Here is a 56,894-nt window from a genome sequence, read left to right as displayed (position 1 = left end):
GAGTATCGCGCTGCGGGCATGGGTGTTGATCTGGCTGATGCTGGTGTGGATCCTGTTGTGGGGCACGTTCTCTGCGGCGAACATCGTGTCGGGTTTGGCCGTCGCATTAGGCATCACGTTGCTGCTGCCGCTGCCCGTGGTGCCCGTCGAGGGCAGGCTGCATCCGGTGTCGTTGCTGCGGTTGATCGCCCTGGTGGCGTGGCATCTGGTGGTGTCGTCGATGCAGTTGGCGTGGCTCGCGCTCAAGCCTGGGCCGCCGCCGCTGAGCGCGGTGTTGCGCGCACACGTGGCGGTCAAATCGGATCTTGTGCTGGCATTGGCGGTCAACATGATCAACCTGACCCCGGGCACCATCGTGCTGGAGATCGACCAGGTTCGGCGAATGATCTATGTGCACGTGATCGACGTCGGATCCGAGCGCGCGGTAGCCAGGTTCTACCGCCAGATCGCGCAGATCGAGCGGATGCTGGTTGCGGCCTTCGAGCGCGACGAGGATTGGCGGCCTGTGGCGGAGGGGGAGCGCGCATGAACACCGTTTGGGTCATTGCCGCGGTGATGCTGACCGCTGCCGCCGCCCTCACCATGTACCGGTTGCTCGCAGGCCCCAGCACACTGGACCGCCTCGTCGCACTTGACGCCCTCGTCGCGGTGGCGATGTGCGCGATCGGCACCTGGGCCGCCTACAGCCTGGACACCACGGTGACCTACGGCCTGGCCGCTCTGGCGTTGATCAGCTTCGTCGGCTCGGTCAGCGTGGCACGATTCCGCGTGCCCGACATCAAAAAGCCCAGAGCGCCAAGGGGTTTGCGATGAACACAGTGGACGTACTGACCGCCGTGCTGGTGCTCGGCGGGTCGACCCTGGCCTTGACGGCGGCCATCGGGGTGGTCCGCTTCCCCGACACGCTGACGCGTATGCACGCCGCGACCAAGCCTCAGGTGCTCGGTCTGCTGCTGGTGTTGACAGGCGCCGCGATCCGACTGCGCGGCCACGCCGACGTCGGCATGGTGATCCTCACCGGCATGTTCACATTGATCACCGCTCCGGTGATCGCCAACCGGGTGGGCCAACTGGCCTACCGCGAGCAGAACATTCGCGACGACCTGTTGACCAAGGACGAGATGCTTGAGTTCGTCCGGGAAAGGGAATCCCGTGGCAATGGCGAGAACTGACGACGACAGTTGGGACATCACCGAAGGTGTGGGCGCGACCGCGCTCGGTGTTGCATGGTCGCGGGCACAGGAGGCGACATCGAGCTGCCCGCTGTTCACCGACCCGTATGCCCAGATGTTCGTCGATGCAGCGGTCGCAAAAGGCTGGCAACTGCCGCCCAGTTCGATGCTCGAGCGCATCCGGTCGATCGGCGACTACGCCGCGTCGCGGACCAAGTGGTTCGACGAGTTCTTCATCGCCGCAGGCGCCTACGGTATCGACCAGGCAGTCATCCTCGCCGCGGGCCTCGACGCGCGGGGATGGCGATTGCCGTGGGTCGCCGACACCGTGCTCTACGAGATCGACCAACCCAAGGTGCTCGCGTTCAAGGCCGACACGTTGGCCCTCAACGACGCCAAGCCCAGCGTGTCGCGCTACGTCGCGCTGCCGGTGGACCTGCGGCAGGACTGGCCGAAAGCGTTGCGGGACGCCGGATTCGACGTCACGGTGCCCACCGCATGGGCGGCCGAGGGGCTGCTGCCCTACTTGCCCGCCGCAGGCCAGGACCTGCTGTTCGAACGGATCCACGAACTCAGCGCCAGGGGTAGCCGCGTCGCCGTCGAGTCGTTTGGCCGCGGCTTCTTCGACCGCGACTACCTGGCCGCCCGTCGGGAACAGATGCGCCGGTTACGCGAAGAGGCCGGTGAGGCCGAAGGCTCCGAGCCCGACGTCCAGGATCTGTGGTACATCGAGGACCGCACGGATGTAGCCGATTGGCTCATTGAGTGCGGCTGGGAGGTTTCCACGGTCGAGGCGGGCGATCTGATGACCCGGTACGGCCGCTGCGGACCGGATCAGGACGAAGCCACCATTCCGCGCAGCGTGTTCATCGAGGGCCATCGGCTCGGCTGACTACTCCGACAGCTGGAACTCGACCATCGCCGTGACGGTGTCAACGGCGTCGCGAAGCGCCACCACGCGCTCGGCGACGGTGGGTGCGGCCAGCACGGCATAGCGGTCGGCCTGCCCCATCGGCACGCGGGAAGCCAACGCGTACAACCACATTGCGGTGTCTCCCGAGTCGTCGGCGCCGGCCACGATGTCCCTCGGATCGACTTCGGCGCCGCGGGCCCGCGCTATCCGCTCAAACAGCGAGACCATCCGGTCCTCGATGTCGCGGATCGCGTCGACGTCGACGGGCGGGCCGGGCTGATCGGGCCAGAACTCCACGGCCGCCCGGGGATACGGATTGTCGGGATGCCACTCGAGGACGCGGATCCGCTCGGCCATCAGGCAGCCCAGCCGGTAGCGGCCGTCGCCGAAATCGGCGCATTCGGTGATGTGGGCCATCGCGCCGACATCGCTGCGAGTGTCGCCGCCGCCGACTTCGCGGCCCGCCGAGATCAAAACAACGCCGAACGATGGGTCGTCGGTGCCGAGGCAATCCGAAACCATTGCGGTATAGCGTGGTTCGAAGATCCGCAGCGGCAGCTCCTCGCCGGGCAGCATGGCCACCTCCAGCGGGAACATCGGCGTGACGAGCACGGCTAGATGTCCAGCTCCGCGACCAGAGAGTCGACCACCGCGCGCAGATCGCCGTCGTGCTCTTCGGCGACGCGGCGCTGACGCTGATACGAACCACCGGAGTGGTAGATGTCGGACACCCTGGCGAGTTCGTCGGCGCACTTCAACGATTTGGCCACCGGCTCGAGGCGGTTGAGCAGTTCGTCGAGATCCTCGGTCACCAGGCGCTCATTGCTATCGGCGTCCTGGATGATGACGGCGTCCAGGCCGTAACGCGCCGCGCGCCACTTGTTCTCCTGCACATGCCACGGCGGCATGGTGGGAAGGCGCTCGCCGGCGTCTAGACGGTGATCGAGGTCGACGATCAGGCAGTGCGTCAACGCGACCAGCGCCGAGAGTTCGCGAATGTTGGACACCCCGTCGAATATCCGCACCTCGACCGTGCCCTTGTGCGGCGATGGCCGGATGTCCCAGCGGATTTCGTTCATATGGTCGATGATGCCGGTCTTCTTCTGGTCGTAGACGAACCCTTCCCACTCCGCCCAGGTCTGGAAATGGAACGGCAGACCGGCGGTGGGCAACTGCTGGAACATCATCGCGCGATTGGAGGCGTAGCCGGTGTCCTCACCGTCCCAGAACGGTGACGAGGCCGACAGCGCCAGCAGATGCGGGTAGTGGTTGAGCAACGACGTGTTGATGGCCATCACCTTGTGCGCCGACGAGATGCCCACATGTACATGCACACCCCAGATCAGCATCTGGCGGCCCCACCACTGCGTGCGCTTGATCAGTTCGGCGTAGCGCGGTGCGTCGGTGAGGCTGCCGGGCGACCACTTCGCGAACGGATGGGTGCCCGCGCAGAACAATTCCATGCCGCGGCCGCGGACGATCTTGCGTGCGGTCTGCAACGTCGACCGCAGATCGTCCATCGCCTCGGGCACGGAATCGCAGATGCCCGTGACCACCTCGACGGTGTTGCGCAGCAGTTCCTTGTGGACATGCGGATTGTTCTCGCCGAGTTCGACGATCACCTCCGCGGCCTCATTACTGACATCGCGGGTCTCGGCGTCGACCAATGCGAACTCCCACTCGACGCCGAGAGTCGGCCGGGGCGAGCCGGCGAAATCTATGTGGCCGGGGTGGCTAGCCGGTGCCGATGACACCGCAAGCCACGCGCTTTCCGGCGTCGCCGGTGGCCATGGTGGTCTCGTCTGGCGGCGGCGCGCCGTTCACCTGCTGGTAGCGCTCCGCCGGGATGTTGGCGAAGTTGTCCGCCTTCTCGTGGATGATGATCGCGGTCTTCGCGCCGCCGAGCAGATCCTCCGCGGTGAACGCGTCGGTCGTCGTCACCAACTTCGCGGTGCCGTCCCCGCGAACCTGAAGCGACGTCAGGTCACCGCTCGCGGGATGGCCGGTGTGCCCCGCCTTCTGGAAATGTCCACCGGCGGAGTTGAAGTCACCGGGCGCACCGCCGGTCGGCGCAACGGAGTTGGCTTCGCACTTGCCGACCGAGTGGATGTGCAGACCGTGGAAGCCCGGGGCCAGCTTGCCCGGCGTGGTGGTCTCGACCGTAATGGTCGCGAAGCCGCCCGCGAACTCGATGCCGGCGGTGGCGACCGTCGTGCCGTCGGCCGTCTTCAGCTGCGCGGTGAGCTTCTCACCGCTGGCGGCGGCCTGCCCCTGGGCGCCCTGTCCGCCCTCGGCCTCAGTGGGCGATACGGAGGGCGATGGCGAACCGGTCCACACCGACGGTGTAGTGCCGGGTTGAGTGGCGATGGGTTCGTTCGGGCTGCACGCGGTCAGTGCGACGAGGGGAACGGCGAAGAAGGCAGCGGCAGCGACGGTCTTCAGCATGCGCAAGAGCCTAGCCGGTGACCGCCACGACCACGCCCGGCGGTTGCTCGGTCAGTTCTGGAACCCGCGGTTGCACCGGCGCGTCGAGCAGCTTGCCCACCTCGTCGGCGGCTTCGCGCTCGCCGGGCGCGTCACTGAAGAACACGGTCGTGGCCGAGATCTCCGGCAGGCTCAGGTTCCCGGTGTCGGTGACGTTCCAGCCGGCCTCGCGCAGCCGGTTCGCGGTGTTCTCGGCGGCGCCCTCGGTCGAGGAGATGTTGTAGACGCGCACGTCGGCCTTCGCAGGCGCGGCCTTCGGGGAGGTCGACGTGGTCGACGGGGTGCTGCTGACGGTGGTGGCGATCGAAGACGACTGGTCGTTGTCCGAGTCGTCGGAGCCCATCGCCTGGAACCCGACCAGCAGGAACACCACGCCGAGGAAGAGCAACACCATCACCATGGCGCGCAGCGGCAGCCCGGACGAGTTTCGCTGATTCATTGCCGCCCACTCTATCGAGCGCGCCGTGCCGGCCCGAAAACCTCAGGTGACGTCGAAACCCAGCCGACGAGCCGCGCGGGCCTTCTGCCGGCTCGCGCGCAGCCGACGCAACCGTTTGACCAGCATCGGATCCGCCGCCAACGCCTCGGGGCGGTCCACCAACGCGTTGAGCACCTGGTAGTAGCGGGTGGCCGACATCGAGAAGAGTTCTTTGATGGCGTCTTCCTTGGAACCCGCGTACTTCCACCACTGACGCTCGAACGCCAGGATGTCGTGCTCGCGTCTGGTCAGCCCATCGGTGAGTTCAGAGTCATCCCCGGATTGCTCAGTCCGCGCGATCGCGCCGTCCATATTGCCCCTGGACCCTTCCCCACAATCGAAATGACATAGCTGACGTGTCGGCGAACATTCAATCACGGGATCGCAGGCGCAAGCGTTACCCAGACCCGCGAGTCGGGCTAGAAGCATTGCCGACTTAAGCTTCCCCCGTGGCTGTCAGACCCATCGTCATAGTCGGAGATCCCGTCTTGCACACTGCGACCGAACCGGTGCCCGTCGCCGACGACGGTTCGCTGCCGGCGGATCTCGCCGACTTGATCAAGGATCTGTACGACACCATGGACGCCGCCAACGGCGTTGGACTAGCCGCGAATCAGATCGGTGTCGCCAAGCGGGTGTTCGTCTACGACTGCGCCGACGAGCGTGGCCGCACGGCGCGGCGACGCGGTGTCGTCGTCAACCCGGTCCTCGAGACATCCGAGGTTCCCGAGACCATGCCGGACCCCGACAACGACGACGAAGGTTGCCTGTCGGTGCCCGGCGAGTCGTTCCCGACGGGGCGCGCCGACTGGGCGCGCGTGACCGGCCTGGACGCCGACGGCACGCCGATCACGCTCGAAGGCACCGACCTGTTCGCGCGGATGCTGCAACACGAAACCGGCCATCTGGACGGCTTCCTGTACCTGGACAGGCTGGTCGGCAGGCACGCACGCAGTGCCAAGCGGGCGGTGAAGTCACACGGTTGGGGTGCGCCGGGGCTGACGTGGATGCCGGGCGAGGACCCGGATCCGTTCGGTCACTGAGCCGTGGCCGAGGTCGGTGATCGCGTCGTCGTGCGCTACCGACTGCCTGCCGGGTCGACACCGCCGCTGACCGACGTGATCGGGCATCTGGTGTCGGTTGGCGAGATCTTGTCGGTGCGCACCAAACGCGGCGACGTGATTTCCGTCGCGGCCGCGGATGTCGTGACAATGAAAACCCTTGCGGCAGCACCGGTGCGGACCGGAGATATCCGGAACCTCGAGCATGCCGCGGCGCTGGCGTGGCCTGGCGCAGAGCACGAGTGGGTCGACGGCTGGCTGCTGCGATTTGGCCATGGCAGCACGCGTCGTGCGAATTCCGCTGTCCCGCTGGATGTTTCAGTAGGCGCGGTTGGCGCGGTTGTTGACTGGTATGCGGCGCGGGGGTTGCCGCCGTTGGTGGCCGCGCCGGATCGACTGCTGCGCGTACCGCCGTCGGTGCCGACGGATGGCGAAAACCTGGTCATGACAGGCGAATTGGCTATTGGGGCCGCTGCTGTGGACATCACGGATGCGCCGGATGACGAGTGGCTGCGGCTGTACCGGCGCGAGGTGCCGGTCGACGTGCTGACCGCCGTCGTCGACGGCGACGTGGCGTTCGGTGCGATCGCGGGCGCGGCCGTTGGCAGGGCCGCGGTGACGACCGCGCCCGACGGCACCCGCTGGGTGGGGCTATCGGCCGTGCACGTGGTCCCCGAGGAGCGCCGGCGCGGCCTGGCCCGCAAAGTGTGTGCGGGGTTGCTGGCGTGGGGTGGCGAACGCGGCGCGAAGCGGGCTTACGTGCAGGTGCTGACAGACAACACTGCGGCGATCCGGTTGTACGAATCGATGGGCTTCACCGTTCACCACCGGTCGCGCTATCTGGACGCCCGTAGCCTGTAGACCATGCGGCTGGCCACGTGGAACGTCAATTCGATCCGCGCCCGCGTTGACCGGGTCACCGATTGGCTGGAGCGCGGTGACGTCGACGTACTTGCGATGCAGGAGACCAAATGCTCCGACGAGCAGTTCCCCGTCATGCCGTTCCTTGCCGCCGGCTACGAGGTCGTGCACTGCGGCTTCAACCAGTGGAACGGCGTGGCCATCGCGTCGCGGGTCGGAATCGACGACGTGCAGGTGGGCTTCGAGGGCCAGCCGACGTGGAGTGACAAACCCGACGTCGAGGCCGCCGCGGAAGCTCGCGCGCTCGGGGCCACATGCCACGGCGTGCGAGTGTGGAGCCTGTACGTGCCCAATGGCCGGTTCGTCGGCTCGCCGCACTACGACTACAAGTTGGAATGGCTTGCGGCACTGCGTAATACGGCGCAGGGGTGGCTGGCCGCGGATCCGTCCTCTCAGATCGCGCTCGTCGGCGACTGGAACATCGCGCCCACGGACGAGGATGTCTGGAGCCCGGAGTTCTATGCCAACAGCACCCACGTCACGCCTTCCGAACGTGCGGCATTTCAGTCGATCGTCGACGCCCGGTACGCCGATGTGGTGCGACCGTTCACGCCCGGCCCCGCGGTGTACACCTATTGGGACTACACCCAGTTGCGATTCCCCAAGAACCGCGGCATGCGCATCGACTTCATCCTCGGATCGCCTGCGTTGGCGCAGCGCGTGACGCATGCCGAGATCGTCCGCGAGGAGCGCAAAGGCAAGGCGCCGAGTGATCATGCCCCGGTGCTGGTGGAGTTGGCCTAGATCCGTTGCCTATGGCACGCGCGCGGGCCCATGCATTGGGCGTACGCGCGCATTTCTGATGAGGCAACCGGCTTGTGGATAACTTTCTGCCCGCGTCGGGGTGGCCTGGCATAGTCGAACATATGTTCGAGGGTTCGGCAGACGGTTTGGTCGGTGAGATCGCCGACAGTGTCTGGCGTGAGTCGGTCTTGATGGCGCAGCGGTGCGCGGCGATCGCGGCGTTGTTGGCACTGCGCACCGCCGAGGCCGAGGCCGCTGATCCGGATCCGGGGTGGTCAATGATCACCGGGTTCGCCCGCACCACCGCCGAGGTGTCCGCCGCGATGAACATGACCCCACGCGGGGCCCAGCAGCTGGTGGCCCAGGCCGACGCGCTGGACACCCGGTTGCCGACGGTGGCGCAGGTGTTGGCCGGCGGGCGCACCGATTGGCGCACCGTGGAGCAGATCGTCAAACGCACCGAACTGGTCGACGACGCCGCGGCGATGGCCACCCTGGACACCGAGTTGGCCGAGCGGATCGGGTCCTGGGTGTGCTGGTCACGCCAACGCATCATCAACGCCGTGGACGCCGCGGTGCGCGCGGTGGATCCGGCGGCGGCCAAACAGCGCCGGGTGCGTGCCCATGATGAGCGCTTCGTCCATGTCAGTGCCGGCCCGGATGGCATCGCGGTGCTGCGCGCCAAACTGCCCGCACCGGTGGCCGCGATCGTGGACAAGCAGTTGGCGCAGATGGCCAAATCGGTGTGCGGCAAGGATTCGCGCACCATGGATCAACGCCGCGCCGATGCGTTGTGGGCGCTGGCCGAACGCCGCGAACTGACCTGTGCCTGCGGGCGATCCGACTGCCCGGCCCAATCCCACGCCGACGCTGAGCGCCCGCCGAGCCCGGTGAGTGTGGTGATCAATGTGATCGCCACCGAGGACACCGTGGCCGGCGACAGCCAGCAGCCCGGCTATCTGGAGGGCTACGGGGTCATCGACGCCGATCAGGTGCGCGAGTTGACCGCCACCGCGGTGATCCGCCCGGTCGACTGCCCGCAAGTGTCCGACGAGCAGGCCCACCGGTATCAGCCCTCGGCGGGGCTGGAGAACTGGATCCGGTGTCGAGATCTGACGTGCCGGTTTCCCGGCTGTGACCGCAAAGCCTGGATCTGCGATATCGACCACACCGTGGCGTTCAACCACCACGATCCGGCCGCTGGCGGGTTGACCGTCCCCGAGGATCTCAGTTGTGAATGCCGGGAACATCACCGGCTCAAAACCTTCCACGGCGGGCCCGGCGGGTGGCGCGATAAACAACTGCCCGACGGGCGTATCGAGTGGACCTCACCGACCGGGCGCACCTATGTCACCAGCCCACTGGGCTATGACCTGTTTCCCCAACTGCGCCAAGCCTGTCGAGCACCCACCCCGCGTAAACGCAGCAGAGCCAAAGAACTCGCCGCGCGGATCAGCCGTGCCCGCGCTCACCTGCATGCCCAGCGGCCGGTCGACGCCGAGAACCGCCGGGTCAACTACGCCCGTCGCCGCGAGATCGAACTCCGCAAATGGCGCAACCAATCACGGCGCTACCTGATCCTGTTCAAAGGCGAACAACACAGCACCAGCCCCTGGTGCACCTGGATCAACGACCCCTTCGAACCCGAAGAACTCCCACCCGACTGGCAACCACCGCCACCCCCACCAACCAACGACAACGACGACCCACCCTTCTAGGAGGACCATGAAAATGCTTGTGGCGACTGCATTTTCGCAGGGCGCTAGCCCGGACGACTATCACCGCTGCATCGAAGGTGAGCTGGTCTGGGTGCAGGAGCCTTGCGGCCGAGGCAAGGAAGATCCCGATGGGCCGTGCGCCTGCGGTCGCGGGTTCGTGGGCGCCGCATCGCACCGGGCCACGACGACAGCCATGGTCATCGAGTCGCCGATGACGCGCGACGATGTGCTACTCGCCTTCCGCACCAGCCTGGCGGACGCCGGGTGGCCGGCCGAGGCGGCGGACGAGGTTGCCGAGGACAACCTGATAATCGCAGCCCAATTGCCCGCAGGGGCCATCATCGGGCGGAAACTGGATAGCTTCTTCCTGCGTGGCGCGCTGTTGCCCGCACCGTCACCCGAACAGCGGTAGCGCCCGCTTGCGCGCCAGCGCGTCCATTCCGTGCTGAATACTGTTCTGCACCTCCCAGTACTTCTCCTCGAGGTACTCGTCGTCGTCGGCGCGGTCGGGGTCGTGGTCCACTTCGACGGCAGGCATCAGCCGCGTCCGGATCTTGGCAGGCAGCGGGAACTGCGGCAGCGCGGCGGGCGCGATCCCCCACGGCAGCGACGCCGCAATCGGAAAGACCTTGAGCCGCAACAGCTTGTCCAGCCGAAGCGTACGCGAAAGCTGATCACCGCGGATCAGCACCGGCATCGCATCCGCGCCGCCAACGGTCGCGATCGGCACGATCGGTACCCCGGCGCGGATCGCCATCTTCACAAACCCTTTGCGACCGGCAAGATTTGCGCGGTCGCGTTCCGTCCACGGCCGCAACGAGTCGACCTCGCCACCTGGCCACACCGCGACGTCGCGGCCTTCCGCCAGGGCGGTCGCCATCGAATCGGGAGCGGCCGGCAGCACGCCCATCGCGCGGAAGTAGCGTCCGATCAGCGGCATCGCCATCAGCACATCGTGCGCCGTGCCATGCAGCGGCCTCTCCTGGCCGAACCGCCGCCACCACTGCACGCCGACCGTCCACGCATCCCACACGAACGGCGCACCCGAATGGATGCCCACCAGCAGCACCGGAGGGTCGGGCAGGTTCTCCCAGCCGTCGAATTCCATTCGGAACCAGTGGTCGACGAGGAAGTTCCACAGATACTTCTGTCGCTGCATGGTGGCCTCGTCGGGGCCACTCAACTCCCACTCGCCAGCCCGCTCGTTCAGCCAGCCGACCAGCCCCTCGCCCTGCTGACGGCGCCGCGCATCCATCCGCCGGCGAGCCTCGTCAGCGTGCTCGCGCGCCTGCTTGCGCACCTCGGAAGACCGTGCATCTGTCGTCGTCATGGGTGCTGGGTACCCACGACCGCCGATCAGCTCACGCCTCGTTATCGGCCCCTGGCTCGTCCGCGTACCGGCCCGGGTTGAAGATCGACGCGATCGCGCCGATCACCATCATCACCGCGGCGGCGCTGAACACCACAACCAGACCCGAGTGGAACGGTTCGGTGATCAGGTGCGGGAAGAACGTCTGCCCCGTCAGCACATCGGCGTTGACGCCAGGGTGATGCAACGCGCCCGACGGCGCCAGCAACTCGGCCATCGGGTTGTAGCCGAGGAACGCCGCGAACAAGCTGCCGACCGGCGGCAGGTTCGCGACCTCATGCGCCACCGTCGCCGATACCCCCTGCTGCTGCAGGCCGGCGCTCATCGCCGACGGCAATGTGTTCGCCAGCCCGACGATCATGAGCGAGAAGAAGATTCCGATCGACAGCGACGAGCCGGCATTGAAGAACGTCGCCCGCACACCCGAGGCCGCACCACGCTGCGCCGCAGGCACACTCGACATGATCGCCGCTGTGTTGGGCGCGGTGAAGATGCCCCCGCCGAGGCCATTCAGGAAGACCAGGATCGCGAACACCCAGTAGTTGAAGTCGACCGGGATCAACACCAGCGCGACGAATGACACTGCCATCAGCACCATGCCGCCCACCGTGAAAATCCGCGCGCCGTAACGGTCCGCCAGCAAACCGGCCATCGGCGCCGCGATCAGAAACCCGAACGTCGCAGGCAGCAGGTAGATGCCCGCCCACAGCGGGGTGGACTCAAAGCTGTAGCCGTGCAACGGAAGCCAGATGCCCTGCAGCCAGATGATCAACATGAACTGCAGACCGCCGCGGCCGACCGACGACATCAACCCCGCAAGGTTGCCCATCCCGAACGACGGCGACCGGAACAGCCGGATGTCCACCATCGGCTGCGGCACCCGCAGTTCGATCAAACAGAACGCGACCAGCAGCAGCACGCCGAGAACAATCGCGCCGAGCACCCACGGGTTCGTCCACCCCGTCGTCGAATCCCCATACGGCTGGATGCCGTACGTGATTCCGGTCAGCAGCACCGTCAGTCCGATGCCGAACGTCAGGGTGCCCGCCCAGTCCAGCCGACCCGGCGTCCGCACACCCAGTTCCTTCAGCGACCGATAGCTCCAGACGGTTCCGAGCACGCCGATCGGCACGCCCACCCAGAAGATGGCCTGCCAGTGGATCTCCGAAAGCACGCCGCCGATCAGCAGGCCCAGGAACGACCCCGCGACCGCGGCCACCATGTTCACGCCCAACGCCATACCGCGCTGGCGCGCCGGGAATGCGTCGGTCAGGATCGCCGCCGACGATGCCATCAGCATCGCGCCCCCTACGCCCTGGACGACCCGCCACCCGATCAGCCACAGCGCGCCCGGACCCATGTGGAACGGATCGAACGACAGCGCGATCGCCGCAATAGTGAACACGGCAAACCCGAGGTTGTAGATGCGGACCCGGCCGTACATGTCACCGAGGCGGCCGAAGAAGACCACCAGAACGGCGGTCACCACCAGATAGCCCATCAGCATCCACAGCAGGTAGCTCACGTTGGCAGGCGCCAGCGGATTCAGTCCGATGCCACGAAAGATCGCCGGCAGCGAGATCAGCACGATTGACGCGTTGATCGAGGCCAGCAGCATGCCCAAGGTGGTGTTGGACAACACGATCCACTTGTAGAACGGGTGGTCGCGGTCCATCCGGCGGCGCCGATCGGCCGTTACGGCTTGCGCCGCGTCGACGTCCCCGACGCCGGGAGTCTTGGTCGTGTCAACTTCGGTCGTCATCTATTTTGCTCACGTATCCAGGCCAGCTAACAAGTCACAAAACACATATATTAGCTATACAAAGGAACCGGGGGCAATTCGTATTCCCGCTGGGCAGAATTCAGGACCCTGCGCTAGCCTGCATACTGTCCACACACGGGAGCGCACGCCGAGTGCGCTGAGAGGACAGCTTGAGCCGAATTATCGGCTCAACCTTGGGCCAGTTACTTGGCTCCGCCAAGGGGTGCTGTCGACCGTACGAACCTGACCGGGTAATGCCGGCGTAGGGAGATGAAATGGTAAGCGCTGTTGTCAATCCGTCTGTCACCACCGGCCCGATCATGGGCAGCACCAAGATCTACGTGGACGGGGTTCCCTTTCGGCGGGTGCACCTGACCAACGGTGAGCACTTCGACCTGTACGACACCTCGGGGCCGTACACCGATCCGAACGCAGAGGTCGACCTGCACAAGGGCCTGCCTCCGCGGCCCGGTGTGGTCAGTGACAGGGGCACGCAGTTACAGCGTGCCCGCAACGGCGAGATCACCGCGGAGATGGCGTTCATCGCCGCACGCGAGGGCATGCCCGCCGAACTGGTGCGCGACGAGGTGGCCGCCGGTCGCGCGGTGATCCCCGCCAACCACAAGCACCCGGAGAGCGAGCCGATGATCATCGGCAAGGCATTCGCGGTGAAAGTCAATGCCAACATCGGCAATTCGGCCGTCACCAGCTCCATCGCGGAGGAAGTCGACAAGATGGTCTGGGCCACCCGCTGGGGCGCCGACACCATCATGGACCTGTCCACCGGCCGCAATATCCACGAGACGCGCGAGTGGATCCTGCGCAATTCGCCAGTGCCGGTCGGCACCGTGCCGATCTATCAGGCACTGGAGAAGGTCAACGGCGATCCCACTCAACTCACGTGGGAGATGTACCGCGACACCGTGATTGAGCAATGTGAGCAGGGTGTCGACTACATGACCGTCCACGCGGGCGTGCTGCTGCGCTATATCCCGCTCACCGTCAAGCGGGTCACCGGCATCGTCAGCAGAGGCGGCTCGATCATGGCCGCCTGGATGCTCGCCCACCACACCGAGTCGTTCCTCTACACCAACTTCGCCGAATTGTGCGAGATCCTCGCCCGCTACGACGTGACCTTCTCCCTCGGTGACGGCCTGCGTCCAGGCTCGATTGCCGACGCCAACGACGAGGCGCAGTTCGCCGAACTCCGCACCCTGGGTGAACTCACCAAGATCGCCAAAGCCCATGGCGTGCAAGTGATGATCGAAGGCCCCGGCCACATCCCGCTGCACAAGATCGTCGAGAACGTCCGGCTCGAAGAGGAGCTGTGCGAAGAGGCGCCCTTCTACACGCTCGGCCCCCTCGCCACCGACATCGCGCCCGCCTACGACCACATCACCAGCGCCATCGGCGCGGCGATCATCGCCCAGGCTGGCACCGCCATGCTGTGCTACGTCACCCCCAAGGAACACCTCGGGCTTCCCGATCGCAAGGACGTCAAGGACGGGGTGATCGCGTACAAGATCGCCGCGCACGCAGCCGATCTCGCCAAACAGCACCCGCGGGCCCAGGAGCGTGACGACGCATTGTCCAAGGCACGCTTCGAGTTCCGCTGGCACGACCAGTTCGCGCTGTCCCTAGATCCCGACACCGCCCGCGAATACCACGACGAAACCCTGCCCGCCGAGCCCGCCAAGACCGCACACTTCTGCTCCATGTGCGGACCGAAGTTCTGCTCGATGCGCATCACCCAGGACATCCGCGACGCGATGGCCGAGAAGTCCAAGGAATTCGCCGACCACGGCAACCAGATCTACCTACCCTTGGCGACATGACGTTCTTGCCACTCACACCGTCGGGCCAGACGCCGCTGCGGGTGATGACCATCGCCGGGTCCGACTCCGGCGGCGGCGCAGGCATTCAGGCAGACCTGCGCACCTTCGCCATGCTCGGCATGCACGGCCTGGTCGCCGTGACGGCGGTGACAGTGCAGAACTCCGTCGGCGTCAAAGGCTTTCACGAGATACCGCTCGAGGTGATCGGCGGGCAGATCACTGCCGTCGCCGAGGACATCGGTGTGCAGGCCGCCAAGACCGGCATGCTGGCCTCGTCGGCGATCATCGACGTCATCGCCGACACCTGGCGCCAACAGGGCCTGGCAGGCAGGGTGCCGTTGGTGGTCGATCCGGTGTGCGCGTCGATGCACGGCGACCCGCTGCTGCACCCCAGTGCGCTGAGTTCCCTTAAAACACAACTGTTTCCGCTCGCAACGCTGGTGACACCGAACCTCGACGAGGTCCGCCTGCTCGTTGATATAGAAGTCATCGACTCCTCCAGCCAACGTGATGCCGCCCGCGCCCTGCACGCGCTCGGCCCGCAGTGGGCGCTGGTCAAGGGCGGGCATCTGCGTGCATCGACGCACAGTCCCGACCTGTTGTTCGACGGCACCGACTTCTACGAGTTCGACACCACCCGCATCGACACCGGCAACGACCACGGCGCAGGCGACACTTTGGCCGCCGCCGTCGCCAGCGCGCTCGCCCACGGCTACACCGTGCCCGACGCTGTCGATTTCGGGAAACGCTGGGTCACCGAATGCCTGCGGGCCGCATACCCGTTGGGCCACGGTCACGGCCCCGTCTCGGCGTTGTTCAGACTGGAGCAATGACGCTCGACCAGATCGCAGGCATCGCACACGAACCCGAAAGCGCCCCAAAAGGGGTAGTCGTGCTCACCCATGGCGCGGGCGGCAGTCGCGAGTCGCCGCTGCTGATCAGAATCTGCGACGAGTGGGCGCGGCGCGGTTGGCTTGCCGTCCGCTACAACCTGCCGTACCGGCGGCGCAGGCCGAAGGGGCCACCCTCGGGTTCGGCCACCACCGACCAAGCCGGCGTCGTCGAGGCCGTCACGCTGGCCCGCACGCTGACCAAGGGGCCGGTCATCGCGGGCGGCCATTCCTACGGCGGCCGGATGACGTCGATGGTGGTGGCGGACCAGGCGGCCAAGGTCGACGTGCTGACCCTCTTCTCCTATCCGCTGCATCCGCCCGGTAAGCCGGAGCGGGCACGCATCGAGCACCTACCCGCCATCACGGTGCCGACGGTGTTCACCCACGGCACCGCCGACCCCTTCGGCACCATCGACGAACTCCGCCCGGCCGCGGCCCTCATCGGCGCCGCCACCGCAATCGTCGAAGTCACCGGCGCCCGCCATGACCTCGGCTCCAAGACGCTCGACGTGCCGGTGCTGGCGGTTGACGCGGCGCTACGGTTACTTGCGTGACCCTGCCGCCGCCCGACCCGGATCGGCGGGGCGGAACCAACGGCTGGGCCATCGCCGCGTTCGTCGTCGGCATACTGGGCGGCACCATCCTGTCCGTGATCTTCGCGATCGTCGCCCTGGTGCAGATACGCGGACGCCACCAGCGCGGGCGCGGACTTGCCATTGCGGCGCTGGTCATCTCGACATTGTGGATCGCCGCCATCACGTCGGTCATCGCGTATGGCGTTTCCGCACAAGGGAAATCGGTGCGCGCGGCCGACCTGGTCGCCGGCGACTGCGTCAAGGACAGCTACGACGACCAGCTACCGACCTGGGTGAAACGAGTGCGTTGCGACCGGCCGCATTACGGCGAGGTGTACGCGGTGCTCACGCCACCCGATGCGCGCCCCGCCGACTGCGGGACGAAGTTCTTCACCTACGCGCCGGAATCGCCGGACGGTCCGGTGTTCGAAGTCGCATGGGCAAACACCAATCGCGGCGTCGTCTGCGTTGCAATGTCGAAACATGAACGGTCATCATCGCTGCGCGATTGACGTTAATGTCAGCCCGTGACCACACCGCCGGGCAACTACCCGCCGCCACCGGGACCGTACGGCCAGCCCGCCCCCGGCCCGTATCCGCCACCGCAGGGCGGCTATCCGCTTCCGCAGGGCGGCTATCCGCCCCCGCCACCGCCGCTGCCGTATCAGCAGCAGCCACCGCCCGGCTACTACCCTCCACCGCCCGCCCAGCAGACGAACTGGTGGGCGATCGTCTCGCTGATCTTCGGCGTGATCGGCGGCGTCCTGATCAGCGTCGTCTGCGGCATCGTCGGGCTGAAGAAGGCCAAACAGGGCCAGGGCGGCCGCGGTTTGGCGATCGCCGGTCTGGTGCTGTCCAGCCTCTGGGTGATCGGGCTGATCATCGGACTGACCCTGGCGCTGACGGTGTGGCAGGGCACAGTCACCGCGACCGACGTGAAGGTCGGGGACTGCCTCAAGGAAATCCCTGACAGCATGCGGGTGCTAACCGTCGATACCGTCGGCTGCGAGGAAACACACGCCGGCGAGGTGTTCGCGGTGTTGCAGATGCCCGAAGGCGACTTCCCCGGCCAATCGGCCATCGAGGAATTCCAGAACAAATGCGAACCCGCTCTCGCCACCTACTCGCCGCGGGCACTCGTCGACGACTCGGTGCAGATGTACGTGCTGTACCCGACGGCCGAGACCTGGGCTCAGGGCGACCGGGCGGTGACGTGCGTGGCAACGCTCGATCCACCGCGAACGGGATCGCTCAAGGACTGAGCCGGTCAGCAAAGTTTCCGGTACCTGAGGTACCGTCTGCAGCATGACTTCGGAGCTCTACGACGCGGTCATTGTGGGAGCCGGCTTCGGCGGCATCGGCGCGGGCATTCAGCTCAAGCGGATGGGCTACCACAACTTCGTGATCCTGGATCGCGAAGACGACCTCGGCGGCACGTGGCACGTCAACCGGTATCCCGGCTTGGCGGTTGACGTCCCGACCACCACCTACTCGTATTTCTTCGAACCCAACCCGAACTGGTCGCGGTTGTTCTCCACCGGTGCCGAGATCAAGCAGTACGCCGACGACGTCGCGGACAAGTTCGACATCCGTAGGCATATGCGGTTCAACACGATCGTCGAGGGCGCCCGCTGGGACGAGGAGGCCGGCGTCTGGAAGGTCACCCTCGCCGACGGTGACGTGCTCTCCACGCGTTTCCTGATCACCGCGACAGGCTTCCTGTCACAACCGAAGGTCCCCGACATCCCCGGCGTGACCGAGTTCGCGGGCAAGGTCATCCACACCACCGCATGGGATGACACCTATCCGCTCGAGGGCCGCAGGGTGGCCGTCATCGGGACCGGCGCCACCGCCGTCCAGCTGATTCCGGAACTGGCGAAGCGGGTCGCCGACCTCACCGTCTACCAGCGCACACCGATCTGGGTGGTGCCCAAGATCGACATCCGGTTCGGGGAGCGGGCCAAGCGACTGTTCGCGCGGGTCCCGTCGACCCAGCGCGCTATTCGGTGGGTCACCGACTCGATCTACGAGTTCATGATCAACACCGCGATCATCCACCATCGGTACTTCCGGCGGCTCAACATCGCCGCGGCGGACCTGTCGAAGATGCACCGCTTCGCATCGATCCGCGACAAGGAACTGCGCAGGCGGCTCACCCCGGACTACGACTTCGGTTGCAAGCGGCCGACATTCTCCAACGGCTACTACCGCGCGTTCACCAAACCCAACGTGCATCTGCAGACCGACGGGATCACCCGCATCGAGGCCGACGGCATCGTCAACGCCGACGGCACCAAGACGGTCATCGACACGCTGGTGCTGGCCACCGGATTCGATCTGTGGGACGCCAACTTCCCTGCCATCGAGATCATCGGCCGAGAGGGGCGCAACCTCGGAAAGTGGTGGCGCGAGACGAGGTTTCAGGCCTACCAGGGTATGACGATGCCCTACTTCCCGAACTACCTCAGCCTCGCCAGCCCGTTCGCATTCCTCGGCTTGAACTTCTTCAATACGATGGAATACCAGATGCGGCACATGGATCGACTGTTCGGTGAACTCAAGCGGCGCAACGCGACCAAGTTCGAGGTGACCGAAGAGGCCAACGCCAGATACCGCGACCGGATGACCGAACTGCTCGGCGATTCGTTGTGGACGATCGGCAATTGCGCATCGTCGCGGTCGTACTACTTCAACCCGCAGGGTGAGCCAACGCTGCTGCGGCCCATGTCGACGAGCAGGGCGATCAAAGAGGCATCGGATTTCCCGTTGAGCGACTACACGATTGCGTGACTCGAGAGGATCAACAGCTGTGCCGAAAATCAATTCGCGTCTGGCCAAGTTCGCCGGACTGGCGGTCGCAGGCGTCGGGCTATCCCACTTCACCAGCCCGCAGTTGTTCGACGGGATCACGCGTTCGGCGTTTCCGCGCGACACCCGCCAGCGCGTCTACCTACACGGCGGTGTCGAAACGGCGCTCGGGCTTGGCCTGAGTTCGGCGAAGACGCGTCCACTGGCCGCCGTCGGCACCATCGGATACCTGGCCTACTTGGCGGGCAACGCAGTACGCAACCGGTGACGGCCGAGCAGAGTCAGGTCCAGTAGCCTTTCCACGACCGCGCGAACGGGCGCCGAATTCTCGTACTGCATCAACCGGCCCAAGTCGATCACCAGCGACATCGCGGCGTGCACCGCGAACCGCGCCTGGCCAGGCGTCCAATCGGGTCGCACTGCCACCACCAGGTCAACCCAGGACTCCACATTGGCGCGCTGCAGGTTGCGCAAGATCTTCTGGTCGCCCGGGGTCATGTTGAGCCGCTCGGTGTAGTACACGTAGTCGAGTTCCGGACCGTCGAAGGACCTCACCACATAGGCGTCGATGACCGCCGTCAAGGCGTCTGCGGGTTCTGGTGTGCTGCCGACGATTTCGGACAGCTCCGCAGACAGCCGGTCCGCGGCCCGCCGGAACGCCGCAGCGAGAATGTCGCTCTTGCCCGAGAAGTATCGATAGATGCCGGACGCAGGCATCCCGACCGCAGCCGCGATGTCCTCCATGCTGGTGTCGCGATAGCCCTTGAGGTTGAACAACCGCATCGATTCATTGAGCAGCGCCTCATATTTCGACGCATCGGCGGTTGCGGGCACTTGCTGACGCGGTTCGGCGACCGCGTCGTCGACGTCCGGCAGTTCGGCCGCGAGCACGGTGTCGGCGAGATCGGCCAGCAACGCCCGCACCTGGATGGCGGGCAACTTGGCGCGGTGGTCGACGATGCTACCGATCACCGAAAGCGCCGCTGTGGACAACGTCCAACGCTGTCGCGACGTCAGATCCGGTCGAATTACTGTCAGCGGCCGCTGAATCCGATGATGGACGGTGCGCATCTGCGCGAACAGGGTGGCTTGGTCGTCACCGCGTAGATAGCGGGCCTCCCAGCGGTACAGCCCACCGGACTCGCGGTTGGCCATCGCCGTGTCGATCAGCGCCGACACCAGTCGCCCCAACGCCACCTCGGCATCGCTGTCGTCCTCGTCGGCGAACGCTGTGCAGTCGACCAACTGCTGGCCGAGGTTGAGCACCGCGTCGCGGAAGAGTTCATACTTGCTCGCGTAGTGGCGGTACAACGCCGCGGCGGAGATCCCCACCCGGGCGGCGATGGTCTCCATGCTGACGCCGTGATAGCCGAGCGCGCTGAACGCCTCGGCCGACGCGCGCGCGATCTGCGCCTTGCGATCCTTCGGCCTGCGCCGGACACCCTCGACGCGGGTGGGACTGCTGCGCGCCATGGCCACCACCATAACGGACAGCATGCATACATAACACGCCCAGTTCGGTTGGAGTATCACAAGGAATTCGTCGCGTACGTCAAGAATGGCCATTAACATAGTGGCGTGCTCGACACTCTGCGACGACTGTTGGCATTCCAGGTGACGATAGCTCAGCTGATCATCATCGCCGTGGTTGTCGGTGTTCCGTACCTGATCGTCGGGGCGGTCTGGTCGAGCACGCACACGGCGCATCTGGAACAGATGGCCGGCATCGACCTGGTGGTGTCCTACCTCGGGTCGATCGTGTCGTGGCCGGTGCTGCTGTTCGCCGACGTTTGTATGACTTGAACGGGGAACCCCTTGCACCACTACCACCACCGCGCGTTCTACATCGGTGTCGTTTGCGTCGCCCTGATCGGCGTCGGACTGCTGGCGCTGAATTTTCCCGTCTTCTTGGATGCCTTTGACCAGTACGGGTTTCAGATCAAGTGCGGGACGGGCTACATCTCGGACCTGAGTCAGGCCGCCGCCGCGGCCGGACAGCACGACTATGTGGACCAATGCGAGACGGCACTGATGCTGCGACGGCTGTGGACGATACCGTTGGTGGTGGTCGGCGGGATAGTGCTCGTGATCCTCGTCGCGGTCGCGGCCACGGTGTGGGGCCGGGAAAACGTCTTCGGGGAAGACCCAGCCTAGTGAACTAGCATCGTGGCGTGAGCACGCCGGACGCCCCTGCGCTGCGCCGTCGGCTCGGCACCTTCGACGCGGTGACAATCGGACTGGGTTCGATGGTGGGCGCTGGCATCTTCGTCGCCCTTGCGCCCGCCGCGGCGGCCGCAGGCTCGGGCCTGCTCATCGGGCTTGCTGTCGCGGCCGTCGTCGCCTACTGCAATGCGACGGCGTCGGCACGGTTGGCGGCGTTGTATCCGCAGTCCGGCGGCACCTACGTCTACGGGCGTGAGCGTCTCGGCGAATTCTGGGGATACACCGCGGGCTGGAGCTTCGTCGTCGGCAAGACCGCGTCGTGCGCGGCGATGGCACTGACCGTCGGCTATTACGTGTGGCCGGATTATGCGCACGCGGTCGCGGTGGCCGCCGTGGTGGCGTTGACCGCGGTCAACTACGCAGGCATCCAGAAGTCGGCGCTGCTGACCCGCGTCATCGTGGCGCTGGTGCTTGCGGTGCTCGCCGCGGTGGTCATCGTCGTACTCGGCTTCGGCGACGTAGAGTCGTCACGTTTGGCTCTCGGCGACGACGCGACCGTACGTGGCGTGCTGCAGGCGGCGGGATTGTTGTTCTTCGCGTTCGCCGGTTATGCGAGGATCGCGACGCTCGGCGAAGAGGTGCGCGATCCGGCCCGCACCATTCCCAGGGCCATCCCGGTCGCATTGGGCATCACATTGGTGATCTATGCGGTGGTGGCCGTCGCGTTGCTGAGCGAATTAGGCAGCGCCGCACTGGCTTCGGCGGCCGCGCCGTTGGCGGATGCGGTGCGTGCGGCCGGTTTCCCCGCGATGGAACCGGTAGTGCGGGCCGGCGCGGCGGTGGCCGCTCTCGGCTCGCTGCTGGCGTTGATTCTCGGGGTATCCCGAACGACGCTGGCGATGGCCCGCGACCGCCATCTGCCACGCGCGCTTGCCGCCGTACATCCCCGGTTCGACACCCCGCATCGCGCGGAGGTGGTGGTCGGAGTCGTTGTCGCCGTGGTGGCGGCGCTGGCGGATGTGCGTGGGGCGATCGGTTTCTCGTCGTTCGCGGTGCTGCTGTACTACGCGATTGCGAATGCGTCGGCGTGGACCTTACAGCGCAGGGTCATTCCAGGCATCGGAATGGTCGGGTGCTTGGTATTGGCTGTGCTGCTGCCGGTTTCGTCGGTGCTCGTCGGCGCGGCCGTGGTGGCCGTCGGCGCGCTCGCTTACGGCGTCCGGCGGTTGCGGTAGCTTCGACCGCGAAATTGCGTTAGCCCAGGCAAGATACTCATCGTGATCCCGCTGACATGGAAACACGTCGAGACGCAGACAGACGATGACTTCGTCGTCGGGCCCGGCGAGCGGCTGAGCTGGGCGCGCACAATCGGCATCGGCGCGCAGCATGTGGTGGCGATGTTTGGTGCCACGTTTCTGGTCCCGGTGCTAACCGGTTTCCCACCCGCCACCACGCTGCTGTTCTCCGGCGTCGGCACCGTGTTGTTCCTGCTGATCACCGGAAATCGGTTGCCCAGCTACCTTGGCTCGAGTTTTTCGGTGATCGCACCGGTGACGGCGGCGGTCGCATCCAACGGGACAGGCAGCGCCCTGGGCGGCCTCGTCGCGGTCGGCGTGGTCCTCATCATCATCGGCACGATCGTGCATCTGGTCGGCACGCACTGGATCGACGTCACGCTGCCGCCGGTGGTGACGGGCGCGATTGTCGCGCTGATCGGTTTCAACCTGGCGCCCGCCGCGAAGTCGAACTTCGAGAAGGGTCCGTTGGTCGGCCTGGTCACGCTGGTCCTGCTCGTCGGGACGTTGGCGTTCTTCCGCGGCATCATCGGCAGGCTGGCGATCTTCCTCGCTGTCGTCGCGGGGTATGTTCTTGCGCTGATCCTCGGCGAGGTCGACACCTCAGCGATCAAGGCGGCACCGTGGATCGGGCTGCCGGAGTTCCACACCCCGACGTTCACGATCGCGGTGCTGCCGATGTTCCTGCCCGCCGTCATCGCGTTGGTCGCCGAGAACATCGGGCACGTGAAATCGGTGGGCCAGATGACGGCCACCGACGTGGACCCGGTGATGGGACGCGCGCTGGCCGCCGACGGGGTCGCCACGACGTTGGCCGGGTTCGGCGGCGGGTCGGCGACCACCACCTACGCGGAAAACATCGGCGTGATGGCGGCGACGCGAGTGTACTCGACGGCTGCGTACTGGATCGCCGCTGCGGTAGCCATCGCATTGTCGTTGTGCCCCAAGGTGGGTGCGGCGATCTCCGCGATTCCGCCCGGCGTGCTGGGCGGTGCCACGGTGGTGCTGTACGGGTTGGTCGGTGTGCTGGGCGTTCGGATCTGGCTGACCAACGACGTCGACTTCTCCAAGCCAGTGAACCAGATGACGGCGGCCATCCCGCTGATCATCGGCATCGCCGATTTCACCTGGCAGGCAGGCGAACTCACATTCACCGGCATCGCGTTGGGATCGATCGCCGCGCTGGTCGTGTACCACGGCATGCGGTTGCTGGGACTCAGGAAAGGCCGCGCGCCACTCACAGCTGATTTGTGATGTGCGCCTCAGCAGTGAGATGAAACCTCGGTCTGAATCGTCGGTGCTTATGACCGCCGAAAAGTTCCGACTTCAGGGAGGTTTCGATGTCGGCCCCGGCACGTACCCACCAGTCCACAGATGGCCAAACGACAGCCCGACTCGTTCGGTCCGTCGATGCGCTTGAACGACTCTTCTATCGCTACGCGGAACGCAATCCGGCGCACTTCTGCCAAACCGCCGAATTCGAAGTGAGGTTCACCGGGACAGAAGTACGCGCGGCGCTGTCGGCGGTTCAGGAGCGTCATCCCTTACTGTCGGTACACGTCGAGGACCGCCCAGGGTCGCGGCTTGGGTTCTATCGCGCTGAGACCGTTGCCCCGATCGACCTGACGATTCACGAAAGTGACCGGCCGTGGCAGTCTTTCGCCGCCGCCGAATTGGCCCGCCCGTTTGACCGGTCGACAGCACCGCTGATGCGCGCCGTTCTGGTCAACAACCAGACCGGTTCCACGATTCTGCTGACGTTTGACCACACCGCGGCCGACGGCATTTCGTCTGTCACGGTGATGCGCGACCTCGTCAACGCGCTCAACGGACAAGCGTCAACGCGCCGAGACCTGCCGCCATCGATGGAAGAGATGGTCGCCCGCGCGGTCCAACGCACCGAAACCCCGACGGCCGATGCCAGTCCCGATCCTCGGATGTCCAAGCCCGCTTCGATCAGGCCCTTCGACGGAACGCACCCCGATGTGCGCACCGTGACGTTGGATACCACGCAGACCGCCCGTCTGGTCCAGCGATGCCGCGCCGAGCAGACCACCGTGCATGCCGCTTTGATAGCCGCCGCTTCACGCGTGCACGCGACGATGGTCGGTAAGGAGTTCGTACGCACACTGAGTCCGATCAACGTGCGACCGCTGGTCGGCGGCGTGGGGGATTGCGCCGATTACTTCGTATGCACGGTCACCGGGATGACACCATGGGACGGCACCGCATTCTGGGACCAGGCCAGGGCCATGACCGGCGAGCTCACGATCGCCAGATCGGAGTCCGGTATTGCGGCGGTTTCTGCGACCATCGAGCAGGCAATGCCCGTCGACGCCGAAAGTGCCGCAGCAGAACACCTCTTCACCAAGGCGTTTCCGTACGATCTGTTGATCACCAACCTAGGCGTGCAAGATCTCGACGTCCGCGGCTCCATCACGCCGACGACTCTTTGGGGTCCTATCCTGCAATCTCAGATCGATGACCATGTCATCGGTGTTACCACCTACGGTGGACGGATGCGGATGGTCGCGACCGGGTACACGCCGAGCGCAATGTTCATCGAAACGGTCAAACAGACGCTGCTTTACTCGATTCAGCCAGCCACCGCGCCGTCCTAACCTGGAGGCCATGAGCACATACGGCCAACCAGTGCAGCCGGGCAGACCCGGGATTGCCGGAACCATTCCAGCGGTGTTGGCCATCCTCATCGCCGTCGCCGCGTTGATCGTCGCGATCGTCGCCCTGAACAGGGAACCGCCGCCACCTCCGCCTGCACCCGCGGCATCTCCAACGCAGCAAGCGCCGAATCCCGATGCTGATCGCAAGCTGTGCGAGGCCATCGCCCCGCTGATGAAGGAGAACGATGACCGCAGTAACGCGTTTCTTGCGACGGGCCAGCCCGGGTCACCGGAGCAGGATGCGGCGCTGCCGAAATTCGTTACTGATACCCAGGATTGGGCGCGGCGCACGCAGCAGGCGCTGGATGCGAATGCCAATCCGCCGCGGCTGTTGACGCGGTCGCTGCAACGCTACGTCGACGATATGCAGTTGTTCGTGGCCAGCGTCCGGCCCGGCCCTGGCACGAAGTACGACGAGGCCGCGTGGACCGACAGCATCGTCGCCTACGGTGGGCCGTTGGCGATCTGCCAGGCGCTCGGCGTCCAGTGGTGACTACTGACCAGGCAACGGCACCCAGACCCCGAATTCCCAGAAGCCCCACTGCTGGAAATACGGATCCCACACCGGGATCACGGTGATGCCCCAATAGTCGAATGGTGCCGGGGCGGGACCCCACGGCGGCGGGATCCAGCCTGCCCAATTCGGCGGCGGCGGCGGACCCCAGCCCCACGGCGCGGGTCCCAGACCCAACGGTGCGACGCCACCGTGCCACGGCGGCGGGCCGAGTCGCAGTCGCAGGCCACGCCAGTCGGCGCTGAAGTCGAGGAGGGGGCCCACCCGGAAATCGACGCGCAGATCCCTCGGAGAGACCCGCCAGTGGAAGCCGGCGCGGAAATCGCCGGGCACCCGCCCCGGCCACCGCCAGCGGAAGTTCGGACCGAGGTCGACGTGCGGTCGGGCCAGCCACGGCCAGCCGGCCTTCCAATCGCCCCGCAAGTGTCCGGCGGGACCACCTGGCCAGCGCACGTTGGGGGTCAGGCGGCCCAGACCGGGCACGTGCACCCGGAAATCTGGCCGCAGGTTCTTCGGAACACGAAGGGCGTCAGGGACTTCGACGTTCACCGCACCGCGTGGGCCGCCCACTGTGAACGCATGCCGGACGTCGGCGGGGCCGGGCAGCTTCGGCCCCTTCGGACCACCGCCACCACCGAAGTCGGGCAGCTTCGGCCCCTTCGGACCACCGCCACCACCGAGGCCGGGCAGCTTGGGCGCCTTCGGACCACCGCCACCACCGAAGTCGGGCAGTTTGGGCGCCTTCGGACCACCGCCACCACCGAGGCCGGGCAGCTTGGGCGCCTTCGGACCACCGCCACCACCGAGGCCCGGCAGCTTGGGCGGTTTGGGTGGTCCCTGACACGGGAGGAAAGGCGGGCAGGGCGACGCGGCCGCGATACCGACGCCCATCCCGGTAGCCGACTGGCCGATGGGTAAACCTGCCGATACGGCGAGAACCGCGGCGACGGTGGCTACAGCAACTTGTGGCTTCGTCAACATGGTGTGCCCGGTCCGATGCGATCTTTCGCTTGTCACCCCGACCTGCGTCAAGGCTACTCGCGTCAAGCGTCGAGCAGCGCCCCCGGCCCCCGATTCATCAGCTGACGGCCGACGATGATCCGCTGGATCTCGCTCGCACCCTCCCAGATTCGCTCCACCCGCAGTTCGCGGAACATCCGCTCGGCGACGTTCTCACGCATGTAGCCGCGGCCGCCGAAGATCTGCACGGCGCGGTCGGCCACCCGGCCCGCCATCTCCGAGCAGTACAGCTTCGCCATCGACGCCTGACCGTGCACCGTCTTACGATTGTGGCCCGCGTCGATCGACCGCGCCACCTCGTAGAGCATCGTCCTGGCGGCGAACAATTCGGTCGCGCTGTCGGCCAGCATGCCCGCGACCAACTGGTGTTCACCCAGCGGCCGCCCGGCGACGACTCGCGTCTGCGCGAACGCGGTGGCCTCGTCGAGCAGACGTTGCGCGGCACCAACGCATCTCGCGGCAACCATCGTCCGCTCGAACCGGAACCAGTCCTGGGTGAAGGTCATCGGATCACCCTCGGCACCGATGCGGTTGGCTGCGGGGACGCGGACGTCGTTGAACGCCACGATCGGGTGCTCGTCGGCGATGTTGTGTGAATACTGCGGTGTGCGAACCACTTCCACCCCAGGCCAGGGCAGGTCGACCACGAGCAGCACGTGATCGCCACCGTCGAGCACCGCCTCGACGAAGACGTAATCGGCCAGGTTGAACGACGTGACATGCCACTTGACACCGTTGACCACGTACTCGTCGCCAGCCGGCGAGGAGACGCGTCGCGCGGTCGCCTGCAGCGCGGATACATCGGAACCGGCGAATTCCTCGGTGATCGCATATGCCTCGTGCTTCTCACCCCGCACCGACGGCAGCAACCACCGCTCCCGCTGATAATCGGTCGCCACCTCCACCCACCACTGCGGCGGGGTGGCCATCACCCAGCCGAGGCCGTTGGTCACCCGCCCGCACTGCTCCTGCACGAGCACCTGTTGCAGGGCGGTGCAACCAGGACCGCCGACCGAAGTCGGCATATTTGTTGCGTACAAGCCCAATTCGATGGCGCGGGCCTGATGTTCGGCTGTCAACTCCTTGGGCAGGGTGCCGCCTGCGAGTTCGGCCTCCACCTCGTGCGGCATCAGCGTCTCGACGAAGTCGCGCGCCGCGTTCCGGATCCGGAGGTCGTCATCGGTCAGCCCATACATCCGCGCCTCCACCTCTTGACTGAGCGTTCAGTCTATGCCAGCGTTTCGTGGTATGACCAGCTCCCGCAGCGCCGATGTCGTAGTGGTGGGCGGCGGAACGGTCGGCGCGTGGACGGCCGTACTGCTCGCCGAGAGCGGCGTCAAAAGAGTCGTCCTGCTAGAGAAAGCGACGCTGGGTGACGGCGCGAGCAGCCGGGCCGCGGGCATGGTCCGCGCGCAGGGCGGCACCGAGACCGCGATCAAGCTCGGCCTTCGAAGCCAGGAGTTCTACGCCGCCAGCGGTGACCGCTTCCCGCTGGACTGCGGCTTCGTGCCGCAGGGCTACCTGATGCCGTGTTTCACCGACGCGGAGGTCGCACAAGCCCATGACCGCATCGCGCTGCAGCAGCGACTCGGCCTCACCGTGCAGTGGCTGTCCAGCGCCGAAATCGACGACCGAAACACCGGTCTGGCGCCGGGTGTCACGTTGGGCGCGTCTTACGCGCCCGGCGACGGGTACATCGACGCGCCGCGCAACGTGCTGGCCTACACCGCGGCGCTGACCGCACATCGCGTCGACGTCCGGGAACGGTGCAGGTTCACCGGGCTGCGGACCGCAGGCAGTCGGGTGGTCGGCGTCGACACCTCCGACGGGCCCATCGACACCGACCGCGTGGTGCTCACCGGCGGGCCCAAGCTCGCCGATGTCGGCGCGGCGGCGGGAGCGCGGGTGCCCGCCGGTGGCACCCGCCACCAGGTGGTGGTCACCGCGCCCGTGTCCGCATTCGACGTGCACGACGTGCCGATGGTCTTCGACATCACCTCCGGAATCTATTGGCGGCCAGGCGAAGCCGGCGGCCTGCTGTGGGGAATGAGCAATCCCGACGAGCCGCCCGGCGTGGCCGCCGACTTCGACGAGGTGTACTACCGCAAGGCGCGTGACCGCATCGAGGAATTGCTGCCCGGCATCAAGGGTCTGGGCCTTCGGCGCATGTGGGCGGCCACCATCGACTACACCCCCGACCATCTGCCGATCCTAGGCCCGCTGCTGACCGACGACGGTCCCGTCGACGGCACCGTGGTGGCCAGTCCAGCCGGTCACGGCATGATGTGGGGTCCGGCCGTCGCACAGGTGGCTGCCGACCTCACCACCACCGGCGAGTGCACATGGCTCGATCTCACCGACCTCGGACTCGACCGCTTCGACGCAGAAGGCAACAGTCGCGTTGCGCCCGAACCGATTTCACTGCCGTTCCCAGAGAAAGCCGCACACTAGGAGAGGCCGGTCGCCGATCGGCGTCGGCGGGAAATCGCGTCCACACTCGCCGCGAGCAGCAGCACCCCGCCGGTGACGAGGAAGTTGATGTAGGACGCCTGATTCAGCAGTCCCAGCCCGTTGGCGATCGTGGCCACCACCACCCCGCCGACCACTGCATCGATGGCGCGGCCCTTCCCGCCGAACAGGCTGGTGCCGCCGATCACCGCCGCCCCGACGGCGTACAACAGCACGTTGCCGCCACCCGACGATGCTGACACCTTGCCGCCGTAGGACGCCGCGATGATGCCGCTGATCGCCGCCAGCGACGAGCACACCACGAAGACCGACATCCTGATGCGGGCGACTTTGATACCGGCTCGCCGCGCGGCCTCCGCGTTGCCGCCCACCGCGTAGATGTGCCGACCGTACGCGGTGCGGTTGAGGACCAGCGTCAAAACGATCAGCAACACCCCGACAAGCGGCAAAACGTAAGGAATGCCGCGGATCTCGATGTTCGGATTCACACTGCGGTTGAGGTTCAGCACGTAGGCCACACCCAGGGCTACCACCGCCACACCGACGATGCGCGCGATCACCACACCGAACGGCGGGTGCACCAACCCGCGGGCCACCTTGGTGCGATGCCGATACAACTCCAGACCCGTGAAACCCGCGACGATCAGCAGGGCGAACAACCACCCCGCCGTGACCGACATGTTGTCGATCGTGATGCCGCGAATCACGGGGTTGTCCACCCGGATAGATCCGCCCTCCCCGATGAGTTTCAACGTCACGCCCTGCAGCCCAAGGAAAAACGCTAGCGTCACAACGAACGACGGGATCCCCAACTTGGCACGCAGCACGCCGATCGCCAGGCCGATCAGCGCGCCGCACAGAATGCCCGCGAGGATCGCGGCCCACCAGGACCAGCCGTGGTTGACGATGGTCAACCCCATCACGCACGCCGAGACACCGCCGGCCACCCCGGCGGACAGATCGATGTCGCCGAGCAACAGCACGAACACCAATCCCATTGCCAGCACGCAGATCGAACCGGCCTGGGTGACGAGGTTGGCGAGGTTGAGCGCCGAGGTGAATCGCTCGTTGGCGAGCCCGAACACGATGAACAGCACGACGAGGCCGAGGATCGCGGGCAGCGAACCCATGTCGCCCCCTCGCACGCGCCGGAGATAACTGCGCACCGCATCCGCAAACGTCTCGTCGGTACGGGTGTCGCCTGCGAAGTCGGCGTCGGCGAGTTTCGCGTTCAGAGTTGTCATTTGGCGGTCCTCACATCGACTGTGCGGCCTCGACCTGCGCCAGGCCGAGGTCACCGGAGCGGCCTGCGGTGATCAATTCCACCACCTGGCTGTGGCTGACCTCGGCGGCTTTCACTTCAGCGGCCACCCGACCGAGGTACAGCGCGCATATCCGGTCGGCCACTTCGAACACGTCGTTCAGGTTGTGCGAGATGAACACCACGCCGACGCCCTGGTCGGCCAGTCTGCGGACCAGGTCGAGCACTTGCCGGGTCTGCGCAACGCCGAGCGCCGCGGTGGGCTCGTCGAGCAACACCACCTTGGCGTTCCACAGCACCGACTTCGCGATCGCCACCGTCTGCCGCTGTCCGCCGGACAAGCTGGACACCGGCTGGCGCACCGACTTCACCGTCCGCACGGACAGCGACGAAAGTGCTTCGCGGGCCAACGATTCCATTCTGGACTCGTCGAGCACTCCCCTTTGCTTGAGCTCGCGGCCCAGAAACATGTTGGAGACGATGTCGAGGTTGTCGCACAACGCCAGATCCTGATACACGACCTCGACACCCAGCGCCGACACGTCGTTCGGTCCGTGCACCGTGACCGGGTTGCCTTCGAACACGTAGGTCCCGGTGTCGAGGGGATGGATCCCCGCGATCGCCTTGACCAGAGTCGACTTGCCCGCGCCGTTGTCACCGACCAGCGCGGTGACCTCACCCGGATACACCTGGAAGTCCACGTCGTGCAACACGTGCACGACGCCGAAACTCTTGTTGACGCCGCGAAGTTCGAGAATCGGATCGGACACTGCTCTTACAATCCAGCGGCGCTGCACGCAGCGGCGAACTGGCCGGTGCAGACGTCTGCCTTGGTCTGGCCCCCGTCGTTGAACACCACGTCGACGGTGTCCTTGGTGATCGACTTCGGCGTCAACAGCACCGACGGCACGTCCCGGTTGCCCTTGTCGTCACGAGATGTGCTGTTGGTCTTGGGCTGTTCGCCTTTGGACAGGGCGATGGCCGCCGCTGCCAGAGCGGCCGCTTCCTCCTTGGCTGACTTGTAGACGGTCATGCACTGGTTGCCCGCGAGGATGTTCTGCAGGCCCTCGACCGTGGCGTCCTGCCCGGTTACCGGCACCTGTCCGGCCCGGCCATTCTTTTGCAGGATCGAGATCACCGATCCGGCCAACCCGTCATTGGCGGCGTAGACGCCGTCGACCTTGCCGTCCGCGGCGGTGTACATCTGCTCGAAGATCGTGACCGCCTTGTCGTTGTCCCAATCGGGCACCGCCTGCTCGCCAACGACGCGTACCGTCGGCACCTTGTCGACGACGCTGTGCGCACCGCCGGTGAACAGGGTGGCGTTGTTGTCAGTGGGAGAGCCGTTTAGAAACACCACATTTGACTGTTTGCCCGCGAGGCAGTCAACCAGTCCCTGGCCCTGCAGTTCACCGACCTTGGTGTTGTCGAAGGACACGTACACATCGGCGGATCCGCCCAGCGTCAGCCGGTCGTAGTCGATGGTCTTGACGCCTTGGCTGGCCGCCTTCTGCTGAATGGAAGCCCCGCTGTCAGAGTCAAGGTTGACGATTGCCAGCACCGTCACGCCGTCGGCGATCATGCCGTCGGCGATGGTCGCCATGTTGTCGGCGGAACCCTCGGCGTTCTGGATGGTGTAGGCCACGCCTGCCTTCTTGAACGCGGCCTCGAGTTCGGGGCGGTCCTTGGACTCCCAGCGCACGGAAGACTTGGTGTCGGGCAGGATCACGCCGATCTTCTGCGCCTTGGCACCGCCGCCGGCGCCGCCGGCGCCGCCACCGCCGCCGTTGTCACCGCACGCGGTGAGCGTCAGGCCCGCTCCGACGACGACGGCGAGCATCAGACCGCTGACTCGTTTCATGGAACCGCCTTCCATCCATCCACCGTTGTTTGTTGTTCGGGACAACTTATAGGGTGACATGCATCACGTCCACACTGTTGAGGTATCACGTCAGCGCGCGCCCATCAGGTGCTCGACGGCCAGTTGGTGCAGCCGGACGAAGCCGAAACCCTTGGCGCCGAAGTAGGACTCGGCGTCGAACTCCTCGTAGGCCGACCTGTCGGTGAGCAGTTCGCGATACGTTTCGCCCGCGGCCAGTGTTGGGGTGCGCAATTCGTCGACACGCGCCGCCTCCAGTGCTTCACCGACCTCCGGGTCGGCACGGAATGCAGCGGCCCGCTGCTTGAGCAACAGATACATTCGCATGTTCGCGGCGGCCGAATCCCACACCCCGGTGACGTCTTCGGTGCGGCTGGGCTTGTAGTCGAAATGCCTCGGGCCCGTGTAGCTCGGCCCGCCATCGGCGCCGCCGTTCTCCAACAGGTCGACGAGCGAGAAAGCGTTGACCAGATCGCCGTGACCGAACACCAGATCCTGGTCGAACTTGATTCCGCGCTGGCCATTGAGGTCGATGTGAAACAGCTTGCGACAGTACAGCGCCTGGCTGATGCCGTGCATGAAGTTGAGTCCGGACATCTGCTCGTGTCCGGTTTCGGGGTTGACGCCGACCATCTCGGGGTGGGCGAGCGTGTCGATGAAGGCCAGCGCGTGCCCGACGGTGGGAAGCAGGATGTCGCCACGGGGTTCGTTGGGTTTCGGTTCGATCGCGAACCGCAGCGGGTACTTCTGGTCGAGTACGTACTCGCACAACAGGTTCAGCGCTTCGGCGTAGCGTTCCAGTGCCGCCCGGACGTCCTTGGCGCTGTCGTACTCGCTACCCTCGCGGCCACCCCACATGACAAAGGTTTCCGCGCCGAGTTCAGCGGCAAGGTCGATGTTGCGCAGCGCCTTGCGCACCGCGAAGCGGCGAACGCCTCGATCATTGCTTGTGAAGGCGCCGTCTTTGAACACCGGATGGGTGAACAGATTGGTGGTCACCATGGGTACGGCCAAGCCGTTGGCGTGCAGGGCCGACGTCAGCCTGTCGATGGCGCGGCGGCGTTCGCCGTCGCTGCTGCCGAACGGGAACAGGTCGTCGTCATGGAAGGTCAGCCCGTACGCACCGAGTTCGGCGAGTCGCTCCACCGCCTCGACGGGGTCCAAGGCGGGCCGGGTGGCCACCCCGAACGGGTCGTTGGCGGTCCAGCCAATGGTCCACAGGCCGAACGAGAACTTGTCGGACGGCTTCGGGGCAAGATCCCCGCTGGCAGAGACGGTCGAGTCAAGGACGGACATAGCGCTCTCCTGACACTGGATTTGTTCTGAGTCCGAACATAAGATGTGCGCTGGGTCACTGTCAAGGGAGGTTCGGCGATGATCGGCACCAACACCGACGACGTCCGGCGCCGCAACTTGTCTGCTGTGCTGACCCTGGTCCATCGCAGCCGCGCGCTGACGCGGTCAGCGCTGACGCGCAGGACAGGTTTGGCGCGATCGACGGTCAAAGACCTCGTCGAGGAGTTGGTCTCAGGCGGCCTGGTGGAGGAAACTCAGGCCGCCCCCGCCAGTCAGGTCGGCAGGCCCAGCCCGATCGTGCGACCTCAGACCGACACACTGGCAATCGCGGTCAACCCCGAATCTGACGCTGTCACAATAGGTTTGATTGCGTTGGGTGGCACAGTACTCAGCGTTGACCGGTATCCCACCGATGGTATCCCCAGCGCAGACGACACGGTGGCCATCACCGCGAAGGCCGTCGACCGGATCCGGCGCAAGCTGGACGAGAAGCGACGTGTGACGGCGATCGGGGTTGCCGTCCCCGGCCTCGTCCACGCACCCGACTCCGTGGTGAGGCTGGCGCCGAACCTCGACTGGCACGATGTCGCGTTGGGCCGAATGCTGTGCGCAGCAGTCGAACTGCCGGTATTCGCGGCCAACGATGCCAACCTCGGCGCCGTCGCCGAACACATCTTCGGTGGACACCGCGACGCGCACCACATGATCTACGTCAACGGCGGCGCCAGCGGAATCGGTGCCGGATTCGTGGTGGCCGGTGAGCTGCTGGAGGGGGCGGCGGGGTATGCAGGCGAACTCGGCCACACCTACGTCGGCGGCGCGGCACCGTGTCATTGCGGACGAATCGGCTGCCTCGAAACCGAAGTGAGCCAGACGACCGCGAAAACCGTTGCCCATCAAGCGCAGTACCTCGGCATCGCGCTCGGTAACGCCATCAACCTGCTCAATCCCAATCTCGTCGTCCTCGGCGGGTTCCTCCGGGCGTTCCCGGAACAAGCCGCCGCGGCACTCGACACCGCGGTATCCCGCCACTCGATGCGTGTGCCGCACGAGCAGGTGCGCATCGTGGCCGCCAGCCTGGGCACGCTGACCCTGATGATCGGTGCCGCCGAGGCGGCGTTCGCGCCGCTGCTGGCCGACCCCGCCGCGCACTATTTCAGCGCCGCAGGCTGAGGCATCGATCAAGCCACGGCCCAACGAACTCCCGAGAAACCAGAGTCGCCAATGTCTACCGGCGGGACGCACACCACGGTCCAGCGATGACTGTTCGGGCAGTAGAACGAGTCGATGTTGGCCCACATCTTGACCGTGCGATTCACCCACATGTACATCCAGATGAAGCCCCACAATTCGCCGCATTCAGGGCACAGCCGGTCGTCGCCCTGCCCGTCGCCGAACCGCTTGTGGCCGCCGTCGGCAAACAGCGACCAGTTCGGGTCCTTCTTGAACATGTCGGACAGCGCATCGGCAATCGCTGGAACCGCCCACGTCTGCCCCTCGTCTGAGATGAGTTCGGTCATGCTTCCTCCAGATACGAAGAAGGCCCCCGGCCGGGATCGGCCGAGGGCACCAAAAAGGCCGCGAGGTCATCAACCTCACAGCCGAAGTGAGCGTATCAACCCGTGTCAAGGGCCGCGGCGTGTCGCGCAACTTTGCGTCCACTCGCCGGAGAAGAACTCAGCGCCTCTTGGCGAAGTACTTCTTGTACGCCTCGGCCGATGCGCGCAACTGCGGGTCCTCCTCGAACTTCTGCTCGAACTTCGCCCATGCCGCTTCACGTTTGGCGGGGATGTACTCCGACGGCCAGTACGGGTGCACCTGCGGTTGGTATTCCCGCAACACTCGACGCGCGACGGTGGCCTTGTGCACCTCGTCGGCGCCGTCGGCCAGACCCATCGTCGGCGCGCTGGCGTACATGGCCTGCAGCGGTGTCAGGTCGGTGGTGCCCAGCGAACCGAGGATGTGCAGCGCATTGAATGACACGTCTCGCAACACCTTCGCCATCGTGAATTTGACGGTCGCGATGTCGGTGCGGGCGTCCTTGGTGCTGGAATTGTCGATCTTCCAGGCGGTTTCGAGCACCAGCAGGCGCAGCATCCGGATCGCGGCGTAGCAGTCGGCGATCTTCTCCTGCACCATCTGGTGTTCGCCGATGATCTTGCCGTGCGATTCGCGAGACAGCGCCCGTTCGCACATCATGTCGAACGCCAGTTTGCACTGCGCGATGGTGCGCATCGCGTGGTGGATGCGGCCGCCGCCGAGTCGGCGCTGCGCCAACGTCTTCGCGCCGTCCTCCGGACCGAGGAGGTGATCGAGCGGCACCCGGACGTCGCGGTAGATGATGTGGTTGTGGTTGCGGGGCTCCGGTTGGATCTCCACCCCGGCGGTCTGGCGCGGCACCACGAACATGCCGTTGGTGCACATCACGAACAGGATGTCGGCAACGCGGCCGGCTGAGGTGAACCACTTCTCGCCGTTGATCACCCATTCGTCTCCGTCGCGCACGGCGTGGGTCTTGAACAGGTTGGGGTCGGACCCGCCCTGCGGTTCTGTCATCGAGTACGCCGAGAAGATGTCCTGATTGAGCAGCGGCACCAGCCAACGCTTCTTCTGCTCCTCGGTGCCGAACGCGGCCAACATCTCCATGTTGCCGGTGTCGGGGGCGGCCGCGCCGAACATCTGCGGCGCACCCGGGTAGCGCCCGATCACCTCGTTCAACAGCGCCAGCTTGAGCTGCCCGAAGCCGGGCCCGCCGAGATCCTTGTCGAGGAACAACGCCCACAGCCCCTGATCCTTGATCTGCTGTTGCAGGCCGCGGACGTAGGCCTTGACGTGGGGATCCGGCGAACGGACGGCGTACGGGAACACGTACTCGAGCGGTTCGACCTCTTCTCGGCAGAACTCCTCGACCCAGTCGAGCTTCTTCTGAAATTCCGGTTCGGTCGAGAAATCCCACGCCATCTCTAGGATTCTGCCGCACGGATCTGGACCAGGGCATCGACTGCGACAACACCGTGCTCAGAGGCGATCACCGGGTTGGCCTCCACGGCGTCCACGGCGTCGCCGCACTCGACGGCCATCTGCGAGAACGCCACGATCACGTCGGCCAGCGAAGCCACGTCGACGGCGGGGCCGCCGCGCCAACCGGCGAGCAGCGGCCGGATGCGCAGCCGATCCAGCAACGCCAGCGCGCCTGCGTGCGACACCGGTGGCAGCGCCACCACCCGATCGGCCAGCAATTCGACCAGCGTGCCTCCCGCCGCCACCACGAGCAGCGGCCCGAACACGTCGTCGCGCACGAACCCCACCGACACCTCGACTCCGTTGGTGATCATGGGCTGCACCGTCACGACGGGTCCGAGGGATCGCGTCATCGCGGCATACGCAGCGACCAGTTGCTCACCGTCAGCGAGGTCGAGGGCCACGCCTGCCACATCGCTTTTATGCTGCGTCCCAGCGGTTTTCAACACCACAGGGTAGCCGATCGCCTCTGCCGCCGCCGTCACCGCGTCGATCGAGTCGGCGGTGCGCGTCTCGACCACCGGCGCCCCGTACGCCGCCAGCAGTTCAAACGGGTCGTCGGGCAAGGGTCGTGGCCGCGGCGCGCGGTCTGCCTGCCAGTCGAGCGACAGCGGCCAGCGCACCAGATGCCCGAGAGCCGACAGGCCGCTGCGGAAGCCTTCCAGCACCGCAATCCCGTTGCCGCGCAATAGTTGTGCGGTCAGAGCATCGATGGCCGACGGCACCGACGCCAGCACCGCCAGTGGTTCATCGGTCGCCTTCGCGACGTCGAGGACCGCGTCGGCGTAGGACGTGTCGCCATCGTATTCGGTGACGAGGTCGACGGCCAGCGCGGTGGCGCCCACCCCCGGGTCGGCGGCCATCGCGCGCAGACACGAGCCGAACAGGTCGCAGGTGTCCGCGCCAGTACCCCAGACATCGAGCGGATTGGTCGCGGCGAGGCCGTCGTCGAGTAGCGCACCCAGTGTCGCCACGGTGTCGTCGGCCAGATCCGCGAACGGCACCCCCAGCTCGTCGGCCAGGTCGGCCACCAGCGCCCGTTCGGCCCCGGAGTCGTGCACGGTCGCGATCCCGCCGCCGCGCGCCCGCCGGCCCGCCGAGAACAGTTCCAGGGTGTCGGTGAACTCCGCCATATCGCTGACGTGCACGGCGCCGGTGACAGCGCAGAACGCCTGCCACGCCGCGTGTTCGCCTGCCAGCGCGCCCGAATGCGCGGCCACCATCGCCCGGCCCGGCGGCGATCCGCCGACAGTGAGAATCACCACCGGCACCTCTTGCTCGGCGGCGCGCAGCAAGACCCGCCGCAGCCGCGCCACGGACCGTGGCGTCTCCATCAGCAAGGCAACTAGTTTCGTCTCAGGGTCGTCGAGCGCATAGTCGACGTAGTCGGCGGTGTCGGTCACGAGCTCCTGCCCGGACGACACCGCCAGCCGGAAGCCGAATCCGCGTCGCGCGCGCAGCAGCGTCGAGAACGCCGACCCTGAGTGGGTCACCAGCGCAATTCCACCGGCCGGCACCGGATCTGGCTCCAGATAGCCCAGGGCGCGTACTCCGTTGACATTGTTGACAAAACCCATGCAGCCCGCGCCGCACAGCGCCATGTCCGCGGCGATGGCGATCGCCGCGATCTTCTCGCGCAACCCGTGTGCGGATCCGAACAGCACCGCCGACCGCGCACGGGTGGCCGCCGCGACCTCCAACTGCTCGACCAGCGCCGAGTCGGGCACCCCCAGCAGCACCACATCGACCGGTTCGTCGAGGTCGGCCAGCGAAGGGACGCAGGGCAGCTCACCGATGCTGTCGTAGCGGGGATTCACCAAATGCACACGTGCTGAGCCGCGTTGGGCCTCGAAAACCATCCGCGCGCCGAAGCTGTCCTCGCGCGCGCTTGCGCCCACCACCGCAATGGACCGCGCGCCGAGCATCGAGGCGACTGCCGCCCGGCGCTGTCGGGTCATCGGCGCCAGCGCCGCTTCTTGTCGGCGAGCGCCGCGCGCGCCGCCTGCCATCCCGGGATGCCGCACACCCCGCCACCGGCATGGGTACCCGAACTTCCGTTGTACAGCCCGGCAATCGGTGTCCGGTAGTCGGCGTAACCTGGGGCGGGCCGCATGTGGAACAGCTGCTCCAGCGACAACTCGCCGTGGAAGATGTTGCCGCCGATAAGCCCGTACTCCTGTTCCATCTCGTATGGTCCGACGATGTCGCGGTGCAGGATGGACGATTTGAAGCCGGGTGCGACCTGATCGTAGAGATCGATTAGACGATCGGCGTAGGCGTCCAACTCCTCGGTGTGCGGCGCCTGGCTCCACTCGGCGGGCACCCACTGGGTGAACAGCGACATGATGTGTGTGCCATCGGGATTCAGGGTCTTGTCCAGCGTGGTCGGGATGACGCCGTCGCTGAACGGCATCAGCGCGGGCCTGCCAGCGCGCGCGTCCTGGAACGCCGCCTCGATGAACTCCATCGTCGGCGCCATCTCCACCGACCCGGTGTGGTGTTCGGCCAGCCCGTCGCTGGGGTCGGCGGTGAAGTTCGGCAGCTCGCCGAGCGCCAGGTTGATCTTCACGACGCCACTGCGTGTCTTCCAGTGCTCGATGTCGGCGACGAAGTCCTCGGGCAGCTCGGCGCGTGGAATATGGGCCAGGAAAGCAATTTTCGGGTGCAGCGTGGTGATTACCAGCGGTGCGTGGAACTCGTCACCGTTGTCGAGCACCGCACCACGCACCCGGCCGTCGCGGACCAGAAGCCGTGCGACGCGTGCGTCGGTGCGGATCTCGGCGCCGAACCCGCGGGCCGCCTTGGCGATCGCCGCGGAGACCGCACCCATGCCGCCTTCCGGGTAGCCCCAGCTGCCGAGTTGGCCGTCGCCGACGTCGCCGATCGAGTGGTGCGCCATCACATAAGCGGTGCCGGGCTCAAAGGGCCCTGCCCATGTTCCGATCACACCGTTGACCGCCAGCGCACCCTTGATCTGCGGTGACTCAAACCAGTCGTCAAGGAGGTCGGCGATGCTCATGGTGAACAACCGCGTGACGTCGGCGGTGGTGCGTACGGTGATACCGCGCTGGCTCCATGCGAACTTGGCCAGGTCCAGCAGGTCTGCAGGCCGATGTGAGCCGATGTTGGGTGGCACCAGGGTCAGCAGGGGGCCCATCACGTCGGCGATGCCCTCGAGCCAGGCGTTCCACTTCGGCCACGCCTCGGCGTCCTTCTTGGACCACCTGGCCAGTTGCTCGTGGGTGCGCGACGGGTCGTCCTCGTAGATCGTCAGCGAACCGCCCTCGGGGAACGCCTGGTAGTAGGGACCCATCGGGTGCACCTTGTAGCCGTGCCAGGGCAGGTCGAGATCGCGCACGATGGTCGGCGGCATCAGGCTCATCACGTAGGACAGTCGCGTCACTCGCAGCTGCGGCGCGTCCTCCCATGGTGATTCCGTGGTGGCGGCCCCGCCCAGGGTGCTGCGTCCCTCGAGCACCAATGTCCCAGCGCCCGAACGGGCGAGGTACGCCGCAGATACCAGGCCGTTGTGGCCGCCGCCGATGACGAGGGCGTCGTAATTGTTCGATATCACAGGTTCCGCTTCCGTCCTGACTGACTGTTCAATCTAACGAAGTGTTACGCTACAGACAAGACCAGCGCTGTACAGGAGGGAACCGACGACGCCATGGCCGATCCAGCTCCTGCCACCGAGCAGAACGAGGCTCGCCGCATCGAAATGCTCCGTGCCGCAGCAGAGCTGATCTGTGAGCGTGGTTTCGGAGACACCCGCATCGCCGATGTCGCCAAGCGCGCAGGTGTCAGCTCTGCGCTTGTCATCTACTACTTCGGCACTCGTGACCGTCTGCTCGTCGACGCGCTGCGGTATTCGGAGGAATCGTTCTACGAGGCGGCCGAGCAGATGCTGGCGGAGGTGCCGTCGTTGCGGGAGCGACTGTCGCTGCTGATCCAGTGGACCTGTGTGCCGGAAGGCTCAGACGAGATCCCCGGCGCGTGGGGTTTGTGGTTCGATCTGTGGGCGCAGGCGTTTCGGCACGACGAGATCAAGGCGGGCCGGGCGGAACTCGACGCTCGCTGGCGCACCATGATCGTCGACGCGCTGGGCTCCTCGGGGCTGAGCGCCAAGGACAAGCGGATGTTCGCGATGGAGTTCTCGGCGCTACTCGACGGGCTGTCCATCCAGGTGGCCCTCGAGGACCCGGAGGTCGACTCCGATCTGGCCTATGACATCGCGATGCGATTCGCCGAACGGGAACTGGATCTGCCGCCGGCCAAGAAGAGGGTGAACGGCAAGGCGAAAGCCGCTAAGAGGGGCTGAGCGCGCCGACCTGGTCGGCAACGGGATCGGTCACCGCAACCGCGGCGCTGCGGTGCAGTATCCGCACCGCGTCGTGCGTGCACACACAGTTGACGGTGGCGCCGGGTTCGTGTGTCACCGAGGCGGGACCCGCGTGGTTGGCCACCTCGACCATCAGCGGGGCGGCCGCTCCGACGTCGACGTGCACCTGCGTGCAATTGCCCTGATACACGACTTCGGCCACAACACCGCCAATCACGTTGCGCCCCCGCCCTATTGGCTCACCGGGTTCCTGCAGCGCGATGCGTTCCGGTCGGATGACGATCGCGGCCGCGCCCAGTGCGGTCGACGCGTCGACCGCCGCCGCCAGTCGGGCGTTCAACGCCGCGCACACCGCGGTGCCGTCGCCGGTTTCGAGCACGTCGGCGTCGAATATGTTTGCCGCACCCATGAATCCGGCGACGAACGTGGTGGCGGGAGCGGAGTAGATGACCTGCGGAGGACCGACCTGTTCAACGCGGCCCTCGGCGAGCACGGCGATCTGGTCGCTCATCGTCATCGCTTCTTCCTGATCGTGGGTCACGTAGACGAACGTGATCCCGACCTCGCGCTGCACAGCGCGCAGTTCCAGCTGAAGTTGTTTGCGTAACTTCGCGTCCAGCGCGCCGAGCGGCTCGTCGAGCAGCAGCACCTTGGGCCGCAGGACCAGTGCGCGTGCCAGCGCGACCCGCTGCTGCTGGCCGCCGGACAGTTGTGCGGGACGGCGTTTGGCGAAGTCGGTCATCCGGACCAGATCCAGCGCCTCACCGACGCGGCGCTTGGTCTGGTCACGCGACGCCTTTTGATACTTCAGCCCGAACGCGACGTTGTCCCACACCGTCATGAACGGGAACAGCGCGTAGGTCTGGAAGACCGTGTTGACAGGGCGCTTGTGCGGCGGATCGTTCGCGACGTCGCGGCCGTCGAGTTCGATGCGGCCGGAGTCCGGCTTCTCGAAGCCCGCGATCATCCGCAGCGTCGTGGTCTTGCCGCACCCGGACGGCCCGAGCAGCGAGTAGAACTGTCCGCCTGGAATATCGAGGTCGATACCGGTCACGGCGGGGACCCCGTCGAACGACTTGGCCAGCTGCTGCAGCCGGATCGCGCCGCCCGATCTATTCCCCGGGTCGCTTCGCTCCTGCCCGCCGGTCACCGGCGCATGGTCCTGTTCAGTTCGCCACCGCCTGCCCGAACCGATCGAAGTTCGCGGCGAATCTGTCGACATCGTCCTCGTCGTGCTGAACCGACAACAGCCATTGCTCCACCTTCCCCCACGGCGGGAGAAACACACCGCCATTGTGCTGCATCAGCCAGTGCAAGTGGCCGAGTCTGGCGTCGATCTCGAGGAAGTCGCGAAACTCCCGCACCCGTTCGCGGCGGAACGTCACGCATCCCTTGGCGCCGACGGTCACCACATGCCAGTCGAAGCCGTGCTGCGTGATCACCGATTCCAGGGACACCCGCAGCCGGTCGGCGAGGCGATCCAGGTGTGCGTATGCGTCAGGTGTGAGCACGTCGGTGAGGGTGGCGCGGGTGGCCGCCATCGCCAGCGGGTTGCCGTTGAACGTGCCGACCTGTTCGTAGCGGCCGTCGGCGATCGCCGACATCACGGCGGCCGTCCCGCCGATCGCCGCCACTGCGATGCCGCCACCCAGCGCCTTTGCCAGGCAGACCATGTCGGGCACGACGCCGGTCAGCCCGGTGACGCCGCCTGGGCCGGTGGTGAACCCGGTCTTCACCTCGTCGAAGATCAGCAGCGCACCGTCGGCGTGCACGAGGTCGCGGATGGCCGCGAGGTATCCGTCGTCGGGCGGGATGATGCCCGCGTTCATCATCACCGGTTCCAGGATCATGGCGGCCACCCGGCCGCGATGCTCGCCCAGCGCCCTGGCCACGGCCTCCGCGTCATTGAACGGCACCACAATCACCAAATCACTTATGGCGGAGGCGATTCCGGAGTTACCGGGCACACCGATCGGATGGTCGCGGGGCCCTATCTCGTCGGCCTCCGGGAGCACGGACACCTGCACCGAGTCGTGGTGACCGTGATAGCAGCCCTCGACCTTGATGATCAGATCGCGCCCGGTCAGCGCGCGGGCCAGATGGACTGCGTCCATGGTGGCTTCGGTCCCGGAGTTGGCGAACCGCCACAGCGGAAGCCCGAACCGGCGGGCCAGTTCGCTCGCGTTCCAGATCGCGTCTTCGGTCGGCTGCGCGAAATGCGTGCCGCGACGAACCCGGTCACTGACCGCATACACGATGGCCGGATGGGCATGGCCGGCAATGGAAGCGCCGTAGCCGCCGTGCATGTCGACATATTGGGTGCCGTCCACGTCGTAGACCTTGGAGCCTGCGCCGTGGCTCATCCACACCGCCTGCGGTTCGGCGATCTGCCAGTTGGACGTCGCGCCACCCGCCAGATGTTCGCGGGCTTGCGCGATGAGCGCGGTGCTGCGTGGCTGTCGGCGCAGAAACACCTGTTCCTCGGCGGCGATCAGCTGTTTGATGATGTCGGTTTCCTGGCCTTGAACCACCGACGAAGACACGGTCAAACCTCGATTCCGGGGCGGTTGACTGAGCATTCAGTCTATGCTTGAGTCCTACCAGCGACGAGGCGTGAAAGCAACGGGGAGGCCGCAATGCCCGAGCCCACCAGTCGGCGACAATTCCTGGCGCGCGCCGCAATCCTCGCCGCGAGCGCACCGACTCTGGCTGCGTTCCTGCAAGCCTGTTCGAAGAACGCGTCGTCCTCCTCACCGCCCACCATGACGCTGGCGGCGCCCGACAAACCGGTCACGTGGCCGATCCCCGACGACAACAAGCCGATCGCCGACGGCCTCGCTCCCGAGAAGGGCGCGACGCTGAAGATCTACAACTATGCCGACTACCTCAGCCCGCAGGCGATCAAGGCGTTCGAGGATCAGTACCAGACCAAGATCGAGGTCTCCACCTTCAACGACGGCGACGAAGCGATCACCAAACTGCGCAGCGGCGTCGACTTCGACATCTACAACGCCAACTACACCGAGATCAGCCGACTGGTCAACGGCGGGCTGCTGCGCCCGCTCAACCACTCTTACCTCCCCAACATCAAGAACGTGTGGCCCAGCTTCACCAACCCGTGGTACGACCAGGAGTGGCGCTACACGGTGCCCTACACCATCTACACCACGGGTATCGGCTGGCGCACCGATCAGGTGCCCGCCGACATCGGCGCGCTGAAGAATCCCTACGACGCGTTCTGGGATCCGCAGTACAAGGGCAAGACCGCGGTGCTCGACGACTGGCACACCACCATGGCGATGGTGCTTCTGCGGCAAGGGATCACGGATATCAACACTTCGTCGGAGGCCGACCTCAAGATGGTCGGCGAGCAGCTCCAGTCGCTGGCGAAGGCGACCTCACCGAAGGTGACCATCACCGGGTACAGCGAGCTGCCCGCCGGGCAGTTGGGGCTCGCGCAGATGTGGTCGGGCGACATCATCAACGCGCAGTCGTATCTGCCCGAGGGCACCGGCCCGGAGATCCTTCGCTACTGGTTCCCCGCCGACGGCAAGGGCATGGTCGACAACGACATGCTCGTCACGCTCAAGGGCGGCAAGAATCCGGTGCTCGCGCACCTGTTCATCAATCACATGCTCGAACCCGAGGTGGCCAAGGAGAACTTTTCCGCGATCGGTTACCAGCCGCCGCAGAATTCGCTGACTCCGGATTCCCTTGTGCACGAAGAGTTCATCCCGGAGAACCTGCGCAGCGCGATCGTCAGGCCGGAGTACTTCGACACCGGTTACCGGCTGCTGGAGCTCGACCCGGCCAACGACGCCGCGTGGCACAACGTCTGGCAGACCTTCAAGGCCGGCGGGTCATAGAGGTCCGGCGGGCAGCAGCGAAGCGACCGGGGGTTGAACACAGTGGCGGTTCCGGTAATCGCGGCGCCACCGCAGCGGACCACTCCGCGCCGCGAACGCGTCAGAGGTCTGTGGCCGGTGCTGGCCGCGCCCGGAATCATCTGGCTGCTGCTGTGTTTCATCTTCCCGCTATACGTGGTGCTGTGCATCGTGTTCGGTCAGGTCGACCCGCTGTTCCGCACACCCGTCCCGGTGTGGAATCCGTTGCAGTGGCATCCAGCACAGTTCACCTTTGTGCTGACCCACATCGTCGGCGTCGACGGCATCTTCGGCGCCGCGCTGTTGCGCACCGCGGTGTTCGTGGTCACCGCCAGCTGCCTGTGTCTGCTCATCGCGTTCCCGGTGGCCTATTACGTGGCCCGGCTGTCGGGCAGGCGCAAAGGGCTGCTGCTGGCGCTGCTGATCGCACCGTTCTGGATCAGCTACATGATGCGAATGTTCGCGTGGGTCAACCTTCTTCAGAACGACGGCATCGTGAACAAGGTGCTGTCCTTCGGTGGACTGTTCGACGTCGGCGTGAACTGGTTGACCGGCCAGCCGGTGGTGGTGATCCTCGGCCTGGTGTACGGATACGTGCCCTACATGATCCTTCCGCTCTACGCCGGACTCGATCGGCTGCCTCAGCCGGTACTCGAGGCGTCGCGTGACCTTGGCGCAGACCGGTTTTCGTCGTTCTGGCGCGTGACGCTGCCGTTGTGCAGGCCGACGATCCTGGCCGCAGTGCTATTGACCTGCCTGCCAATGCTCGGCGACTACTTCACCAGCGACATGCTGTCGGCCTCCCCCAAGACGGCGATGGTGGGCAATCTGATCAACGACAGCGTGCAAGCGCCAGGGCGGACCGGCCAAGCGGGTGCGTTCGTGATGCTGGTGTTCCTGGTGGCGCTGCTGCCGATGCTCTACTACCTGCGGGTGACGTCGCGCCGTGACGAGGTGGCGTCGTGAAATCACCTCATGCGTGGTGGAACGATCCGTGGCGGCCGCCGCGTTTTCTGGTCGCCATCACCGTCGGCTACCTGGTGTGGTCGCTGCTGCCGGTGGCCGTCGCAGTGCTGTATTCGTTCAACAACGGCCGATCCCGCACGACGTGGCAGGGCTTCTCGCTCCGGTGGTACTGGGGCGACCAAACATTGTCCGTCTGGCACAACGACGCGTTGCACACCGCGCTGCTGCAGACGCTCAAACTGGGTGTGGTCACCACGCTGATCACCGTCCCACTTGGGGTGCTGTTCGCGATCGGCATCGACCGCTGGCGCGGCAGGCTGCCCGCCGGGGCTAACTTCCTGATGCTGATCTCGTTCGTGTTGCCTGAGGTGCTGCTGGCCGTCGCGCTGCTGTTCGTGATCACCACGATCGCGCTGCCGATCGAGTTGGGCACCACCGCGCAGGTGATCGGGCTGGTTACCTTCCAGGTGTCCTACCCCGCGGTGCTGGTGCGGGCACGGTTGGCGACCATCGGCCCGCAATACGAGGAAGCGGCAATGGATCTCGGGGCTTCGCCCATCGGTGCGCTGCGACGGATCATCCTGCCGATGCTGATGCCTGCGATCTTCGCCAGCACCGTGCTGGTGTTCGCCGACGTCATCGACGACTTCGTGCTGGTGCGTTACCTGTCCGGCGACGCGGCCACCGAACCGGTGTCGGTGAAGATCTACAACACCGCCCGCGGCGCGCCGACGCCTGCACTCAACGCGCTGGCGTCCCTGCTGCTGCTGGCCGCGCTGACGGCGGTGGTGATCGGGTTCCTGGTGTACCGGTACCTGACCCGTGGCGACACCACCGAGGACCGTGGGATCGGAGCGTTCGCGGGCGAAGCATGAGACCAGCGCACATATGTGTTTGGTATGCGTTTTGGCTGACTCACAGCATGCCTGCATAACGTTGGACGACGTGGTTGAACTCAACCGGAGAACGTTTGTCGGAGCATCGATAGCGGTCGGCGGCGTGGTGGCGACGGCCCCGTTGCTAGCGGGCTGCGGTGAAGACGAACAGGCAAACACCGCCACGACGACGAAGGTGCGGTTACGCATCAACGGCGAAGACCGCGAGATCGAGGTGGACAACCGTTCGTCGCTGCTCGACACGTTGCGGGAGCGCGCGAACCTGCCCGGCACCAAGAAAGGCTGCGATCAGGGCGCCTGCGGTGCATGCACGATTCACGTCAACGGGCAGCGCGTCGTCTCCTGCCTGACACTCGCGGTGATGCACGACGGGGCGGAGATCACCACGATCGAGGGCCTGGAACGCAACGGCAGGCTGCACCCCCTGCAGCAGGCGTTCATCGACGAAGACGCGTTCCAGTGCGGCTACTGCACGTCCGGGCAGATCATGTCCGGCATCGGCTGTATCAAGGAGGGGCACACCGGATCCCCCGCCGAGATCCGCGAATGGATGAGCGGCAACATCTGCCGGTGCGGCGCCTACACCAACATCGTCACCGCGGTCGCCAACGCGGCCCGCGACGCGTAGCCGGCCGTGTTCCCGTTCAGCTTCACCAAGGCCGCCGACGAATCGGCCGCGTTGGCGGCGGCCAGGCGCGGCGCCCGCTACATCGCGGGCGGCACCACACTGATCGACTTGATGCGCGAGACCGTCGAGCGGCCAGACGCCGTCGTCGACATCAACGCGCTGCCCTACCGCGACATCGACCTGCAACCCACCACTCTGCGCATCGGCTCGCTGGTCCGGATGTCCGAGTTGGCCGCCCATCGGAGTGTGCGCCAGCAGTTCCCGGTCATCGCGCAGGCGCTGGAATTGTCCGCGTCCGCGCAGATACGCAACATGGCGTCGATCGGCGGCAACCTCATGCAGCGCCCACGTTGCCTGTACTTCCGCGACGTCACGGCCGCGTGTAACCGGCGAACGCCGGGAGCGGGGTGCGCGGCGATCGACGGCCGCAACCGCACCCACGCCATCCTCGGCACCAGCGACGCATGTGTCGCCACCCATCCGTCTGATCTCGCGGTCGCGCTGACCGCGCTCGACGCCGCGGTGATCACCCGGGACAGCAACGGGGAGAAGCGAATTCCCGTCGCCGAGTTCTTCCGGATGCCAGGCCGTACACCGGAGAGGGAACGCAGCATGGGCGCGGGTGCGCTGATCACCGGCGTCGAGGTGCCCGTGGTTCCCGAGGCCAAGCGGTCGGGCTATCTGAAGGTTCGCGACCGCGAGTCGTTCGAGTTCGCGCTGGCGTCGGCAGCGGTCGGCCTCGACATCGCCTCCGGCACGGTCCGCGCGGCGCGCGTCGCCGTCGGAGGCGTCGGGACGGTTCCGTGGCGGTTACCCGCGGTCGAACAGGCGCTGGTCGGCCGTGCGCCGAGTGTCGACCTGTGGCGTGACGCGGCTTCGCACGCCGCCGATGGCGCTAAACCCTTGTCGGAAAATGGGTTCAAAGTGGAATTGGTGAAACGGACGGTCGAGCGTCAGTTGGCGACAGTGGCGGCGTTGCCGTGACGCAGCCACTGCCCGCCGCCGTCGTCTCGGGGCAACCGGTGACGCGGGTGGACGGCAGGCTCAAAGTCACCGGCAAGGCGTCCTACGCCGCCGATCACCCGGCGCCCAACCTGGTGTACGCGGCGCTGGTGTGCAGCACCGTGGCGCGCGGCAGTGTGGATCACATCGATCCCACCGCCGCGGTGCGCGACGGTGACGTGCTGCGCGTGCTCACCGACTTCGGCGGGGTCAAGCTGCCCTACGACATCCGTCAGGTGTCCTGCTTCGGCCAACCCGTCGCGGTCGTGGTCGCCAAGACGCTCGAGGCGGCCATGCACGGCGCGTCCCTTGTCGACGTGAAGTACCGGCCAGGCCCGCAGCTTACGAACATCGATGCGCCGCAGGCGGAACAGAGGCCAGGCACCAGGACGCGCGACTATGCGCGCGGCGACGCCGACAATGTGTTGCACGGCGCGGCGGTGCTCAGCGATCTGCGTTATTCGATCATGCGCAACAACCACAATCCGATGGAGATCCCGGCGACCGTGGCCAGTTGGGACGGCGACCGGCTCACGGTGTGGGACAAGGTGCAGAGCATCAGCGGGGCGCAGAGCACCTATGCGGGCGCGTTCGGTGTGCCGACGGATCATGTGCGGGTGATCTCCCCGTTCGTCGGCGGCGCATTCGGCAGTGCGGGCACGACCTGGCCGCATCAACTGCTGGCGGCGTTCGCGGCCAGGCAGATGCGGCGGCCGGTGAAGTTGATGCTGACGCGCAAGCAGTACTACAGCGGCGTCGGCTATCGGCCGACCAGCCGTCAGCGGATGGCCATCGGCGCTGACAGAACCGGTCGGATCACCGCCATCGTGCACGAGGCGCACACCGAGACGTCGCGGTACAACGCCTACGAGGACAACGCGATGACGGGTGCCCGGTTCATGTACGGCTCACCCAATATGCGCTCGACATACCGGGTGGTGCCGTTGGACATCAACCCGGGAACGTTCATGCGCGGCCCCGGTGCGACCACCGGCGCCTTCGCGCTGGAGTCGGCGATGGACGACCTGGCCCACCGGTTGGGGATGGACCCGATCGAGCTGCGCCTACGCAACGAGCCCGACCGGGACCTTTCGGAGAATCTGCCGTTCTCCACTCGACGGGTCACCGACTGTTTGCGGCGCGGCGCCGACACGTTCGGCTGGTCGCGCCGCAATCCCACGCCGCGTGCGGTGCGCGACGGCAGCCAGTTGATCGGCATCGGAGTGGCCGCGGCGGTGTACCACACCGCGCGCAGCCAGTGCGCGGCCGTGGCCAGGATCAACGCCGACGGCACAGCTGAAGTCAAATGCGGCACAAGCGATATGGGTCCTGGCACCTACACGTCGATGACGCAGGTGGCCGCGGATGCGCTCGGGCTGCCGTTGAGCCGGGTGCGATTCGCGCTCGGCGACAGCAACTTTCCGCCAGCACCGTCACATTCGGGTTCGCGCACCATGGTGAGCGTCGGGTCGGCGGTGTTCACGGTCGCCAATATGCTGCGCGACCGCTTCGTGCGCACCGCGGTCGTCGACCCCGGCTCACCGCTGAACGGGCTGCGGCCCGAGGACGTCTCAGTGGCCGACGGACGGATGTTCCACACAGGTGAGCAGACCCGCGGCGAGAGCTACCCGGATCTGCTGCGTCGGCGCGGCTGGAAAACCCTTGACACACAGCAGACCTGGTCACCGGACGACGCGGATTCCCGCTATTCGATGTCGGCATACGGCGCGGTGTTCGCCGAGGTCGCCGTTGACGAGGCGCTCGGCACGGTGCGGATACGGCGCATCTACGCGTGTTATGACGCGGGTCGGATCATCAACCCGAAGCTGGCGCACAGCCAGGCGATCGGCGGGATGGTCGGCGGCATCGGAATGGCGCTGCTGGAGGGTACGCAGTTGGACTACCGCGACGGGCGCATCGTCAACGCGAACATGTCGGACTACCTGGTTCCGGTCAACGCCGACGTGCCGGTGCTCGACGCCGACTACCTGCCCGCCGAGGACATGCTCGCCGACCCGCTCGGGGTCAAGGGGCTCGGCGAGCTCGTCATCGTCGGGGTGCCTGCGGCGATCGCCAACGCGGTGTTCAACGCGACGGGCAGGCGTGTCACCGACCTGCCGATCACCCTGGACAAGCTGCTCTAGTCTTTGTGGCGAAAACTGGACCGGCAGACAGGGCCGCAGCTAGGCTGACTGTATGTTCAAACAGGGCGAGTCGGCGCCGGTGCCCGCCGACGCGCTGGCCGCAGCGCTGGCACCGTTCGGCCAGTCGCGGATGCTGCCCCGCGAGGCCTACGTCGATCCGGCGGTGTTCGAGTGGGAGCAGCACAACATGTTCTCCGGCTGGGCCTGTGTCGGGCACGCCTGCGACCTCGCGGCCGTCGGCGCGCAGAAGGCTGTCGGCTCAGGGGTCAACGCGATACTTCTCGTGCGCGCCGAAGACGACGTCGTCCGCGCGTTCGCCAACACCTGCAGGCACCGCGGCCATGAACTGCTCACCTGCAACGCGACCACCAAGGCCCGCGCCATCGTCTGCCCGTACCACTCGTGGTCGTACCGGCTCGACGGCACGCTCCGCAACGCGCCAGGGTTCCGCGACGTCGACGGTTTCGAGCCCGCCGAATTCGGGCTCACCGAACTCCGACTGGCCGACTGGCACGGCTGGTTGTTCGTCGACCGCAGCGGCACCGACGCCGACTTCGCCACGCACGTCGCCGGTTTGGACGACGTCGTCGGCCCGTACCGTCCCGAGGACCTGACCATTGTCGCCAGGCACTCCTACGAGCTGGCGACCAACTGGAAGGTCATCGCCGAGAATTACCAGGAGTGCTACCACTGCTCGACCATCCATCCGGAGCTGTCCCGGATCAGCCCGCCCACCAGTGGGGAGAACCTCGAACTACCGGGGTTCTGGATGGGCGGCTGGATGTCGATCGTCGAAGGCGCCGAGACCATGTCGTTGACGGGTAAGAGCGGCGGCGTCGCGATCCAGGGCTTGTCCGAACACGAACTGCGCACCGTCATGTACCTGGTCGGCTACCCCAACCTGCTGGTGAGTCTGCACCCCGATTACGTGATGACGCACCTGATGACACCGCTCGCCGTCGACCGCACCCATGTCGAATGCGCGTGGGCCTTCCCGAAAGACGTTGCCGCCGAACCCGAATTCGACCCGTCGTACGCCGTGGACTTCTGGGACCTGACCAACCGCCAGGACTGGGCGGCCTGCGAGTCCGTGCAACGCGGTCTCTCGTCGCCGCACGCCCGCCCCGGCCCGCTCGCACCCGACGAGGACGGCGTCTACCAATTCGTCACCCGGGTGGCTAGGGCGTACTCCGGTGCCGCTGGTCCCGCGGCGGAACCCCGTTGACGCCGTCGGTCTGCTGCGCATAGCTGCCGATCGAGTACGCGAGCGCCTTGCCCATCACCGACAACGCGTCGCGGTCGATGTTGTCGATGTTGTCGCGTGCGGTACGCCAGTTGGGATCGAATGCCACACCGGCCTGACCACCCCAAAGTCGGGCCTGCACTTCGCTTTTGCGTTGTGACCACCCCGTGCTCACTCCACCGATCGGAATACCCGCGGCCATGAAGGCGGCGTAATCCGCGGTTCTGCTCAGCGGCATGTCGGCGGGCCGCACCCCGGCGAGGTTGAGATGACCCGCCAACATCCGCTCCACCCCCGCCGAACCCGCGGGAACGGACTGCGGTGGGATGTCGGGATTGAGCGTGCCCGACTGGTCGCCGTCGTACGTGAAGTAGCCCGCATTCGGCGAGCCGATGGCGCCGACCCCGAGATACAACGCGATGTCGTTGAGTCCGTCGCGGCTCAGCCCGCCAACGTATTTCGTCGGCCCTTCCTCGTCCGCGCCCCAGAACGCGAAGCGCACCGCGTTCGCGATCTTCGGCGCCGCACCCATCGCGGACGCCGTCGAGAGCAGCGCGGCGACCCCGGACCCGTCGTCGTTGATGCCGGGGCTGCGCGGGCTGCTGTCCAGCCTGGCACCCGCGAGCACCACATTCTTCGTATCGCCAGCCTTGGTCTGCGCCACCACGTTTCGCGCCTTGGCCATCACCGGCTTGCTGTCCAACACCAGTCGTACCGGCGCGTTGGTCCGCCGCAGCGCCGCGTCGGCGTCCCTCCCGACGACGCCGACGGGAATGGTCAGCTTCTGGTAATAGCCCGGGGTGAACAGGCCCGCCGGGCCCGTCGATGCCGGTGCGCTGACGACCAGCAGCCCGACGGCACCCTTGGCCACGGCCGCGTCCTGTTTGGCGACGACCGAACAGGCGGTGTCGTCGACGACGGCGATCGCACCTTGCACCGACACCGTTCCGTAGTCGGCGGCGCTGCAGCCCGGCGCCCTCTGCGGCCGCAGCGTGATCGCGTTGAGCCCGCCCGCCGGGGTGCCGACGAGTAGGGACGCCTGGTCGGCTTGGAATCTGCGACCGGAAACCGTCAGTGTGGGATTGCCGCCCTCGGTGCGTTCAAGCCGATCGAACTCCGGTGTCGAGACGTCGAATCCGTTGTCTTTCAACACCTTCGCCACATAGTCGACGGTGGCGTCGTAGCCCGGTGTCCCTTGCGCCCGGTTGCCCCGATTGGCGTCGGCAATCTCCTGCAGCTTGCGCAGGTGCGTGTACATGTCGTCGGCGGTGAGCTTTCCCGCGATCTCGCGGGGCAGGTCGTCGGCGGCCACCGGGGCTTCGGTGGACGAGCATGCCGCCAACGCCATCACCGCGACGGCCATCACCGCGGCGACGGCCCTCATGATTCGAGGACGTGCCGCGTACGGTCCTCCCGAATCGGCACGCCGTTGCGGCCGCTCTGATCCTGCGCATACAACCCCACCGCGTATGCCACTCCGCCTCCGTTGATCTCGAGTGCCGTCCGGTCGATGTGCTCCACCGTGTCAGAAGCCTTGTGGTAGTTAGGGTCGAATGGCTCGTCGGCCTGTCCGCCCCACCGCTCGGCCTGCTCGACCGACTTCTTCTCCTCGGCTCCGGAGAAGATACCGCCTGCAGGCACTCCGGAAAGGGTGAAGGCGTCGTAGTCTGAGCGGCCGTCGAATGAGGTGTCCTCCGGCGGTTTTCCGGCGCCCTTCAGAAACGCGACCAGCATGCGTTCGATACCGGCCGAGCCCTCGGGCACCCGTGGCGCACCGTCGGTCGGCTTGGCGGACTGATCGCCGTCGTAGGTGAAGTAGCCGGGGTTCGGGGAACCGAGCATGTCGAAGTTCAGGTAGAGCGCGAGGTCCTTCAGCGCTTCCTCGTTCAGTGACTGCACGTAGTTCTTGGAGCCGAGCAGACCCTCCTCCTCGGCGCCGAAGAAGCCGAACCGCACCGCGTTGGCAACCTTCGGCGAATTGCCCAGTTGCAGCGCGGTTTCCAGCACCGCGGCGACACCGGAGCCGTTGTCGTTGATACCGGGGCCCGCCGGCACGCTGTCGAGATGGGCGCCGACCATCACCACGTTGGCGGTGGAGCCCGTCTTGGTCTGGGCGATGACGTTGCGGGTCCGCTCCACCCGAACGCCCGCGTTGAGCTTGATGGTGGTGGGGCCCGGCGCATTCCGCAACCGCTCACCGGCGGCCTTGGTGACGCTGATGACCGGGATCTTCACGTCGGTCGTCTCGCCGAGCGTGCCGCCCATCTGATCGCCGTCCTCGTTGTTGGCGACGATCAGCGCCACCGCGCCCCGCTCGACGGCAACCGCCTGCTTGACCCCGAACTGGCACTTGCCGCGGTCCACCAGCACCACGGCGCCCGCGACCGGCAGCCCGTCGTAGTCCGACGCGGTGCAGCCGGGGGTGTCCTCGACGCGGGCTGGCACCAGCGGACCCGAAACCCCTTCCGCGGGGGTGCCCTTGGTGTACTCGAGCGGCTTCGCGGTGACCTTGTCGCCTGCGACGGTCAGCGACGGCTCGTCGGCGAACGGGATTCGCACCTCGAAATCCGGGGTCTGCACGTCGAAGCCCTTGTCCCGCAGAGCGGAGGCCACATAGTCGACGCTGGCGTCGTAGCCCGGCGTGCCCAGTGCGCGATTGCCCTTGTTGGCGTCGGCGATCTCCTGCAACTTACGCAGGTGGCCCATCATCGCGTCGGCGGTGACCTGCTTGCGCAGTGCCGCGGCGAACTCGGTGACCGGGGTGGCCGGCGTGCTCGCGGTGGTGCTGGGCTGCGGGTGCTGCGTGCGCATTTCGCGGCTGCAGCCGCCCAGCGCCACGACGGCGATCACCGCCGTCACGACCGCCAGATATTTACGCACCATCGGCACCACGTTAGCGCCCTCACGCATCGCGGCGGTTCACCACGACGATCGCGGCGACGTAGACGGCGGCCACAATCACGACGAAGTACACCAGTGAGCCGACTTCACCCCACGGCACCGCGTAGCTCGGGAAGAGCCATTGCACGTCGACGAACCGGAAGATGTTGGCGAACGGCAAGTAAGGCCCGACCTCGGAACCGATGTTCGGCAGGTTGCCCAGCACCGGTTCGATCAGCAGCGGCCACAGCAGCAGCACCGCGACCGCACCCGCCGAATGCCGCAGCAGCGCGCCGACCCCGACGCCGAGCACCGCGGTCAACGCGGCGTACAAGGCGATGGCGCCGATCAGCCGCCACGTGCCAAGGTCGATGAACGACAGCTGCGAACCGACCAGCGGCGGGGACATCACGTGCGCGACCACCACCGCGACGACCGTCATCAAGGCGGCATAGCTCGCTGAAAATACAAGTGCGACAGCGGCTTTCGCTGCCAGGACCAGGGTGCGGTCGGGGCTGGCCATGAAGGTGGCGCGGATCATGCCGCTGCGATATTCGGCGGTCACCGTCATCGCCGCGAGGACCATCAGCACCGGGACGCCGAACACGGCGACGCCCGTGACGGCTCTCTCTGGCGGCAGCGCCGCCGCACCGTACGACGTCGCGCCCTGCAGCGCGGCCAGACCGATGGACAGCACCGCCACCACCGCCGCCGTCCACAGCAGAGACTTCGTTGTCGTCAGTTTGATCCGCTCGGCGGCCAGTACCGCGGTCACTGGCTCACCGTCCGGTACTCGGTGACCTCGTCGGTCAGCTTCATGTACGCCTCCTCCAACGAGGCCGACTTGGTGCTGAGCTCGTGCAGCGTGATCGCGTTGCGAGCGGCCAGATCACCGATCACCTCGATGGCCGCCCCGCGCACCAGCAGCGCGGCGCCGTGGTCGGCCTCGGCGGTGAGCCCGGCGTCGGTGAGCACCCGCCGCAGCGTCTCCAGTTGCGGGCTGCGCACCCGCACGGTGTCGGCGCCGGATGCGCCGACGAACTCCGCGACCGTCGTCGACGCGATCAGCTTGCCCTTGCCGATCACGATCAGCCGGTCGGCGGTATTGGCCATCTCAGCCAACAGGTGGCTGGACACGAACACGGAGCGGCCCTGGCCTGCCAGGGTGCGCATCAGCGTGCGCACCCAGCGGATGCCCTCCGGGTCGAGCCCGTTCACCGGCTCGTCGAACAGCAGCACCGGCGGATCACCCAGCAGCGCGCCCGCGATGCCGAGCCGTTGACTCATCCCCAGCGACAGCGCGCCTGCGTTCCGACCGGCCACCGACATCAGCCCGACCATGTCGAGCACCTCGTCGACCCGTTTGATCGGAATCCGGTTGGTGGCCGCGATCCAGCGCAGATGGTTGCGCGCGGTGCGGTTCGGATGCGCCTGCCGCGCGTCCAATAGCGCCCCGACAGTGCGCAGCGGGTCGCGCAGCTCGCGGTAGCGCTTGCCGTCGATGGTGGCCGTGCCCGCGGTGGGGTGGTCGAGGCCGAGGATCAGCCGCATCGTCGTGGTCTTGCCCGCGCCGTTGGGCCCGAGGAACCCGGTGACCACGCCCGGCTCGACGGAGCAGGTCAGGTCGTCGACGGCCCGGGTCGTGCCGAACACCTTGGTGAGGCCCGTCAACTCGATCATCTGTTCCGAGACTACGGATCGCCTGCGCGGCCCACCATCCCGACGATCAGGTCGGCGACGGCGCGCATGCCCGCGGCGTTGGGGTGCAGCGGTGCGGGCCTGATGGGAAGCGGCAACCCGGGTTTGGTGGTCCACGGCTCGGCCGACCAGGCGTGGTGTTCGCGGCTGGCTTGCGCGACCCTGACCCATTCGCAGCCGGTGTCGGCGGCCGCCTCACCGGTGAGCCGTTCCAGCGTGTCGGCCACCCGGCGGCCGAGGGCGACGTCGACGTCCGACAGCGGCGGCGCCGCACCCGCCTGCGGCAGCAGCGTCAGGTAGTCGACGAACAACACCTTCGCCCGCGGCGACCGCTGCCGCACGGTGCGGCCCACTTCCTTCAGCGATTCGGCCACCTCGACCAGCGCACGGTCGCGCGCCGTCGGGTCGAGCATCTCCCGGACGACGCCACCCAGCACCGGCATGCCGCGCACCATCCGCGGCAGGCCCGCCGCCATCAGCAGCGGCACGTAGCCGACGTCGTTGCCGCCGATGGTGACCGTCACCAGATCCTCTGAGCCGTCGAGCGCATCGGCCTGCGGCGGTGTGCCGTTCTGGGGTTCGGTCAGCACGTTGGCGGTGGTAGCACCGGAGTACGTGACGTCGACCAGGTCGAGGCCAAGGCGTTCGGCGACCAGATGCGGATAGTTGCGCGCTGAGCGGCCCGCCCGAAACGGTGCGCCCGGCGCGGACGGCCGGATACCTGGCCCGGCGGCCATCGAACTGCCGAGCGCGACGTAGCGGCTCATAGCGACGGGCTGGAAGCCTGCGCCCAGAACCTCTTCGGGATGCGGCCGGCTTGGCGGGCCAGATGACCGGCGGTGACGGCGGCGGCCATCGCGGCGGCCATGGTGGGCGGATCGG

At 66.4% G+C, this 56,894-nt stretch carries 58 protein-coding genes and 1 riboswitch (2 of these 59 cut by a window edge); of the genes, 32 read left to right on the top strand and 26 right to left on the bottom strand.

All coding sequences use genetic code 11. From position 1 onward, the window contains the following. The 4 genes in view from A5724_RS19180 to A5724_RS19165 are tightly spaced (each overlapping or abutting the next) and all read left to right on the top strand, a layout consistent with a single transcriptional unit that may run on beyond the window. Positions 1-529 carry the 3' portion of a Na+/H+ antiporter subunit E gene (locus A5724_RS19180; RefSeq protein WP_067805412.1) on the top strand. The gene continues 5 nt to the left of window position 1, outside the view, so 529 of the gene's 534 nt are visible here — the last part of the coding sequence; its start codon lies beyond the left edge, outside the window; it ends in the stop codon at positions 527-529. Beyond that, the gene (locus tag A5724_RS19175) at positions 526-813 is read left to right on the top strand and encodes a monovalent cation/H+ antiporter complex subunit F (RefSeq protein ID WP_067805409.1); all 288 of its coding nucleotides are present in this window, start codon (positions 526-528) and stop codon (positions 811-813) included. Before A5724_RS19180 ends, A5724_RS19175 begins: the two co-directional genes overlap by 4 nt. Further along, positions 810-1,172 (top strand): monovalent cation/H(+) antiporter subunit G, encoded by a 363-nt coding sequence (mnhG, locus tag A5724_RS19170; protein WP_067805406.1) that lies wholly within the window; start codon positions 810-812, stop codon positions 1,170-1,172. Before A5724_RS19175 ends, mnhG begins: the two co-directional genes overlap by 4 nt. Next, positions 1,159-2,064, top strand: a complete 906-nt coding sequence (locus tag A5724_RS19165; RefSeq protein WP_067805403.1) for an SAM-dependent methyltransferase — start codon at positions 1,159-1,161, stop codon at positions 2,062-2,064. Before mnhG ends, A5724_RS19165 begins: the two co-directional genes overlap by 14 nt. Here A5724_RS19165 and A5724_RS19160 read toward each other — a convergent pair whose 3' ends face one another. From A5724_RS19160 to A5724_RS19140, 5 genes are read right to left on the bottom strand one after another with little or no spacing between them, the layout of a single operon-like run. Beyond that, positions 2,065-2,697 (bottom strand): LON peptidase substrate-binding domain-containing protein, encoded by a 633-nt coding sequence (locus A5724_RS19160; RefSeq protein ID WP_156752360.1) that lies wholly within the window; start codon positions 2,695-2,697, stop codon positions 2,065-2,067. It abuts the gene before it with no gap. Between the two features lie 2 nt (positions 2,698-2,699). Beyond that, complete coding sequence (locus A5724_RS19155) at positions 2,700-3,839, bottom strand: glutamate--cysteine ligase (protein ID WP_067805400.1); 1,140 nt, start codon at positions 3,837-3,839, stop codon at positions 2,700-2,702. Beyond that, entirely contained in the window at positions 3,820-4,530 is a 711-nt protein-coding gene (locus tag A5724_RS19150; protein ID WP_067805397.1) for a superoxide dismutase family protein, read from the bottom strand. Before A5724_RS19150 ends, A5724_RS19155 begins: the two co-directional genes overlap by 20 nt. Before the next feature lie 10 nt (positions 4,531-4,540). Further along, entirely contained in the window at positions 4,541-5,008 is a 468-nt protein-coding gene (locus A5724_RS19145) for a LytR C-terminal domain-containing protein (protein ID WP_067805394.1), read from the bottom strand. Positions 5,009-5,050: 42 nt separating this feature from the next. Continuing rightward, positions 5,051-5,359, bottom strand: coding sequence for a DUF3263 domain-containing protein (locus A5724_RS19140; protein ID WP_067805391.1), 309 nt, complete (start codon positions 5,357-5,359; stop codon positions 5,051-5,053). Between the two features lie 137 nt (positions 5,360-5,496). On the opposite strand from A5724_RS19140, the gene A5724_RS19135 reads away from it, so the two are divergent. The 5 genes from A5724_RS19135 (at position 5,497) to A5724_RS19115 (ending at position 9,903) form a co-directional block, all read left to right on the top strand. Continuing rightward, positions 5,497-6,090, top strand: a complete 594-nt coding sequence (locus A5724_RS19135; RefSeq protein ID WP_067805389.1) for a peptide deformylase — start codon at positions 5,497-5,499, stop codon at positions 6,088-6,090. A gap of 3 nt (positions 6,091-6,093) precedes the next feature. Then, entirely contained in the window at positions 6,094-6,969 is an 876-nt protein-coding gene (locus A5724_RS19130) for an N-acetyltransferase (RefSeq protein ID WP_067805386.1), read from the top strand. A gap of 3 nt (positions 6,970-6,972) precedes the next feature. Next, positions 6,973-7,773: an exodeoxyribonuclease III gene (locus A5724_RS19125; protein ID WP_067805383.1), complete on the top strand. Its 801-nt coding sequence runs from the start codon at positions 6,973-6,975 to the stop codon at positions 7,771-7,773. 122 nt (positions 7,774-7,895) lie between these two features. Continuing rightward, positions 7,896-9,491, top strand: a complete 1,596-nt coding sequence (locus tag A5724_RS19120) for an HNH endonuclease signature motif containing protein (RefSeq protein ID WP_067805380.1) — start codon at positions 7,896-7,898, stop codon at positions 9,489-9,491. A gap of 13 nt (positions 9,492-9,504) precedes the next feature. Then, positions 9,505-9,903 carry a hypothetical protein gene (locus tag A5724_RS19115; RefSeq protein ID WP_232004902.1) on the top strand — a complete coding sequence of 133 codons (399 nt, stop codon included), beginning with the start codon at positions 9,505-9,507 and terminating at the stop codon, positions 9,901-9,903. On the opposite strand, the gene A5724_RS19110 is transcribed toward A5724_RS19115, so the two are convergent. Then, positions 9,886-10,821, bottom strand: coding sequence for a lysophospholipid acyltransferase family protein (locus A5724_RS19110; RefSeq protein ID WP_067805372.1), 936 nt, complete (start codon positions 10,819-10,821; stop codon positions 9,886-9,888). The genes A5724_RS19115 and A5724_RS19110 overlap by 18 nt on opposite strands. Before the next feature lie 31 nt (positions 10,822-10,852). Next, a complete protein-coding gene (locus tag A5724_RS19105) occupies positions 10,853-12,622 on the bottom strand; it encodes an MFS transporter (protein WP_067805369.1) in 1,770 nt (589 codons plus the stop codon). A gap of 125 nt (positions 12,623-12,747) precedes the next feature. Then, positions 12,748-12,907, top strand: a riboswitch (TPP riboswitch). Here A5724_RS19105 and thiC point away from each other — a divergent pair. The 7 genes from thiC to A5724_RS19070 all read left to right on the top strand — a co-directional run bounded on the left by thiC (position 12,898) and on the right by A5724_RS19070 (position 19,001). Next, positions 12,898-14,457 carry a phosphomethylpyrimidine synthase ThiC gene (gene thiC, locus A5724_RS19100; protein WP_067805658.1) on the top strand — a complete coding sequence of 520 codons (1,560 nt, stop codon included), beginning with the start codon at positions 12,898-12,900 and terminating at the stop codon, positions 14,455-14,457. It overlaps the preceding riboswitch by 10 nt. Then, positions 14,454-15,290 (top strand): bifunctional hydroxymethylpyrimidine kinase/phosphomethylpyrimidine kinase, encoded by an 837-nt coding sequence (gene thiD, locus A5724_RS19095; RefSeq protein WP_067805366.1) that lies wholly within the window; start codon positions 14,454-14,456, stop codon positions 15,288-15,290. Before thiC ends, thiD begins: the two co-directional genes overlap by 4 nt. Next, the gene (locus A5724_RS19090; RefSeq protein WP_067805363.1) at positions 15,287-15,904 is read left to right on the top strand and encodes an alpha/beta family hydrolase; all 618 of its coding nucleotides are present in this window, start codon (positions 15,287-15,289) and stop codon (positions 15,902-15,904) included. The genes thiD and A5724_RS19090 overlap by 4 nt, the downstream gene beginning before the upstream one ends. Then, positions 15,901-16,437 carry a DUF4190 domain-containing protein gene (locus tag A5724_RS19085; RefSeq protein ID WP_067805361.1) on the top strand — a complete coding sequence of 179 codons (537 nt, stop codon included), beginning with the start codon at positions 15,901-15,903 and terminating at the stop codon, positions 16,435-16,437. The genes A5724_RS19090 and A5724_RS19085 overlap by 4 nt, the downstream gene beginning before the upstream one ends. A 15-nt stretch (positions 16,438-16,452) precedes the next feature. Beyond that, positions 16,453-17,187 (top strand): DUF4190 domain-containing protein, encoded by a 735-nt coding sequence (locus A5724_RS19080; protein WP_067805358.1) that lies wholly within the window; start codon positions 16,453-16,455, stop codon positions 17,185-17,187. Positions 17,188-17,230: 43 nt separating this feature from the next. Further along, on the top strand, positions 17,231-18,715 hold the full coding sequence (locus A5724_RS19075; RefSeq protein ID WP_067805355.1) for an NAD(P)/FAD-dependent oxidoreductase: 1,485 nt from the start codon (positions 17,231-17,233) through the stop codon (positions 18,713-18,715). Between the two features lie 19 nt (positions 18,716-18,734). Further along, positions 18,735-19,001, top strand: a complete 267-nt coding sequence (locus A5724_RS19070; protein WP_067805352.1) for a hypothetical protein — start codon at positions 18,735-18,737, stop codon at positions 18,999-19,001. Here the strand turns inward: A5724_RS19070 and A5724_RS19065 are convergent. Further along, positions 18,968-20,206, bottom strand: coding sequence for a TetR/AcrR family transcriptional regulator (locus tag A5724_RS19065; RefSeq protein WP_067805652.1), 1,239 nt, complete (start codon positions 20,204-20,206; stop codon positions 18,968-18,970). The two genes, A5724_RS19070 and A5724_RS19065, sit on opposite strands and share 34 nt — an antisense overlap. 105 nt (positions 20,207-20,311) lie before the next feature. Here A5724_RS19065 and A5724_RS19060 point away from each other — a divergent pair, with 105 nt between their 5' ends. From A5724_RS19060 to A5724_RS34660, 6 genes are all read left to right on the top strand, one after another. Further along, positions 20,312-20,536 carry a hypothetical protein gene (locus A5724_RS19060; RefSeq protein ID WP_067805349.1) on the top strand — a complete coding sequence of 75 codons (225 nt, stop codon included), beginning with the start codon at positions 20,312-20,314 and terminating at the stop codon, positions 20,534-20,536. Positions 20,537-20,548: 12 nt separating this feature from the next. Further along, positions 20,549-20,887: a hypothetical protein gene (locus tag A5724_RS19055; protein WP_067805346.1), complete on the top strand. Its 339-nt coding sequence runs from the start codon at positions 20,549-20,551 to the stop codon at positions 20,885-20,887. Between the two features lie 17 nt (positions 20,888-20,904). Further along, positions 20,905-22,131 (top strand): APC family permease, encoded by a 1,227-nt coding sequence (locus A5724_RS19050; protein ID WP_067805343.1) that lies wholly within the window; start codon positions 20,905-20,907, stop codon positions 22,129-22,131. A gap of 42 nt (positions 22,132-22,173) precedes the next feature. After that, positions 22,174-23,445 carry a uracil-xanthine permease family protein gene (locus tag A5724_RS19045; protein WP_067805340.1) on the top strand — a complete coding sequence of 424 codons (1,272 nt, stop codon included), beginning with the start codon at positions 22,174-22,176 and terminating at the stop codon, positions 23,443-23,445. An 86-nt stretch (positions 23,446-23,531) separates the two neighbouring features. After that, the gene (locus A5724_RS19040) at positions 23,532-24,812 is read left to right on the top strand and encodes a condensation domain-containing protein (protein ID WP_067805338.1); all 1,281 of its coding nucleotides are present in this window, start codon (positions 23,532-23,534) and stop codon (positions 24,810-24,812) included. 10 nt (positions 24,813-24,822) lie between these two features. Further along, positions 24,823-25,365 (top strand): hypothetical protein, encoded by a 543-nt coding sequence (locus A5724_RS34660; protein ID WP_232004897.1) that lies wholly within the window; start codon positions 24,823-24,825, stop codon positions 25,363-25,365. On the opposite strand, the gene A5724_RS35030 is transcribed toward A5724_RS34660, so the two are convergent. Next, a complete protein-coding gene (locus tag A5724_RS35030) occupies positions 25,366-26,367 on the bottom strand; it encodes a hypothetical protein (protein WP_197518721.1) in 1,002 nt (333 codons plus the stop codon). It abuts the gene before it with no gap. A gap of 62 nt (positions 26,368-26,429) precedes the next feature. Then, positions 26,430-27,602: an acyl-CoA dehydrogenase family protein gene (locus A5724_RS19025; protein WP_067805647.1), complete on the bottom strand. Its 1,173-nt coding sequence runs from the start codon at positions 27,600-27,602 to the stop codon at positions 26,430-26,432. A 52-nt stretch (positions 27,603-27,654) separates the two neighbouring features. Here A5724_RS19025 and A5724_RS19020 point away from each other — a divergent pair, with 52 nt between their 5' ends. Further along, positions 27,655-28,857 carry an FAD-binding oxidoreductase gene (locus tag A5724_RS19020; protein WP_067805332.1) on the top strand — a complete coding sequence of 401 codons (1,203 nt, stop codon included), beginning with the start codon at positions 27,655-27,657 and terminating at the stop codon, positions 28,855-28,857. On the opposite strand, the gene A5724_RS19015 is transcribed toward A5724_RS19020, so the two are convergent. From A5724_RS19015 to xylA, 4 genes are all read right to left on the bottom strand, one after another. Next, the gene (locus tag A5724_RS19015; RefSeq protein ID WP_067805329.1) at positions 28,854-30,119 is read right to left on the bottom strand and encodes a sugar ABC transporter permease; all 1,266 of its coding nucleotides are present in this window, start codon (positions 30,117-30,119) and stop codon (positions 28,854-28,856) included. The genes A5724_RS19020 and A5724_RS19015 overlap by 4 nt on opposite strands. Before the next feature lie 10 nt (positions 30,120-30,129). Then, positions 30,130-30,906 (bottom strand): ATP-binding cassette domain-containing protein, encoded by a 777-nt coding sequence (locus A5724_RS19010; protein WP_067805326.1) that lies wholly within the window; start codon positions 30,904-30,906, stop codon positions 30,130-30,132. Between the two features lie 5 nt (positions 30,907-30,911). Beyond that, on the bottom strand, positions 30,912-31,997 hold the full coding sequence (locus tag A5724_RS19005; RefSeq protein WP_067805644.1) for a sugar ABC transporter substrate-binding protein: 1,086 nt from the start codon (positions 31,995-31,997) through the stop codon (positions 30,912-30,914). Positions 31,998-32,087: 90 nt separating this feature from the next. Then, positions 32,088-33,311 (bottom strand): xylose isomerase, encoded by a 1,224-nt coding sequence (xylA, locus tag A5724_RS19000; protein ID WP_067805322.1) that lies wholly within the window; start codon positions 33,309-33,311, stop codon positions 32,088-32,090. Positions 33,312-33,389: 78 nt separating this feature from the next. On the opposite strand from xylA, the gene A5724_RS18995 reads away from it, so the two are divergent. After that, positions 33,390-34,484 (top strand): ROK family transcriptional regulator, encoded by a 1,095-nt coding sequence (locus A5724_RS18995; protein ID WP_067805641.1) that lies wholly within the window; start codon positions 33,390-33,392, stop codon positions 34,482-34,484. Positions 34,485-34,492: 8 nt separating this feature from the next. On the opposite strand, the gene A5724_RS18990 is transcribed toward A5724_RS18995, so the two are convergent. The 4 genes from A5724_RS18990 to A5724_RS18975 form a co-directional block, all read right to left on the bottom strand. After that, entirely contained in the window at positions 34,493-34,831 is a 339-nt protein-coding gene (locus A5724_RS18990) for a hypothetical protein (protein ID WP_067805319.1), read from the bottom strand. Between the two features lie 157 nt (positions 34,832-34,988). Then, positions 34,989-36,272, bottom strand: coding sequence for an acyl-CoA dehydrogenase family protein (locus tag A5724_RS18985; RefSeq protein WP_067805316.1), 1,284 nt, complete (start codon positions 36,270-36,272; stop codon positions 34,989-34,991). 2 nt (positions 36,273-36,274) lie between these two features. Then, positions 36,275-38,290 carry an acetate--CoA ligase family protein gene (locus A5724_RS18980; RefSeq protein ID WP_067805638.1) on the bottom strand — a complete coding sequence of 672 codons (2,016 nt, stop codon included), beginning with the start codon at positions 38,288-38,290 and terminating at the stop codon, positions 36,275-36,277. Continuing rightward, positions 38,287-39,906, bottom strand: a complete 1,620-nt coding sequence (locus tag A5724_RS18975) for an NAD(P)/FAD-dependent oxidoreductase (RefSeq protein WP_232004895.1) — start codon at positions 39,904-39,906, stop codon at positions 38,287-38,289. The genes A5724_RS18980 and A5724_RS18975 overlap by 4 nt, the downstream gene beginning before the upstream one ends. 93 nt (positions 39,907-39,999) lie before the next feature. Between A5724_RS18975 and A5724_RS18970 the strand changes: the two genes are divergently transcribed. Then, positions 40,000-40,650 carry a TetR/AcrR family transcriptional regulator gene (locus A5724_RS18970; protein ID WP_067805314.1) on the top strand — a complete coding sequence of 217 codons (651 nt, stop codon included), beginning with the start codon at positions 40,000-40,002 and terminating at the stop codon, positions 40,648-40,650. On the opposite strand, the gene A5724_RS18965 is transcribed toward A5724_RS18970, so the two are convergent. Together A5724_RS18965 and A5724_RS18960 are read right to left on the bottom strand one after the other, a co-directional pair. Then, positions 40,637-41,821 carry an ABC transporter ATP-binding protein gene (locus tag A5724_RS18965; RefSeq protein ID WP_067805311.1) on the bottom strand — a complete coding sequence of 395 codons (1,185 nt, stop codon included), beginning with the start codon at positions 41,819-41,821 and terminating at the stop codon, positions 40,637-40,639. The two genes, A5724_RS18970 and A5724_RS18965, sit on opposite strands and share 14 nt — an antisense overlap. Positions 41,822-41,837: 16 nt before the next feature. Continuing rightward, positions 41,838-43,214, bottom strand: a complete 1,377-nt coding sequence (locus A5724_RS18960) for an aspartate aminotransferase family protein (protein ID WP_067805308.1) — start codon at positions 43,212-43,214, stop codon at positions 41,838-41,840. Positions 43,215-43,307: 93 nt separating this feature from the next. Between A5724_RS18960 and A5724_RS18955 the strand changes: the two genes are divergently transcribed. From A5724_RS18955 to A5724_RS18925, 7 genes are all read left to right on the top strand, one after another. Then, the gene (locus tag A5724_RS18955; RefSeq protein ID WP_067805305.1) at positions 43,308-44,537 is read left to right on the top strand and encodes a spermidine/putrescine ABC transporter substrate-binding protein; all 1,230 of its coding nucleotides are present in this window, start codon (positions 43,308-43,310) and stop codon (positions 44,535-44,537) included. A 42-nt stretch (positions 44,538-44,579) separates the two neighbouring features. Continuing rightward, positions 44,580-45,521, top strand: a complete 942-nt coding sequence (locus tag A5724_RS18950; RefSeq protein WP_067805302.1) for an ABC transporter permease — start codon at positions 44,580-44,582, stop codon at positions 45,519-45,521. Then, positions 45,518-46,396, top strand: a complete 879-nt coding sequence (locus A5724_RS18945) for an ABC transporter permease (RefSeq protein ID WP_067805300.1) — start codon at positions 45,518-45,520, stop codon at positions 46,394-46,396. Before A5724_RS18950 ends, A5724_RS18945 begins: the two co-directional genes overlap by 4 nt. A 61-nt stretch (positions 46,397-46,457) precedes the next feature. Then, the gene (locus tag A5724_RS18940) at positions 46,458-47,045 is read left to right on the top strand and encodes a (2Fe-2S)-binding protein (protein ID WP_067805298.1); all 588 of its coding nucleotides are present in this window, start codon (positions 46,458-46,460) and stop codon (positions 47,043-47,045) included. A 6-nt stretch (positions 47,046-47,051) separates the two neighbouring features. After that, complete coding sequence (locus A5724_RS18935) at positions 47,052-48,029, top strand: xanthine dehydrogenase family protein subunit M (RefSeq protein WP_067805296.1); 978 nt, start codon at positions 47,052-47,054, stop codon at positions 48,027-48,029. Further along, the gene (locus A5724_RS18930) at positions 48,026-50,191 is read left to right on the top strand and encodes a xanthine dehydrogenase family protein molybdopterin-binding subunit (protein WP_067805293.1); all 2,166 of its coding nucleotides are present in this window, start codon (positions 48,026-48,028) and stop codon (positions 50,189-50,191) included. Before A5724_RS18935 ends, A5724_RS18930 begins: the two co-directional genes overlap by 4 nt. Before the next feature lie 52 nt (positions 50,192-50,243). Next, a complete protein-coding gene (locus A5724_RS18925; RefSeq protein WP_067805291.1) occupies positions 50,244-51,416 on the top strand; it encodes an SRPBCC family protein in 1,173 nt (390 codons plus the stop codon). Here the strand turns inward: A5724_RS18925 and A5724_RS18920 are convergent. The 6 genes in view from A5724_RS18920 to A5724_RS18895 are tightly spaced (at most 19 nt apart) and all read right to left on the bottom strand, a layout consistent with a single transcriptional unit that may run on beyond the window. After that, positions 51,370-52,818 carry a M28 family peptidase gene (locus A5724_RS18920; RefSeq protein ID WP_067805288.1) on the bottom strand — a complete coding sequence of 483 codons (1,449 nt, stop codon included), beginning with the start codon at positions 52,816-52,818 and terminating at the stop codon, positions 51,370-51,372. The genes A5724_RS18925 and A5724_RS18920 overlap by 47 nt on opposite strands. Continuing rightward, complete coding sequence (locus A5724_RS18915; protein ID WP_067805631.1) at positions 52,815-54,317, bottom strand: M28 family metallopeptidase; 1,503 nt, start codon at positions 54,315-54,317, stop codon at positions 52,815-52,817. Before A5724_RS18915 ends, A5724_RS18920 begins: the two co-directional genes overlap by 4 nt. A 19-nt stretch (positions 54,318-54,336) precedes the next feature. Then, positions 54,337-55,089, bottom strand: coding sequence for an ABC transporter permease (locus A5724_RS18910; protein WP_067805286.1), 753 nt, complete (start codon positions 55,087-55,089; stop codon positions 54,337-54,339). Further along, the gene (locus A5724_RS18905) at positions 55,086-55,994 is read right to left on the bottom strand and encodes an ATP-binding cassette domain-containing protein (protein ID WP_067805283.1); all 909 of its coding nucleotides are present in this window, start codon (positions 55,992-55,994) and stop codon (positions 55,086-55,088) included. Before A5724_RS18905 ends, A5724_RS18910 begins: the two co-directional genes overlap by 4 nt. Before the next feature lie 11 nt (positions 55,995-56,005). Next, entirely contained in the window at positions 56,006-56,779 is a 774-nt protein-coding gene (locus tag A5724_RS18900; RefSeq protein ID WP_067805281.1) for an SGNH/GDSL hydrolase family protein, read from the bottom strand. Continuing rightward, a protein-coding gene (locus tag A5724_RS18895; RefSeq protein ID WP_067805278.1) for a thiazole synthase crosses the window boundary here: on the bottom strand, positions 56,776-56,894 show its 3' end. 640 nt of this gene lie beyond the right edge of the window; only the last 119 of its 759 coding nucleotides appear in the window; its start codon lies beyond the right edge, outside the window; its stop codon occupies positions 56,776-56,778. The genes A5724_RS18900 and A5724_RS18895 overlap by 4 nt, the downstream gene beginning before the upstream one ends.

It is taken from the genome of Mycobacterium sp. ACS1612 (genome assembly GCF_001667505.1).
Taxonomy (GTDB): Bacteria; Actinomycetota; Actinomycetes; order Mycobacteriales; family Mycobacteriaceae; genus Mycobacterium.
The sequence above is the reverse complement of the archived record's forward strand: the minus strand, read 5'-3'. Positions and strand labels throughout refer to the sequence as shown.

Bases quoted from the DNA above. Each gene is read 5' to 3' on its own strand.
- A5724_RS19175 (WP_067805409.1), top strand. From the start codon at position 526: ATGAACACCGTTTGGGTCATTGCCGCGGTGATGCTGACCGCTGCCGCC.
- mnhG (WP_067805406.1), top strand. From the start codon at position 810: ATGAACACAGTGGACGTACTGACCGCCGTGCTGGTGCTCGGCGGGTCG.
- A5724_RS19165 (WP_067805403.1), top strand. From the start codon at position 1,159: ATGGCGAGAACTGACGACGACAGTTGGGACATCACCGAAGGTGTGGGC.
- A5724_RS19150 (WP_067805397.1), bottom strand. From the start codon at position 4,530: ATGCTGAAGACCGTCGCTGCCGCTGCCTTCTTCGCCGTTCCCCTCGTC.
- A5724_RS19145 (WP_067805394.1), bottom strand. From the start codon at position 5,008: ATGAATCAGCGAAACTCGTCCGGGCTGCCGCTGCGCGCCATGGTGATG.
- A5724_RS19140 (WP_067805391.1), bottom strand. From the start codon at position 5,359: ATGGACGGCGCGATCGCGCGGACTGAGCAATCCGGGGATGACTCTGAA.
- A5724_RS19125 (WP_067805383.1), top strand. From the start codon at position 6,973: ATGCGGCTGGCCACGTGGAACGTCAATTCGATCCGCGCCCGCGTTGAC.
- A5724_RS19120 (WP_067805380.1), top strand. From the start codon at position 7,896: ATGTTCGAGGGTTCGGCAGACGGTTTGGTCGGTGAGATCGCCGACAGT.
- A5724_RS19115 (WP_232004902.1), top strand. From the start codon at position 9,505: ATGCTTGTGGCGACTGCATTTTCGCAGGGCGCTAGCCCGGACGACTAT.
- A5724_RS19110 (WP_067805372.1), bottom strand. From the start codon at position 10,821: ATGACGACGACAGATGCACGGTCTTCCGAGGTGCGCAAGCAGGCGCGC.
- A5724_RS19105 (WP_067805369.1), bottom strand. From the start codon at position 12,622: ATGACGACCGAAGTTGACACGACCAAGACTCCCGGCGTCGGGGACGTC.
- thiC (WP_067805658.1), top strand. From the start codon at position 12,898: ATGGTAAGCGCTGTTGTCAATCCGTCTGTCACCACCGGCCCGATCATG.
- thiD (WP_067805366.1), top strand. From the start codon at position 14,454: ATGACGTTCTTGCCACTCACACCGTCGGGCCAGACGCCGCTGCGGGTG.
- A5724_RS19090 (WP_067805363.1), top strand. From the start codon at position 15,287: ATGACGCTCGACCAGATCGCAGGCATCGCACACGAACCCGAAAGCGCC.
- A5724_RS19075 (WP_067805355.1), top strand. From the start codon at position 17,231: ATGACTTCGGAGCTCTACGACGCGGTCATTGTGGGAGCCGGCTTCGGC.
- A5724_RS19065 (WP_067805652.1), bottom strand. From the start codon at position 20,206: ATGGCGCGCAGCAGTCCCACCCGCGTCGAGGGTGTCCGGCGCAGGCCG.
- A5724_RS19040 (WP_067805338.1), top strand. From the start codon at position 23,532: ATGTCGGCCCCGGCACGTACCCACCAGTCCACAGATGGCCAAACGACA.
- A5724_RS34660 (WP_232004897.1), top strand. From the start codon at position 24,823: ATGAGCACATACGGCCAACCAGTGCAGCCGGGCAGACCCGGGATTGCC.
- A5724_RS35030 (WP_197518721.1), bottom strand. From the start codon at position 26,367: ATGTTGACGAAGCCACAAGTTGCTGTAGCCACCGTCGCCGCGGTTCTC.
- A5724_RS19025 (WP_067805647.1), bottom strand. From the start codon at position 27,602: ATGTATGGGCTGACCGATGACGACCTCCGGATCCGGAACGCGGCGCGC.
- A5724_RS19020 (WP_067805332.1), top strand. From the start codon at position 27,655: ATGACCAGCTCCCGCAGCGCCGATGTCGTAGTGGTGGGCGGCGGAACG.
- A5724_RS19015 (WP_067805329.1), bottom strand. From the start codon at position 30,119: ATGACAACTCTGAACGCGAAACTCGCCGACGCCGACTTCGCAGGCGAC.
- A5724_RS19005 (WP_067805644.1), bottom strand. From the start codon at position 31,997: ATGAAACGAGTCAGCGGTCTGATGCTCGCCGTCGTCGTCGGAGCGGGC.
- xylA (WP_067805322.1), bottom strand. From the start codon at position 33,311: ATGTCCGTCCTTGACTCGACCGTCTCTGCCAGCGGGGATCTTGCCCCG.
- A5724_RS18995 (WP_067805641.1), top strand. From the start codon at position 33,390: ATGATCGGCACCAACACCGACGACGTCCGGCGCCGCAACTTGTCTGCT.
- A5724_RS18990 (WP_067805319.1), bottom strand. From the start codon at position 34,831: ATGACCGAACTCATCTCAGACGAGGGGCAGACGTGGGCGGTTCCAGCG.
- A5724_RS18985 (WP_067805316.1), bottom strand. From the start codon at position 36,272: ATGGCGTGGGATTTCTCGACCGAACCGGAATTTCAGAAGAAGCTCGAC.
- A5724_RS18980 (WP_067805638.1), bottom strand. From the start codon at position 38,290: ATGACCCGACAGCGCCGGGCGGCAGTCGCCTCGATGCTCGGCGCGCGG.
- A5724_RS18970 (WP_067805314.1), top strand. From the start codon at position 40,000: ATGGCCGATCCAGCTCCTGCCACCGAGCAGAACGAGGCTCGCCGCATC.
- A5724_RS18955 (WP_067805305.1), top strand. From the start codon at position 43,308: ATGCCCGAGCCCACCAGTCGGCGACAATTCCTGGCGCGCGCCGCAATC.
- A5724_RS18925 (WP_067805291.1), top strand. From the start codon at position 50,244: ATGTTCAAACAGGGCGAGTCGGCGCCGGTGCCCGCCGACGCGCTGGCC.
- A5724_RS18920 (WP_067805288.1), bottom strand. From the start codon at position 52,818: ATGAGGGCCGTCGCCGCGGTGATGGCCGTCGCGGTGATGGCGTTGGCG.
- A5724_RS18915 (WP_067805631.1), bottom strand. From the start codon at position 54,317: ATGGTGCGTAAATATCTGGCGGTCGTGACGGCGGTGATCGCCGTCGTG.
- A5724_RS18905 (WP_067805283.1), bottom strand. From the start codon at position 55,994: ATGATCGAGTTGACGGGCCTCACCAAGGTGTTCGGCACGACCCGGGCC.
- A5724_RS18900 (WP_067805281.1), bottom strand. From the start codon at position 56,779: ATGAGCCGCTACGTCGCGCTCGGCAGTTCGATGGCCGCCGGGCCAGGT.